Source organism: Klebsiella sp. GB_Kp056 (genome assembly GCF_040064755.1).
Lineage (GTDB): Bacteria > Pseudomonadota > Gammaproteobacteria > Enterobacterales > Enterobacteriaceae > Klebsiella > Klebsiella quasipneumoniae.
In genome coordinates this window covers 1-56,581 of the sequence record NZ_JBEAJA010000062.1, presented here as the reverse complement: position 1 = coordinate 56,581, position 56,581 = coordinate 1, and the positions used below count along the sequence as shown (strand labels likewise).

Genomic DNA, 56,581 nt, shown 5'->3' with positions numbered 1-56,581 from the left:
ACCCTATCTGGCACTGTATAAACGCCACAAATGGATGCTGCTGCTCGGCATCGTACTGGCTATTGTGACCCTGCTGGCCAGTATCGGCCTGCTGACGCTCTCCGGCTGGTTTCTCTCCGCCTCTGCGGTGGTGGGCGTCGCCGGGATCTACAGTTTTAACTATATGCTGCCCGCTGCGGGCGTCCGCGGCGCAGCGATTATCCGTACCGCCGGACGCTATTTCGAGCGTCTGGTCAGCCACGATGCCACCTTCCGCGTGCTGCAGCACCTGCGCGTCTTCACCTTCAGCAAACTGCTCCCCCTCTCTCCGGCGGGGCTGGCGCGCTTTCGCCAGGGTGAACTGCTCAACCGCGTAGTCGCCGACGTCGACACCCTGGATCATCTCTACCTGCGGGTCATTTCGCCGCTGGTCGGCGCGCTGGTGGTGATTGTGGTGGTGACCTGCGGATTAAGCCTGCTCGACGTTACCCTCGCGCTGACGCTCGGCGGCATCATGCTGGTGACCCTGCTGGTTATGCCGCCGCTGTTCTATCGCGCCGGTAAACCGGCCGGAGAGAGTATGACCCAGCTGCGCGGCCAGTATCGGCAACAGCTTACCGCCTGGCTGCAGGGCCAGGCGGAGCTGATGGTGTTTAACGCCAGCGACCGCTATCGCGCGCAAATGGAAAAAACCGAGCTCAGCTGGCAGGACGCGCAGCGTCGCCAGGCCGAGCTGACCGCGCTTTCACAGGCGCTAATGCTGTTAATCGGCGGAGTCGCCGTGGTGGCCATGCTCTGGCTGGCCTCAGACGGCGTCGGCGGCAACAGTCAGCCCGGGGCGCTGATCGCCCTGTTCGTCTTCTGCGCCCTGGCGGCTTTCGAAGCCCTGGCGCCCGTCACCGGCGCTTTCCAGCATTTAGGTCAGGTGATCGCCTCCGCGCTGCGGATCTCGCAGATCACTGACCAGCAGCCGGAAGTCTCCTTCGTTGAGGGCGAGGCCAGCAGGCCTGCGCAGGTGGCCTTAACCTTCAGGCAGGTCACCTTCCGCTACCCGCAGCAGCCCTCCCCCGCCCTGGAGAACATCTCCCTGCAGATTGCCGCCGGGGAACATATCGCTATTCTTGGCCGAACCGGCTGCGGAAAGTCGACGCTGTTGCAGTTGCTCACCCGCGCATGGGATCCGGCGCAGGGAGAGATATTGCTCAACGACCAGCCGCTGTCCGGGCTGAGCGAAGCCACCCTGCGGCAGTCAATGAGCGTGGTGCCGCAGCGCGTGCATCTGTTCAGCGCCACCCTGCGCGACAACCTCCAGCTGGCGGCGCCTGAGGCTGATGACACTCTGCTCTGCGCCACCCTTGAGAAGGTAGGCCTGGAAAAACTGCTGGAAGATGGCGGACTCAACGGCTGGCTGGGCGAAGGCGGACGCCAGCTTTCCGGCGGCGAACTGCGCCGGCTGGCCATCGCCCGCGCGCTGCTCCACGATGCGCCGCTGATGCTGCTGGATGAACCGACAGAAGGTCTGGATGCCGCCACCGAAAGCCAGATCCTGCATCTGCTGGCAGAAGTCATGCGCGAGAAAACCGTGCTGATGGTCACCCACCGCCTGCGAGGCCTGGCGCGTTTTAATCAGATAATAGTCATGGACAACGGCCAGATAATTGAGCAAGGTAGTCACGCGGAGCTGCTCGCTAAACAGGGCCGGTACTTCCAGTTTAAACAGCGTCTGTAGGCTATTATCTAATTTTTGCTGATGCGTATTGAGGTTAAAATGCGTCTGGTTCAGCTCTCCCGGCATTCTATCGCCTTCCCTTCTCCGGAAGGCGCCCTGCGTGAACCTAACGGCCTGCTGGCGCTCGGCGGCGATCTAAGCCCCGCGCGTCTGCTGATGGCCTATCAGCGTGGTATTTTTCCCTGGTTTTCCCCCGGCGACCCGATCCTCTGGTGGTCGCCCGATCCCCGGGCAGTGCTTTGGCCGGAACAGTTCCATCTCAGCCGCAGCATGAAGCGCTTTCATCAGCGCTCCCCCTACCGCGTCACGCTCAATCATGCCTTTGGCGAGGTGATTGAGGGCTGCGCCAGCGATCGTGACGAAGGCACATGGATAACCAGCAGCATCGTTCGCGCCTATCACCAGCTGCATGAGCTGGGCCATGCCCACTCCATTGAAGTCTGGCAGGAGAATACCCTGGTGGGGGGAATGTACGGCGTGGCGCAGGGGGCATTGTTTTGCGGCGAGTCGATGTTCAGCCGGGCGGAAAATGCCTCTAAAACCGCGCTGCTGGTATTTTGCCAGGACTTTGCGCAGAGCGGCGGTAAATTAATTGACTGTCAGGTGCTGAACAACCACACCGCGTCATTAGGCGCAGTGGATATTCCCCGCCGCGATTATCTGGACTATCTGTCGGTATTACGCGGCTACCGTCTACCCGAGCGATTTTGGGTACCACGGGTGCTATTTCCGGGCGGATAATAAAATGTTTTCAGCACATTTTGCGTCAGGATGGTATAATTGCGCGGTAGAGTAGCTTCTGCCTGTTGCCCCGCCGCCGTTTGGGAATAATAAGAGTCAGATAACGCCCATCGTTCTGTCACTCCCCTTTACGTTTGCGCCTGTCACGCGGCATGGCCGTGTGTGTCCCGGGCAATGCGCCAAAACTACTTCGGCGATTCATACCCGTCATATTTCCATTGCCGGCGTGCTGACTGCGCGCCTTGCGGTAAGGTGAATGATTCAGGGTAGACACGTAAAACTTTACTTACATGATGAACTTCGGCATTATCTTGCCGGTTCAAAACTACGGTAGTGATACCCCAGAGGACTAGATGGCCAAAGAAGACAATATTGAAATGCAGGGCACCGTACTTGAAACGTTGCCTAACACTATGTTCCGCGTAGAACTGGAAAACGGTCACGTGGTAACCGCGCATATCTCCGGTAAAATGCGTAAAAACTACATCCGCATTCTGACGGGCGACAAAGTGACTGTTGAGCTGACCCCGTACGACCTGAGCAAAGGCCGCATTGTCTTCCGTAGTCGCTGATTGTTTTCGCCACTAAGGCGTCAGATGCTGAAGGCCGGGATAATTCCCGGTCTTTTCATTTCTACCGCCAGCCAGCAAAAAAAAACCGGCCAATGGCCGGTTTTTACATGCAAGATATCGCCTTAGTGGGCGGCTTCCGGTTTGTGCTTCGGCGCGCTCTGGAAGTCGTAAGTCAGCGTATTTTTCGCGCTGTCCAGAGAGACCGTCACCTGCCCCCCGTCGACCAGCGAGCCAAACAGCAGCTCGTTCGCCAGCGGTTTTTTCAGGTTGTCCTGAATGACGCGTCCCATCGGACGTGCCCCCATCGCCCGGTCGTAGCCTTTTTCCGCCAGCCAGTTGCGCGCTTCCTGGCTGACTTCCAGGGAGACGCCTTTCTGATCCAGCTGAACCTGCAGCTCGACGATAAACTTGTCGACAACCTGATGGATCACCGTGGTGGAGAGGTGATCGAACCAGATAATGTTGTCGAGACGGTTACGGAACTCCGGCGTAAAGATCTTCTTGATCTCATCCATTGCATCCGGACTGTTGTCCTGCTGGATAAGGCCAATCGATTTACGCTCGGTTTCCCGCACCCCGGCGTTGGTGGTCATCACCAGCACCACGTTGCGGAAGTCCGCTTTACGTCCGTTGTTATCGGTCAGCGTTCCGTTATCCATCACCTGCAGCAGCAGGTTGAACACGTCCGGATGCGCTTTTTCGATCTCATCGAGCAGCAGCACCGCATGCGGATGTTTAATCACCGCATCGGTCAGCAGCCCGCCCTGGTCGAAGCCGACGTATCCCGGAGGCGCCCCGATTAAACGGCTGACGGTATGACGTTCCATATATTCGGACATATCAAAACGCAGCAGCTCGATACCCAGCGCCTTCGCCAGCTGCACGGTCACTTCGGTTTTCCCCACCCCGGTCGGCCCGGCGAACAGGAATGAACCCACCGGCTTGTGCTCATGGCCCAGCCCGGCGCGCGCCATTTTGATGGCTTCCGTCAGCGCCTCGATGGCCTTATCCTGACCAAAGACCAGCATTTTCAGTCGATCGCCAAGGTTTTTCAGCGTATCGCGATCGCTGCGGGAGACGCTCTTCTCAGGGATCCGCGCAATGCGCGCCACCACTGACTCGATATCCGCCACATTAACCGTTTTCTTACGCTTGCTGACCGGCATTAAGCGCGCCCGCGCCCCTGCCTCGTCAATCACGTCAATCGCCTTATCCGGCAGATGACGATCGTTAATGTATTTCACCGCCAGCTCAACCGCGGCACGCACCGCCTTGGCGGTATAACGCACATCGTGGTGCGCTTCGTACTTCGGCTTCAGGCCGTTGATAATCTGGACGGTCTCTTCCACCGACGGTTCGGTAATATCAATTTTCTGGAAACGGCGGGCCAGCGCACGATCTTTCTCAAAGATGTTGCTGAACTCCTGGTAAGTGGTGGAGCCAATCACCCGGATCTTGCCGCTGGAAAGCAGCGGTTTGATCAGGTTAGCCGCATCGACCTGACCGCCAGACGCCGCCCCCGCACCGATGATGGTGTGGATCTCATCAATGAACAGGATGCTGTTGGTATCCTGCTCCAGCTGTTTGAGCAACGCTTTAAAGCGTTTTTCAAAATCGCCACGGTATTTCGTGCCGGCCAGCAGAGAACCAATATCGAGCGAGTAGATGGTGCAGTCAGCCATGACTTCCGGCACATCGCCCTGCACAATACGCCAGGCAAGGCCTTCGGCGATGGCGGTTTTACCGACGCCGGATTCCCCCACCAGCAGCGGGTTATTTTTACGCCGACGGCACAGAACCTGAATGGCGCGCTCCAGCTCTTTTTCACGGCCGATCAGGGGATCAATGCCGCCGACGCGAGCAAGCTGATTGAGGTTGGTGGTGAAGTTTTCCATACGTTCCTCCCCGCCGGCTTGCTCTTCATTGCCAGGCTGGCTTCCGCTGTTATCGGAAGACTGGCTCGGCTCGTCTTTGCGTGTACCATGAGAAATGAAGTTCACCACATCGAGTCGGCTCACTTCATGTTTACGCAGCAGGTAGGCGGCCTGCGACTCCTGCTCGCTGAAAATCGCCACCAGCACGTTGGCGCCGGTCACTTCGCTGCGGCCAGAAGATTGCACGTGGAAGACGGCGCGCTGCAGCACACGCTGGAAGCTCAGCGTCGGCTGGGTGTCGCGCTCTTCTTCCGTGGCTGGCAGGACGGGTGTGGTTTGTTCGATGAAGGCTTCAAGTTCCTGACGCAATGCCACCAGGTCCACTGAACACGCTTCCAGGGCCTCACGGGCCGAGGGGTTGCTTAGCAGAGCCAGCAGCAAGTGCTCGACGGTCATAAACTCATGACGGTGCTCGCGCGCTCTGGCGAAAGCCATATTTAAACTGAGTTCCAGTTCTTGATTGAGCATAGGCACCTCCCCCAATTTTCATGCCTGTATTCAGGCTTTTTCCAGCGTACACAGCAATGGATGCTCGTTCTCCCTCGCGTACTGATTCACCATAGCGACTTTGGTCTCCGCCACTTCCGCGGTAAACACGCCACAAATCGCCTTACCTTCATAGTGAACCGTGAGCATCAGTTGCGTTGCACGTTCAACATCATAAGAAAAGAATTTTTGTAACACGTCAATAACAAACTCCATTGGAGTGTAGTCATCATTGACCAATATCACTTTATACATAGATGGCGGTTTAATCGCATCACGAACTTCGTCGTCAACCAGGTGCTCGAAGTCCAGCCAATCTCTCTTACTCATCGTCAGTGTTCATCATCGGTTGCTGTTGCCAACAGGCGGAGGCCTGTCGATGACCAGAGGTTATGCTCATCACAAATCTACAACAGATCATAGATAACTATCATCTATCGCTTCTATCCGCGACGGCTGTCACATTCCCCGGCAATAGCGTTAACTGCTTCAAATTTTGACGCATTTTTCGCCGCTCCCCCTCCTCAATCGCTTGACGCGTTTTCGTATTTCTCTAAATTGTAGTGGCGAGAGTTGGCGAGCAATTGAACAACTCGTCACTCCACCACCGGTTCATTCCATCTTACTAATAAAGATTTACGAAGGATGTCGAAGTATGGAAATGGGTACTGTTAAGTGGTTCAACAATGCCAAAGGGTTCGGTTTTATCTGCCCTGAGGGCGGCGGCGAAGACATTTTCGCCCATTACTCCACCATCCAGATGGATGGTTACAGAACGCTAAAAGCCGGACAAGCCGTTCGGTTTGATGTTCACCAGGGGCCAAAAGGCAACCACGCCAGCGTGATCGTCCCTGTGGAAGCGGAAACGGCTGCATAACTCTTTTGCTTCATTGTGTACATCCTGCTAATAAAATGCCAGTCCTTCTGACTGGCATTTTTATTTCTCATCCCGACTACTCCCGCGCCAGGGCATCCACCGGATCGAGCCGCGCCGCATTGCGCGCCGGCAGCCACCCAAACAGCACCCCGGTTAACGTCGAACAGAGAAACGCTGTCACCAGCGCCAGCGGCGAAAAACCGATCTCCCAGCCGGGGAGAAACAGCTGCAGAATAAACGCAATCATCAGCGACAATGTCACCCCCAGCGCGCCGCCGACCAGGCAAACCAGCACCGCTTCGATGAGAAACTGCTGCAGCACATCGCTGGCCCGGGCGCCAACCGCCATGCGGATGCCTATCTCACGCGTCCGTTCGGTCACCGACACCAGCATAATATTCATCACGCCAATCCCGCCGACCACCAGGGCGATCACCGCCACCAATGTGAGGAACAGCTGTAAGGTATGTGTGGTCCTTTCGGCGGTTTTCAAGATGCTGTCCATATTCCAGGTGAATACATCTTTTTTACCATGCCGCAGCTCCAGCAAACGCAGCAGCTGTTTTTCAGCGGTGTCGCTGTCATAGCCTTCATGAACGCGAACGGTGATCGAGTTCAGCCACGACTGGCCCATCACCCTTCCCGCCATGGTGGTGTAGGGCAACCAGACGCGGAGAATTTTACTGCTGCCGAACATCGACTGCTTTTCATCCGCAACGCCAATCACCGTGGCCGGCATATTGCCCACCAGAATCACCTCGCCCACCACTTTCGCTTTATTGGGAAACAGCTGGCGACGGGTATTGCTGTCGAGCACCACCACCTGCGCCCGGCTGTTGAGCTGCAGCTCATTAAAGGTATTGCCCTCGCTAAAGGTCATGCCGTAAACATTAAAGTATTGCGGCCCCACCCCTTCCGCGCTGGCGGCTACGTCAATATTGTTGGCGCGCAGACGCAGGCTTTTTGACACCGCCGGCGTAGCGGAACGCACCCACGGCTGTTTCTGGATCGCCAGCAAGTCGTCATACTTCAGCGCCTGCTGATAGCGCGGGTCGTCATCGCCAAAATCCTTGCCAGGGTAGACGTCAATGGTATTGGTGCCTATCGCGCGAATATCTGCCAGCACCATTTGTTTGGCGGCATCGCCCACCACGACGATCGACACCACCGAGGCAATCCCAATAATAATGCCGAGCATGGTCAGCAGGGTGCGCATTTTATTCGCCGCCATCGCCCGCCAGGCCATGACCAGCGCCTCGCGAAAGCCGCTGGTGAACTGACGCCACGCCGAGGGCTCCTCCTGCTGACGGGCGCGCAGCCCACCGCCCTGGCGGCTGGCGGAGGGGTTGCGGACGATTTCGCCATCGCGGATCTCGACGATCCGCTCCGCCTGAGCGGCGACCTGCGGATCGTGAGTGACAATGATGACCGTGTGCCCCTGCGCTTTCAGCTGGTGCAGGATCGCCATCACCTCTTCGCCGGAATGGCTATCCAGCGCGCCGGTCGGCTCATCGGCGAGGATCACTTCCCCACCGTTCATCAGGGCGCGGGCGATACTGACCCGCTGCTGTTGTCCGCCGGACAGCTGCGACGGCTGATAGTCGGCGCGATCGCCAAGCCCCAGGCGCGCCAGCAGCTCATGAGCGCGCGCCAGGCGCGCCCGCCGTTCACTGCCGGCATACACCGCCGGCACTTCGACGTTCTGCGCGGCGGTCAAATGCGACAGCAGGTGATAGCGTTGAAAGATAAAACCAAAGTGTTCCCGCCGCAGACGGGCCAGCGCATCGCCATCCAGCTGTGCAATATCGGTTCCCGCCACCCGATAGGTGCCGCTGGTGGGTTTATCAAGGCAGCCAAGGATGTTCATCAGTGTTGATTTACCCGAGCCGGAGGCGCCCACGATCGCCACCATCTCCCCGGCATGGATACTGAGGGTGATCCCCTTGAGGACCTCAACGCTGCCGTCGCCGGAAGGATAGCTGCGACGAATATCACGCAGCTCGAGCAAGGCCGTCATTTTGCCGCCCCGCTCGCGCTCTCGCCGACGATCACCTCATCCCCCTCTTCAAGTCCCTGCACCACCGCGACGTCGGTATCATTGCGCGCGCCAATGACAATCTCACGCTCTTTGACCTCGCCGGTACGCAACAGCCGGACGTGGTAGCGGTTATCACCGACCGCATCGCCCAGGGCGCTCAGCGGGATGGTGATCACGTTCTTCACCTCGGCCAGTTGAATATGCACCTGCGCGGTCATGTCGAGGCGCAGGATCCCCTGCGGGTTCGGGACCTCGAAGCGGGCATAATAGAAGATGGCGTCGTTGACTTTTTCCGGCGTCGGCAGAATGTCCTTCAGCTTGCCTTCATAGCGGGTTAACGGGTCGCCCAGCACGGTAAACCACGCCTTTTGCCCCGGTCTGAGATGGATGACATCCGCTTCGGAGACCTGCGCTTTAACCAGCATGGTGCTGAGGTCCGCCAGGGTCAGAATGTTCGGCGCCTGCTGGGCAGCGATCACCGTCTGTCCCTGAAGGGTGGTAATTTGCGTCACTTCGCCAGCCATCGGCGCCAGGATCCGCGTGTAGTCGAGGTTGGTCTTCGCGGTGTCGAGCGTCGCCTGGTTGCGCTTAATTTGCGCTTCAATGGTGCCGATTTGCGCCTGTTTCACCGCCAGGTCGGTGGCCGCGGTATCGAGGTCCTGTCGCGAGACCAGTTGGCGCTGCGCCAGCTGCTGCTGACGGGCCAGGGTCACCTGCGCCAGCTTACTCTCCGCGCGCGCCTGATTGAGCTGGGCGCGCAGCTCCATCAACGTCGCTTCCACCTCTTTGATCTGGTTTTGCGCCTGCTCAGGATCGATAACCCCCAGCAGTTGGTCCTTTTTGACCTTATCGCCGATATTCACGTGCAGCGTCTTCAGCTGTCCGCTGACCTGGGCGCCGACGTCAACTTTTCGCAGGGCATCCAGCTTGCCGGTAGCCAGCACGCTCTGCTGGAGGTCGCCTTTGCGCACCACCAGTGTTTGGTAGTGCGGCAGCGGCGCGTTGAGGATCCGCCATCCCCAGACAGCCAGACCCAGCACCACGATCGCCAACAGCCACCAGACGGTCCTGCGTTTTCCCTTCAATTTCATATTCCGATTCCTGCTGTTTCCCTGCCGATCCAGGCGGTGATTCTATCGAAACCCGTTGGCAACAGAACATCCATTTTTCGCGCCAATGACGTTTTGTTTAGCTGCCGGAGAGCTTTGCGCCGCCGAGCCCCCCGACGGCGAAGAGATTAATCGGCGCGACCGCGGGCCAGCCACAGTACCCGCGAGAACATTTTTTTCAGCAGCGGCGGCACTGCGTCCACCCCACGGCGGCCGGCTTCCATTGCCACCTCAATCGCCAGGTCCGGCTTGGATGAACGATGAATGGCCTTGGTGATCACCCGCCGCATATTCATGGGCACATTATCCGGGATCTGCGCCACCCGGTGGTAAACGTCATCAAATCCCTGACGATACATAAAGTGTTCCATATCCAGCGCCGGCAGAGTGGTCAGATGGTCGCGCTCCAGCTCGCGATCGTTATTCAGCAGGCCGCGTACGGTCGCGGCATATTTTTTCCCTGCCTCATCGCCGTCCACCAGCACGTGCCACTGGATCCCCATCCGGCGGGCGAATTTGATCAACGGCTTCAGGCCCGACTGGGCGAATTCAATGACTTTCACCCCTTCAGCATCAAAATGATGGCCGCACTGGCGGGCCAGTTCGTTGATAACCCAGGTTTCCGTCTCCCCCTCCACCAGCAGCCAACAGCGGGCGAAGAGCGATGAGGCGCGATTGAAGCGGATATGAAAGGCAATGCGCCGACTCTCTTCGGCATTCATTCCGCCGGGCCCCAGCCGCCATGCCGACACCCGCGCCGATTCACGCACCAGCCGACACACCTGCTCCACCGGCGTCAGGGACAGCAGCTCTCCGGAGTTGGTGGTGGTCACCCGCTGCAACGGCAGCAAATTCAGCAGATGCCAGGCGACGGAGAGCATGATCGGATGCAGGCGGGTCTCGGGATCTTCAATCAACAGCAGCGGCCGCGCGTCGCGATCGAGGCGCACCGTCCCTTTCGCCTGCAGCAGGGTGGCGAACAGCCCCAGCAGGATCACCCGATGGCTGCGCCCGCCGGGCTTGTCGATCATCCGGTTGATAATATCCAGATAACGCCAGCTACGCTGTTCATCATGGGAACGCCGCCGCATCAGGCGATGTCGCGTCTGGGCGCTGCTTTGCTCGGCAAAATAATGCTCCAGCAGCTGCACCATGGCCGACAACCCCTCGCGGATCTGACCGTCGGATAAATTTTGCGGGTGGCTGACCAGTTCGCGGGACAGAAAATCCAGCTGGCGGGCGGTGATCTCTATCTGCGGCGAGTGCGGTACCGTTCCGTTATGAATGCGCCGCATAAAGCGCGCGTCGCGCAGACGCAGCACCGGCATCAAACGCACCAGGTGTCTGGCCAGCTCATCGATATCCTCCAGCGCCAGCGCTTCGCCTTCGCCATCGATAAAACTGCGCAGGGTCATCACGCTGTCATCATCGGCGAGTTCGCCTTCCAGGCGGTAGAACACCCGGTGATACCCGTCATCACAGGGCACCCAACAGCGCTGAAGCGGACGGAAACGCCGCACCCGATGGCGTCCCGGCTCCGTTTCGCGGAAGGTCAGAATAATATGCAAATGGTGCTCGCGCCCCTGGATGTCGCCCGCGGGGAACCAAAAGTCATCGCGAACAAAGTGATAAAGATCGAACTCTGGCGACAAAAGCAGGGTCAGCGCATCAAGCAGACTGGACTTCCCCCACGCGTTTTCCCCGATCAGGACGTTATTTTGCTCGAGCATCAACGACAGACGATTGATACCGCGAAAACCGACGATTTCTACGCGCTCAAGAAGCATATCCCCTCCGCTACACCACCACTCTCCTTCAGTAATCAACAGTATAGCGAGGGCGGCGGCAAGATGACACTCCGCTTAGTCACCTCGCGCATCCTATTCAGGAGGTTAAATATATTCATAAAATTACACACTTACCGCCTATTAACCGCTGTTGATTATTCATCAAACAAAATAGTTTTATTTCAGACGTTATGTTCTACACTATTGATAATCTTGGATGGATATAGGAATAGTTAAACTGGCAAACGCAATCCCTTCACCTTGCCCTAAATCAAATAATATCAATATATTTAACTGGCTCTGGGATGGCGATTATCTCTAGAATAACGCCGCTTTATTTTTATCGTCGTCCCTTATCACGATAAATAAAGAACGGCACGGTCCGCTCGTGCGCGTATACATTTAAATTGAGGTGGTTATGTTCAGAAAATTAGCAGCCGAATGCTTCGGCACCTTCTGGCTTGTATTTGGCGGCTGCGGTAGCGCCGTCCTTGCCGCAGCATTTCCCGAGCTGGGTATCGGTTTTGCCGGCGTGGCGCTGGCATTTGGTTTAACCGTATTAACCATGGCGTATGCGGTTGGCCATATTTCCGGCGGTCATTTCAACCCGGCGGTGACCTTAGGCCTGTGGGCCGGCGGTCGTTTCCCGGCGAAAGAGGTCATTGGCTATATTATCGCCCAGGTGGTCGGCGGAATTATTGCCGCCGCGGTGCTGTACGTAGTGGCCAGCGGTAAAGCCGGCTTTGATGCCGCCGCCAGCGGTTTTGCCTCCAACGGCTATGGCGAACACTCCCCGGGCGGCTTCTCTATGCTGTCGGCTATCGTTATTGAAATCGTACTGACCTGCGGCTTCCTGCTGGTTATCCATGGCGCTACCGACAAACACGCGCCTGCGGGCTTCGCGCCGATCGCTATCGGCCTGGCGCTGACCCTCATCCATTTGATCAGCATTCCGGTCACCAACACCTCGGTCAACCCGGCGCGCAGCACCGCGGTGGCGATTTTCCAGGGCGGTTGGGCGCTGCAGCAGCTGTGGCTGTTCTGGGTCATGCCGATCGTCGGCGGGATCCTCGGCGGCGTGCTGTACCGTACTCTGCTGGAAAAACGCGATTAATCTTTTCTAAGGCCCGGGTCCCCGGGCTTTTTCTTTCTGGCGACAGCTTTACTCGGCCCGGCTATTTGGATAGTGTCATGAGCGCTATTCTCATCATGCAAGGGTTGCATCGTTCATGTTCTCGGGACTGTTCATCATTCTGTTGCCGCTGGTCGTCGGCTATTTACTGCCTCTTCGTCACTCCTCCGCGTTAAAACTGATTAACCGGATGCTGAGCTGGATTGTCTATGTGATCCTCTTTTTTATGGGTATCAGCCTGGCGTTTCTCGACAATCTGGCCAGCAATCTGCTGGCGATATTGCATTACGCCTCGGTGAGCGTGGTCATCATTTTACTGTGTAATATTACCGCTCTGCTGTGGCTGGAAAGAAAAATGCCCTGGCGCAGTCTGCATCGTCAGGAGAAATTACCCTCGCGCCTGGCCATGGCCCTGGAATCACTCCAGCTGTGCGGTGTGGTGGTGCTCGGTTTCTTGCTTGGCCTGACCGGCCTGTCTTTTTTACAACACGCCACCGAAGCCAGCGAATATACGCTGATCTTTCTCCTGTTCCTCGTCGGTATTCAATTACGCAATAATGGAATGAGTCTGCGACAAATAGTCCTCAACCGGCGGGGAATGATCGTCGCCGTGGTGGTCACGGCCAGTTCATTACTCGGCGGCATCCTCAACGCCTTTATTCTGGATTTGCCGCTAAAGACCGGTCTGGCGATGGCCAGCGGCTTCGGCTGGTATTCACTCTCCGGTATTTTACTGACCGAATCCTTTGGCCCGGTGATCGGCAGCGCGGCGTTCTTTAACGACCTGTGCCGCGAGCTGCTGGCCATCATGTTAATTCCGGGCCTGATTCGCCGTAGCCGCTCCACGGCGCTGGGGCTGTGCGGCGCCACCTCCATGGACTTCACCTTACCGGTGCTGCAGCGTTCCGGCGGCGTGGAGATCGTCCCTGCCGCCATCGTGCACGGTTTTCTGCTGAGCCTGCTGGTCCCGATCCTGATCGCCTTTTTTGCCGCCTGAGCAGGCGCTGGCGGCAGACTTCCTGCCGCCAATTTTGCGCTAAATCAATCTCCCTTTAAGTTGTATCAGAAATACCTTTTCTCCTCACGCGCTCGGGCATAACCTTAAACATGTATATCAAATATAACTTTAAAGGTGTGACCATGTTTTGTGTGCAATGTGAACAAACCATTCGTACCCCGGCCGGCAACGGCTGCTCTTACGCGCAGGGGATGTGCGGTAAAACAGCGGAAACCTCCGATCTACAGGATCTGCTGATTGCGTCACTGCAAGGCCTCTCCGCCTGGGCGCTCAAGGCCCGCGAATATGGCATTATCGACCACGACGTCGATAGCTTTGCGCCGCGCGCTTTTTTCTCAACGCTGACTAACGTTAACTTCGACTCCCCGCGTATCGTTGGCTATGCGCGACAGGCTATCGCCATGCGTGAAGCGCTTAAAGCGCAGTGCCTGAACATTGATGCCCACGCGACGGTTAACAATCCGATGGCCGCTCTGCAACTGGCTAGCGACGATCTGGGCGACCTGCAGCGTCAGGCGGCGGAATTTACCCCGAACAAAGACAAAGCGGCCATCGGCGACAACATTCTCGGCCTGCGCCTGCTGTGCCTGTACGGCCTGAAAGGCGCTGCGGCTTATATGGAGCACGCGCACGTTCTCGGCCAGTACGACAACGACATCTACGCCCAGTACCATAAAATCATGGCATGGCTGGGTACCTGGCCTGCCGATATGAACGCGCTGCTGGAGTGCTCAATGGAGATCGGCCAGATGAACTTCAAAGTCATGAGCATTCTGGACGCCGGTGAGACCAGCAAATACGGTCATCCGACCCCAACCCAGGTCAACGTTAAAGCGACCGAGGGCAAGTGCATCCTGATCTCCGGCCATGACCTGAAAGATCTCTATAACCTGCTGGAGCAGACCGAAGGCACCGGCGTTAACGTCTATACCCACGGGGAAATGCTGCCGGCGCACGGCTATCCGGAGCTGCGTAAATTCAAACACCTGATTGGGAACTACGGCAGCGGCTGGCAGAACCAGCAGGTGGAGTTCGCCCGCTTCCCGGGCCCCATCGTCATGACCTCTAACTGCATCATCGACCCCACCGTCGGCGCCTACGACGATCGTATCTGGACCCGCAGCATCGTCGGCTGGCCGGGCGTGAACCACCTGGAAGGTGAAGACTTCGCGCCGGTTATCGCCCAGGCGCAGCAGATGGCTGGCTTCCCGTACAGCGAGATCCCGCATCTGATCACCGTCGGCTTTGGCCGTCAGACCCTGCTCGGCGCGGCGGACACACTGATCGATCTGGTCAGCCGGGAAAAACTACGTCACATTTTCCTCGTCGGCGGCTGCGATGGCGCCCGCGGGGAACGTCACTATTTCACCGATTTCGCCACCAGCGTGCCGGACGACTGCCTGATCCTGACCCTGGCCTGCGGTAAATACCGCTTCAATAAACTCGATTTCGGCGATATTGAAGGCCTGCCGCGTCTGGTCGATGCCGGTCAGTGCAACGATGCCTACTCGGCGATTATCCTGGCGGTGACCCTGGCGGAAAAACTGGGCTGCGGCGTCAATGATCTGCCGCTATCGCTGGTGCTTTCCTGGTTCGAGCAGAAAGCGATTGTCATCCTGCTGACGCTGCTGTCTCTCGGCGTGAAAAACATTGTCACCGGCCCGACGGCGCCTGGCTTCTTCACTCCGGATCTGCTGGCTATCCTCAATGAGAAGTTTGGTCTGCGTTCCGTGACCACCGTGGAACAAGATATGCAGCAGCTGCTGAGCGCGTAAGGAGTCCCTGATGACCATGCCAACCTCACAATGCCCGTGGCGAATGCAGGTGCATCACATCCATCAGGAAACGCCGGATGTGTGGACCGTTTCATTGCTCTGTCATGACTATTATCCGTACCGTGCCGGGCAGTACGCCCTGGTCAGCGTGCGTCATTCGGCAGAGACCCTGCGCGCTTACACTATTTCGTCCACGCCGGGCGTCAGCGAATATATTACGTTGACCGTTCGCCGTATTGACGATGGCGCGGGCTCACAGTGGCTCACCCGCGACGTAAAGCGCGGCGACTATATCTGGCTGTCCGACGCGATGGGGGATTTCACCTGCGAGGATAAAGCGGATGATAAGTTCCTGCTGCTGGCCGCTGGCTGCGGCGTCACGCCGATCATGTCGATGCGCCGCTGGCTGGCGAAGTACCGTCCGCAGGCCGACGTGCAGGTGATCTATAGCGTTCGTTCGCCGGAGGATGTGATCTTTGCCGAAGAGTGGCGCAACTATCCGGTTACCCTGGTGGCGGAGCACCACGCGACGCACGGTTTTGTCGCCGGCCGTCTGACCCCGGAACTACTGCAGAGCGTACCGGATATCGCCAGCCGCACCGTGATGACCTGCGGGCCAGCGCCGTATATGGAGAAAGTTGAACAGGACGTTGCCGCCCTGGGTGTTACCCGCTTCTTTAAGGAGAAGTTCTTCACCCCGGTGGCGGAGGCCGCCACCAGCGGGCTGAAATTCACCAAACTGCAGCCGGCGCGAGAATTTTACGCGCCGGTGGGCACCACCCTGCTCGATGCGCTGGAGAGCAATCAGGTGCCGGTGACCGTCGCCTGCCGCGCCGGCGTCTGCGGCTGCTGCAAAACCAGAGTCGTTTCCGGGGAGTATAGCGTCACCAGCACCATGACGCTGACCGACGGCGAAATCGCCGACGGCTATGTGCTGGCCTGCTCCTGTCACCCGCTGGGCGATCTGGTTCTGGCCTGACCTTAAAAGGCCGGATGATGCTATGCTTATCCGGCCTCTGTTTCTGCTTTACGTCGTACGCAGTTGTTCCGCCTTTCGGCGCATGGCTATCGCCAGGCCGACTGACCGGCCAGCGAGTAACGCCCGGCGCCCAAAAGCGCAATCGCCAGCGCGCCAACAAAGAAATAGACCAGATTCTCAATCGCCCACGCGCCCACCGCATCAAGCGCAAACGTCTTGCCGAGACCGACCATCAGCCACGCCACTACCATGGTGAAAGCCAACACCAGCGCCGCTGGGCGCGTCAGGATGCCGACAATCAACAAACAGGGGGCAACCACTTCCCCCACCAGCACACCGTAGGCGATAAACCCCGGCAACCCCTTCGCCACCAGCATCCCGCTAATGCCGTCCACGCCATCCAGCAGCTTGTGCAAACCGTGAAAGAGCATTAACCCGCCGACGGCGAGTCGTAACAAGAGTTTACCGGCATCTTCATGCGACAGCGTTCTGTTTACTGTGTTTAACAATCCCTTAACCATTTGATGTGCTTCCTGTTTTACACCCTGTGAGATGCCAGAGCATGCCCAAAACTTCAGCAATAAAACCAGCGAAAATTTGAGGGAAATCGGCAACGTACGCTGCAGTTTCATCTAAGCTTGAAGGCGTTATCAAAAAAAGGAGATGGAGATCATGAAACAAACCGTGGCCGCATACATTGCCAAAACGCTGGAACAGGCCGGCGTGAAACGTATCTGGGGCGTCACCGGCGATTCCCTCAATGGATTGAGCGATAGCCTGAACCGCATGGGCACCATCGACTGGATGGCCACCCGGCACGAAGAGGTCGCTGCTTTCGCCGCCGGCGCGGAGGCGCAACTGACCGGCGAACTGGCGGTCTGCGCCGGTTCCTGCGGTCCGGGTAACCTGCACCTGATCAACGGTCTGTTTGACTGTCACCGCAACCATGTCCCGGTGCTGGCCATTGCCGCCCACATCCCTTCCAGCGAGATTGGCAGCGGCTATTTCCAGGAGACCCATCCCCAGGAGCTGTTCCGCGAATGCAGCCACTACTGCGAGCTGGTCTCCACCCCGGAGCAGATCCCGCAGGTGCTGGCGGTGGCGATGCGTAAGGCGGTGATTAACCGCGGCGTATCGGTGGTGGTTCTGCCCGGCGACGTGGCGCTGAAAGCCGCCCCGGAGAGCGCCAGCAGCCACTGGTATCATGCGCCGTTGCCGACGGTCTCCCCGGCCGACGAGGAGCTGCGCAAGCTGGCGCAGCTTATCCGCTACTCCAGCAATATCGCGCTCATGTGCGGTAGCGGCTGCGCCGGCGCCCACCAGGAGCTGGTGGAGTTCGCAGCGAAAATTAAAGCCCCCATCGTCCATGCGCTGCGCGGTAAAGAGCATGTGGAGTATGACAACCCGTATGATGTGGGCATGACCGGGCTGATTGGCTTCTCTTCTGGCTTCCACACCATGATGAATGCCGACACTCTGATCCTGCTCGGCACCCAGTTCCCCTATCGCGCCTTCTATCCGACCGACGCCAAAATTATTCAGATCGACATTAACCCCGGCAGCATCGGCGCGCACAGTAAGGTTGATATGGCGCTGGTGGGCGACATCAAATCAACGCTAAAGGCGCTGCTGCCGCTGCTGGAAGAGAAAACCGATCGCCGCTTCCTCGATAAGGCGCTGGAGCACTATCGCGACGCGAGAAAAGGACTCGACGATCTGGCGAAGCCCAGCGAGAAGGCGATCCACCCGCAATATCTGGCGCAGCAGATCAGCCATTTTGCCGATGAAGACGCCATTTTCACCTGCGATGTCGGCACCCCGACCGTCTGGGCGGCACGCTATCTCAAGATGAACGGCAAACGCCGCCTGCTGGGTTCATTCAACCACGGCTCCATGGCCAACGCCATGCCGCAGGCCATTGGCGCCAAAGCCACCGCGCCGGAGCGTCAGGTGGTGGCCATGTGCGGCGACGGCGGGTTTAGCATGCTGATGGGGGATTTTCTGTCGCTGGCGCAGATGAAGCTGCCGGTGAAAATTATCATCTTTAACAACAGTGTGCTGGGTTTCGTGGCGATGGAGATGAAGGCCGGGGGCTATCTCACCGACGGCACAGAGCTGCACGACACCAACTTCGCCCGCATCGCCGAAGCCTGCGGTATTAAAGGTATTCGCGTTGAGAAAGCCGCCGAGGTGGATGAAGCGCTGCAGACCGCCTTCCGCACCGACGGTCCGGTGCTGGTCGACGTCGTGGTCGCCAAAGAGGAGCTGGCGATCCCGCCGCAGATCAAGCTGGAGCAGGCGAAAGGCTTTAGCCTGTATATGCTGCGGGCGATCATCAGCGGGCGCGGCGATGAAGTCATCGAACTGGCGAAAACCAACTGGCTCAGGTAAAACAGAAGCAATACTCTGAACCAGAACAAGGAAAAGCCGTGATCGATCTGCGCAGTGATACCGTTACCCGTCCCGGGCGCGCCATGTTGGAAGCCATGATGGCCGCCCCGGTCGGGGACGATGTGTATGGCGACGACCCTACCGTCAATGAACTTCAGCGCTACGCCGCCGACCTGGCCGGCAAAGAGGCGGCGCTGTTTCTGCCCACCGGCACCCAGGCCAACCTCGTCGGCCTGCTCAGCCACTGCCAGCGCGGCGAAGAGTATATCGTCGGCCAGGGGGCGCATAACTATCTGTACGAAGCCGGCGGGGCGGCGGTTCTCGGCAGTATTCAGCCGCAGCCGATTGACGCCGCGGCGGACGGCTCGCTGCCGCTGGATAAAGTCGCAGCGAAAATCAAACCTGACGATATCCATTTTGCCCCGACCCGCCTGCTGAGCCTGGAAAACACCCATAACGGTAAGGTGCTGCCGCGCGACTATCTCCAGGAAGCCTGGGCGTTTACCCGCCAGCGCGATCTGGCGCTGCACGTCGACGGCGCGCGCATCTTTAACGCCGTGGTCGCCTACGGCTGTGAGCTGCGCGATATCGCCCAGTACTGCGACTCCTTCACCATCTGCCTGTCAAAGGGGCTTGGCGCCCCGGTTGGCTCGCTGCTGGTCGGCAGTGAGGCGTATATTCGCCGCGCCGTTCGCTGGCGGAAAATGGTCGGCGGCGGGATGCGCCAGGCGGGCATTCTGGCCGCCGCCGGGCTGTACGCGCTGAAAAATAACGTGCAGCGCCTGCAGGAGGATCATGATAACGCCGCGTGGATGGCGGATCAGCTGCGCGCCATCGGCGCCGACGTCACCCGTCACGATACCAACATGCTGTTCGTTCGCGTCGGTGATGAACAGGCCCGGGCGCTCGGCGAGTTTATGCAGGCGCGCGGCGTGCTGATCAACGCCTCGCCAATCGTCCGTCTGGTCACTCACCTGGATGTCAATCGTCAGCAGTTGAGCGAAGTGGTCGCCCACTGGCAGGCTTTTTTACAACGCTAAGGAGTCAGGCGTGCCGCAATCGGTTCTGGTGCTCGGCGCCAGCGGCTATATTGGTCAACATTTAGTCCGCGAATTAAGCGCGCGGGGTTATCCGGTGCTGGCGGCGGCGCGCCATACCGACCGACTGCAAAAACTCGCTTTGCCCGGCGTCACCTGCCGGTCAGTCGATCTCAATCAGCCGCAGGCTCTGCCTGCGCTGCTCACAGGTATCGATACCCTTTACTATCTGGTACACGGCATGGGCGAAGGCGGCGATTTTATCGCCCATGAGCGTCGGGTGGCGACGCATGTTCGCGATGCCCTGCGCCAGACGCCGGTGCGTCAGATTATCTTTCTCAGCTCGCTGCAGGCTCCAGCGCAGGAGCAGTCCGACCATCTGCGCGCTCGTCAGGTCACCGGCGATCTCCTGCGCGAGTCGGGCGTGCCGGTAACCGAGCTGCGGGCCGGAATTATCGTCGGCGCCGGCTCCGCCGCCTTCGAGGTGATGCGCGACATGGTCTATAACCTGCCGGTGCTGACCCCCCCGCGCTGGGTGCGTTCGCGTACCACCCCTGTCGCGCTGGAAAATCTGCTCGTTGACCTCGTTGAGCTACTGAATCATCCTTCCGACGCGCACCGCGTCTTCGAAGCCGCCGGTCCGGAGGTGTTAAGCTATCAGCAGCAGTTCATTCGCTTTATGGCCGTCAGCGGCAAACACCGCCCGCTCATTCCGATTCCCCTGCCGACGCGCTGGATCTCGGTGTGGTTCCTCAATGTCATCACCTCGGTGCCGCCGACCATCGCCAAAGCGCTAATTCAGGGGTTGAAGCACGATCTGATCGCCGATGACCGGACGCTGCGGGCGCTGATCCCGCAAACGCTGATCCCCTTCGATCAGGCGGTTCGCCGCACCCTGAAAGAAGAAGAGCAGCTGGTAAACTCCAGCGACTGGGGCTACGACGCCCAGGCTTTCGCCCGCTGGCGACCGGAGTATGGCTATTATCCGAAACAGGCAGGCTGCACCATCACCACTCAGGCGAGCCGCAAAGCCCTGTGGCAGGTCGTTAACCAAATCGGCGGTAAAGAGGGATATTTTTTCGGCAATCTGCTGTGGAAAACCCGCGGCGCGATGGATCTGCTGGTCGGCCACCGGCTGGCCAAAGGGCGACCGCAGCGCGACTATCTGCAGACCGGCGATACGGTCGACAGCTGGAAGGTGATTATCGTGGAGGAAGAAAAACAGCTCACTCTGCTGTTCGGCATGAAAGCGCCGGGACTGGGCCGGTTAAGCTTTACCATTAACGATAAAGGCGATCGTCGTGAACTGGACGTCCGCGCCTGGTGGCACCCGCACGGTATGCCGGGCCTGGTCTACTGGCTGCTGATGATCCCGGCGCACCTGTTTATTTTCCGCGGTATGGCGCAACGCATCGCCCGGTTGGCCGAACAAATCTCAGGCAGAGTCGAAGGATAAGCATTATTCTTTCATGATTCTCATTGCATAGTCGGGAGAATCACGGAAAAATGCGCACGAAATTCTTTTCTGGGACAGTAGAGTAATATGAAGGTACTGGTTACCGGTGCGACCAGCGGATTAGGCCGCAACGCAGTGGAATATCTGCGCAACAAGGGCATCAGCGTGCGAGCGACCGGGCGCAACGAAGCGATGGGTAAGCTTCTGAGCAAAATGGGGGCGGAATTCATCCCGGCAGATTTAACCGAGCTGGTCTCTTCGCAGGCTAAAGTGATGCTCGCCGGTATCGATACCCTGTGGCACTGCTCAAGTTTCACCTCGCCCTGGGGCACGCAGCAGGCTTTCGATCTCGCTAACGTCCGCGCCACCCGCCGCCTCGGCGAATGGTCGGTAGCATGGGGCGTACGCAATTTCGTCCATATCTCTTCGCCCTCGCTCTATTTTGATTATCACCACCATCGCGATATTCAGGAAGATTTCCGCCCGCACCGCTTCGCCAATGAGTTTGCCCGCAGCAAGGCGGCCAGCGAAGAGGTGATCAACCTGCTGGCGCAGGCCAACCCGCACACCCGTTTTACCATTTTGCGCCCGCAGAGCCTGTTCGGGCCGCACGATAAAGTCTTTATTCCCCGGCTGGCGCAAATGATGCAGCACTACGGCAGCGTCCTGTTGCCGCGGGGCGGCAGCGCGCTGGTCGATATGACCTATTATGAAAATGCCGTCCACGCGATGTGGCTGGCGAGCCAGCCTGCCTGCGATCATCTTCCCTCCGCCCGCGCGTGGAATATCAGCAATGGCGAACCGCGCACTCTGCGCAGCATCGTGCAGAAACTGATCGATGAGCTGGGCATCAAATGCCGGATCCGTTCAGTTCCCTACCCGATGCTGGATATTATCGCCCGCAGCATGGAGCGTTTTGGCGATAAAACGGCCAAAGAGCCGGCCTTTACCCACTATGGCGTCTCTAAACTTAATTTTGATTTTACGCTCGATATCACGCGCGCGCAGGATGAGCTGGGCTATCAGCCGGTGGTGACGCTGGACGACGGGATTGTGCGTACCGCCGCCTGGTTGCGCGACCACGGTAAACTTCACCGCTAACCCTGGCCATATTTCTCTAACAGCGCCTCGGCTATCGCTTCGGTTTGCGCATCCGCTACGCCATCCCAGCGCTGGGGGCGGAAGTGCATCTGGAAGGCGATAATTACCCGTTTCTTCTGCGCGGGAGTCATCTCCGGCGTGACCTGATAGCCGTAGCGCGCCAGCAAATCCAGCACCACCTCAGGGTCCACTGGCTCAATGGGCGGCCGCCCGTTCAGATAAAAAGCCACCCGCTGCTCGTCCGGCCAGGCGCCAATCCCCTGCTGCGCCAGCTGTTGCCAGGGGAACAACGGCCCCGGATCGTCTTTGCGCTGCGGGGCGATATCGGCATGGGCCACCACGTTCTGCGGCGCGATGTGGTAGCGGGTGATAATATCGCGCGCCAGCGGGATCAGGGCTGCGATCTGTTCCGGGTGAAAGGGGGTAAAGCTTTTACCTCCCGCGGTCTTCTGCCAGCCGCGGTTTTCCAGTTCAATACCGATGGAAGTATCGTTGATGCGCGTGCTGCCGCGCCAGTAGCTGACACCGGCGTGCCAGGCCAGATCCTCTTCCGGCACCAGCTGCCAGATCCGCGGTTTATCATGGTGGCGCGGCGGCTGTTCAGGAATTAAATAGTGGGAGCTGACCTCTTTATCGGTCAGGGTCGCCAGAGAAGTATCAAAGTTGTCTGCCGTATAGTGGATCACCAGCACTTTTATTCGCGGATAGGCCGCCTGCGCCGGATGGCGGGTGTCCAGCTGGTATCCATCGCGATCGATAATCCCTTTTTCGCCGGCACAGCCGCTTAGCAGTAACGCCAGCAGCGCGATCAGCGCAATCCGTGTCATTGTTTCATCCTTGCCCGGCAGCGTCTCCGGGTTAATAAGACCATCGATTTCGTCCTTTATTTTTCGCCTGGTACAGCGCGCTGTCCGCCCGGGCGATCAGCGTCTCCATCGGAACCGTGCCGTCGGAGGCGACGACCCCCATACTGACGGTCACCACCGAGGCCACCGCCGAAGCCTCATGGGGGATCGCCGCCTCGCTAATTTTCTGCTGAATGCGCTCGGCAATGGAGGTGGCTCGCGCTAAGGAAACCCCGGGCAGCGCGATGACAAACTCTTCGCCGCCGTAGCGGGCGACCAGATCGCCCTCTGCCCGTACCGCCATTTTAAGCACCTGGGCGACAGTCGATAAGCAATCGTCGCCAGCCTGATGGCCATAGTGGTCGTTGTAACGCTTAAAGTAATCGACGTCGATCATCATCAGCGCCAACGGCGTTTTTTGCTGCCAAATCTCCGCCAGATAGGCATTCAGCGCCCGGCGATTCGCGGTCCCGGTTAATGCATCCTGGTTGGCAATGCTTTCCAGCCGCTGAATAAGCCGCATATTTTCCTGATGCGTATTCCAGGCCTCATCATACCAGCGCTTAAGAATACGCCTGCCATAGAGTAAAATCGCCGTAAAAATGCCCCACAGGATCAAAAAGCGGACCTCAGTGTGAGGGTGGATCTGTAGTCCCGCCAGCAGGGCGGTTCCCCATAGCGGAAGCAAAAAAGCGATAATGCCGGGCCAATGGTGATACAGCGCGGCGAGGCCGGTGGTCATTAATATCACCAGCAGCGGCCAGGCGAAGGGCAGTGTCCAGAAAAAGATGAAACAGTAATTACTCAGGGACCAGCACAGGCTGAGTGCCAGCTGCAGGCCGGTGATAATGCTCAACGTATAGCGCCCCTGCGCCAGGCGCGGCGTGACGGCAATAATGGCTAAAATTACCGAAATAATAATAACCGCGATCAGCGCGACTTCGACATAAGGAATAACCGCCTGGTGCGTTAACAGCTTCTTATCAAAATGAGTAAAGATAAAATTGCGGAAGAAAACCATTAACGCAAAAGCGATATTGACAAAGGCCAGCCAGGGCATACTCATGGATAGCGCATGGCGCTGGACATTATCTCTGGTGGCCCACAGCTCGGTTCGCAGCTGGCGGACGCCCTCTTGCTTATTTGTTAACATCTTATCTCCCTGGTGACCTGCATGACCATGGGCGCAGACCCTGCTTTGCTTTATGATAAACCATGTTTCCGGGAATGTCTGTCAACGCTGCCCCCCTTTCTGCCCCGGCGCCTTAAGCTGATTTTCTGCTAACGTCAGATGAAAAGGGTCTGGTCCTCTCCCTATGTGTATCCGGCAAAAAAAAGCAAGCATTATCAATGCGAAATACGTCATCTTTTCTTTAAAAAAGAGTTAACTAACCGTCATAAAATTGCAGTATTGCACTTGAAAAAAAAACGGTGTTAGTACAATCTGAAACCGCTCATTGGTGAGATAAAACAAGAGCATGATGATAGCAAGATAAACAATGGAGTCTAAAAATATGAAATATGCAGCTTTAGTGGCAGGTGCAGCATTGTTTTTAACGGCGAACGCCTTCTCTGCAGAAATTTTAACGAAAGAAGCCTTCGATAAGGTCCATACGCAATATACTAAAATCGGTACCATTTCTTCTACCGGTCAGACTGCACCCAGCGATGCCCGTGAAGAACTGATTAAAAAGGCCGATGAGAAAGGCGCAGACGTTATCGTGCTCTCTTCCGGTAATACCGATAAAAAACTGCACATCTCCGCTAACATCTATAAGAAGAAGTAATTAATCTTATATTTCAAGAAACATTATCATATTGCCCGGGTAATGTTTCTTGTTTGCCCAAAAAGTCTGTTTATTTTTAAACGGCCCCCAGATTTTCCTGCCTTAATATCATACAGCGATCTCCCCTGTCGATGTCCTGCCCTAAGGCCGTAGTCACATCAAGGTCTTAGCTCTTTGCGTCAAGTACAATCCGCACGCTATACGCTATGCTTTAACGGAAACTGAAAACGTAGTTCGCTTATAAGGAAATCATCATGCGCTACAAACTTCTTGCAGCACTTCTCCCTTGCGCGCTGGCGCTCAGCGCCTGTACGACCGTCACCCCGGCCTATAAAGATAATGGCACCCGCAGCGGCCCCTGTGTCGAAGGCGGCCCTGACGACGTAGCGCAAAAATTCTACGACACCCAGCTCCAGAACCGTACGCAGGATCCGGCGGCGCTGCGCCCCTATCTCAGCGACGGCCTGGCGAAGTTACTCAATGACGCCCGTCAGGATCCGGCCAACAGCAAACTGCTGCAGGCTAACCTGTTCTCCAGCAGCAGCACCCCGGCGGACAGCGCCGTCGTCGCCAGCGCCTCAACCATCCCTAATCGCGATGCGCGCAACATTCCGCTGCGCGTGGAGCTGAAGCAGGGAACCCAGAGCTGGAAAGACGAAGTGCTGATGATCCAGGAAGGACAGTGCTGGGCCGTCGATGACGTTCGCTATCTCGGCAACAACAGCCACGCGCCGGCCGGGACGTTGCGACAGAGTCTGGAGAAACGTTAGTTCCGGAGTTGAAGCGACGTCGCTGAAACGATAACCCCGGTAAAATGTCGGTATTCGCCCCGAGAATGCCGACATTTACTCCCCCCTCACCCACCAGGCAATATTTTGTGCTAACTTTAAAGCTAAACGTGGTTTAGATTTAACTTTTAACGCATAAATATTGCATAACTATTCTGCCAAAGGTAGTATTTGCGGCCTCAATAGCTATTCGTATCAGACTGCCCAGATGAGTATTAAACTAAACGGCATTAATTGCTTCTACGGCGCGCACCAGGCGCTGTTCGACATCACGCTGGATTGCCCGCAGGGGGAAACGCTGGTGCTGCTCGGCCCCAGCGGTGCCGGGAAGAGCTCGCTGCTGCGCGTACTCAACCTGCTGGAGATGCCGCGTTCCGGTTCATTAACCATCGCCGGTAACCATTTCGACTTCACCAGAGCGCCGTCCGATAAAGCGATTCGCGAACTGCGGCAGAACGTCGGCATGGTCTTTCAGCAGTACAACCTGTGGCCGCACCTGACGGTACAGCAGAACCTGATCGAGGCCCCCTGTCGCGTACTGGGGTTAAGCAAGGATCAGGCGCTGGCTCGCGCAGAGAAGCTGCTGGAGCGCCTGCGTCTGAAGCCCTACAGCGATCGTTACCCGCTGCATTTATCCGGCGGTCAGCAGCAGCGTGTGGCGATCGCCCGCGCGCTGATGATGGAGCCGCAGGTTCTGCTGTTCGATGAGCCTACCGCGGCGCTCGACCCGGAAATCACCGCCCAGATCGTTAGCATTATCCGCGAGCTGGCTGAAACCGGCATCACCCAGGTTATCGTCACCCATGAAGTTGAAGTGGCGCGCAAGACGGCCAGCCGGGTGGTGTATATGGAAAATGGCCATATCGTCGAGCAAGGGGATGCCTCCTGCTTCACGCATCCGCAAACTGACGCGTTTAAAAACTATCTTTCACATTGATGTTTTTCGGGGAAATGACGATGAAAAAAGTACTGATTGCCGCCCTGCTCGCAGGCATGAGCCTCTCCGCTTCCGCCGCGCAAACCATTCGTTTCGCCACCGAAGCCTCCTACCCTCCGTTTGAGCTGGTGGATGCCAACAACCAGATCGTCGGTTTCGATGTGGATCTGGCTAACGCGCTGTGTAAAGAGATCGACGCCACCTGTACCTTTACCAACCAGGCCTTTGACAGCCTGATCCCGGGCCTGAAATTCCGCCGTTTCGACGCGGTCATGGCCGGGATGGACATCACGCCTGAGCGTGAAAAGCAGGTCCTGTTCTCCACCCCGTATTATGACAACTCGGCGCTGTTCGTCGGTCAGCAGGGCAAGTTCACCAGCATTGACCAGCTGAAGGGCAAAAAAGTGGGCGTACAGAACGGCACCACCCACCAGAAATTTATCACGGATAAACATCCGGAAATCACCACCGTGCCTTACGACAGCTACCAGAATGCGAAGCTGGATCTGCAGAACGGTCGTATTGACGCGGTCTTCGGTGATACCGCCGTGGTCACCGAATGGCTGAAGAGCAATCCGAAGCTGGCGGCCGTGGGCGATAAAGTGACCGACAAAGCCTATTTCGGCACCGGGCTGGGCATTGCCGTGCGTCAGGGCAACACCGACCTGCAGCAGAAATTTAACGCTGCGCTGGAAAAAGTGAAGAAAGACGGCACTTACCAGACCATCTATAACAAATGGTTCCAGAAGTAAGACTGAATGAACGAAATTTTTCCATTAGCAAGCGCCGCCGGGATGACCGTCGGCCTTGCCGTTTGCGCGCTCGCCATCGGCCTCGTCCTGGCGATGCTCTTCGCGGTACTGGAGTCAGTGAAATGGCGCCCGGTAGCCTGGCTTGCAACCGGCATTGTGACCATTCTGCGCGGCCTACCGGAAATTCTGGTGGTGCTGTTTATCTATTTCGGCTCGTCCCAGCTGCTGCTGACGCTCTCTGACGGTTTCACCATCCCGCTCGGGTTCACGCAGATCCCGGTGCAGATGCAGATTGAGAACTTTGACGTCAGTCCGTTCCTCTGCGGGGCGATCGCCCTGTCGCTGCTGTATGCCGCCTACGCCTCGCAAACGCTGCGCGGCGCGCTGAAAGCCGTTCCGCAGGGTCAGTGGGAGTCCGGCCAGGCGCTGGGGCTGTCGAAAGCGGCCATTTTCTTCCGCCTGGTGATGCCGCAGATGTGGCGCCATGCCCTGCCCGGTCTCGGCAACCAGTGGCTGGTGCTGCTGAAGGACACCGCGCTGGTGAGCCTGATCAGCGTCAACGATCTGATGCTGCAGACCAAAAGCATCGCCACCCGCACTCAGGAGCCCTTTAACTGGTATATCATTGCCGCAGCAATCTATCTCGTCATCACCCTGTTGAGTCAATACATCCTTAAGCGGATTGACCAGCGTGCGACGCGCTTCGAACGGAGACCAGGCTGATGCTCGACTACTTACCCGAACTGCTGAAAGGCCTGCATACCAGCCTGACGCTGACCGTGGCGTCGATTATCGTGGCGCTGATCCTGTCGCTGATCTTTACCATTATCCTGACGCTGAAGACGCCGGGGCTGGTGTGGATAGTGCGCGGCTACATCACTCTGTTTACCGGTACGCCGCTGCTGGTGCAGATCTTCCTGATCTACTATGGCCCCGGGCAGTTTCCTTCGCTGCAGGAATATCCATGGCTGTGGCATCTTATCTCCGAGCCGTGGCTGTGCGCCCTGATCGCCCTGTCGCTTAACAGCGCCGCCTATACCACCCAGCTGTTTTACGGCGCCATCCGGGCGATCCCCGACGGGCAATGGCAGTCGTGCAGCGCGCTGGGGATGAGTAAAAAGGATACCCTGGCGATCCTGCTGCCGTACGCCTTTAAACGCGCGCTGTCGTCCTACTCCAACGAAGTGGTGCTGGTGTTCAAAAGTACCTCTCTGGCCTACACCATCACCCTGATGGAAGTGATGGGTCACGGCCAGCTGCTGTACGGACGGACCTACGACGTGATGGTGTTCGGCGCCGCCGGGATTATTTATCTCATCGTCAACGGGTTGCTGACCCTGTTGATGCGCCTGGTGGAGCGCAAAGCGCTAGCTTTCGAACGGCGTAACTAGCGCCTGGCGTATTTGCATAATAAGCGAACAACAAGACGGACAAGTCTAATACCTGTCCGTCTTTTTTTATATCAAATAAAATAGTTAATCATTTTTATTGAATACAAATTCATTTAATGGCATTGTCACCCTATGCCGCAGACACGGCGAATAATCATAAGATTGACAGACGGGAGTTCCACGATGAAAAAGTTAGTTCTGGCTGCACTGCTCACCACGTTCACCTTCGGCGCCGCCGCCGCGGAGAAAATCAGCTTCGGCGTGTCCGCGACCTATCCGCCGTTTGAATCGATGGACGCGAATAACCAGATTGTCGGCTTTGATATCGATCTGGCCCATGCGCTGTGCAAACAAATGCAGGCAGAATGCACCTTTACCAACCACGCGTTTGACAGCCTGATCCCGGCGCTGAAGTTTAAGAAGTATGACGCGGTGATTTCCGGAATGGATATTACGCCGGAACGCAGCAAGCAGGTGGCCTTCACCGACCCGTACTACGCCAACTCCGCGCTGGTGATCGCCAAAAAAGACGCGTTCCACTCGTTCGATGATTTGAAAGGCAAACGGATCGGCATGGAAAACGGCACCACCCACCAGAAATATCTGCAGGATAAACATCCTGAGGTGAAGACCGTCGCCTATGACAGCTACCAGAACGCGATTATCGACCTGAAAAATGGCCGTATCGACGGCGTGTTCGGCGACACGGCGGTAGTCAACGAATGGCTGAAAACCAACCCGCAGCTGGGGGCAGCCACGCCGAAAGTAACCGATCCGCAATACTTTGGCACCGGCCTTGGGATTGCCGTGCGCCCGGATAACAAGGCGCTGCTGGAGAAACTGAACGCCGCGCTGAAGGCGATTAAAGCCGACGGTACCTACCAGAAAATCAGCAACCAGTGGTTCCCGGAGTAACTTTTTTGCCGGGGGGGCGCTGCGCTTACCCGGCCTGCTCCGTCCCCGTAGCCGCCACCCGGCAATTTCTCAAAGTGGCACGAAGAACCTGAACCGCGCCCCGCTTACCGATTCCACCAGCCGGATCCCGCCCCCGTGCAGCTCCAGCATCCGTTTCACAATCAGCAGCCCTAACCCACCGCGATCCTCCCGCGACGCCTGGGTAGACAACGCCGACGGCCGCTGGAACAGATCATCGCGCAGCGCGGCATCGACGCCCGTTCCGTTGTCTGCCACTTCAACCTGGAGCTGTTGATTCTCCTGCCAGACCGCCAGACGGATCTCCCCGCCGACGGGAGTATGCCGCATCGCGTTATCGAGCAGGTTGGTCACCACCCTCTCAATCATCGACACATCGGCGTTGATCAGCGGCAACGGCCCCGGCACATCAATTTGCAGGTTCACCTCGCGCGTGCGGGCGGTGAGTTCAAACTTCTGCGCCACGTCGGAAATCAGCTCCCCCATCGCGAAACGCTCGCGCTGCGGCTTAATGCCCCCGTGCTCCAGTCGCGCCAGCTCAAACAGCTGCTGTGAAAGATGGCGCACCTTGTTGCCCTGGCGCAGGGCGATGGTGAGATACTGCCTGCGCTCCTCGGCGGTCAGCCTTTCGTCCTTCAGGGTCAGCGTTTCCAGATACCCCAGCAGCGAAGTTAGCGGTGTGCGCAAATCGTGGGAAATATTGGCCACAAATTCGCGGCGCTGGCGGTCGCTGTCGGCCAGCCGATCCCACTGACCGGCTATCTGCCGGGCAAGGTCAATAAAGCGGTTCTCAAGAACCGCTACCTCGTTACCGGGCTGTGGCTCCGGTGTGCGGGCCGCCAGGGTTTTGATGGCGCTGATGCTGTCCCGATCGTTCGCCGCCACCTGGGCGGTGAGCTGGCGGACAGGCCGGGTAACCCAGAACCATGCCAGGCCTCCCGCCAGCAGACCAAACAGGGCCACCAGCAGCAGGGTCCACAGAACAATGCTCCACAGCGTTTTTTGCCAGGCGTCAGCCGCCAGCTGATTAAAGGTCTCCCCCTGCAAAATGATATACAGGTAGCCGCGCAGCTGGCCGTCGACGCGCAGCGGGGCGGCGCTGAAGACTTTTCGCCCGTCGAGGCTGCGGGGATCGTCGCCATACACCGGCGACGTACTGCCGGTGAGAAAAACCTGTACCGGCGCCATGTCGATCCGCTGGCGCTGGATATGGCCCGGCGGCGCCGCATCGGCCAGCAGGTCGCCATCAGGCGACAGCAGATAGAGCTCCACGCTGGGATTAAAGGTCATCAGGCGGTCAAACAGCGACTTCAGGGTTTGCCGGTTGACCTCGCCGTGGGCGTCCAGCAGCGGTTCGCGGGCCACAATTTGCTGAGCCAGCCCGGCGGAGAGGCGCTGCACCATGGCGTTGCCATACTGCGCGCTGCTGTGTAACTGAACGGCGCACACCGCCGCCGCGCACAGCATCAGCAGGGAGACCACCACCAGCGCCAGCCGCTGGCTGAGGCTCAGGCGGCGGATCACGGGGCGGCCTCCTGGGTCACCGGGGCGAACTTATAGCCTTTTCCCCAGACGGTCAGAATGATGTCCGGCTCGGCCGGGTCACGTTCGATTTTACTGCGCAGGCGGTTGATATGGGTATTGACCGTGTGCTCATAGCCCTCATGCTGATATCCCCAGACCTGCTCCAGCAGCGCCAGCCGGGAAAACACCTCCCCGGGATGGCGGGCAAAGTAATACAGCAGCTCGAATTCGCGCGGCGTGAGGTCCACCATCTCGCCGCGCAGCCTCACTTCGCGGGACAGCGGATCGATGCTCAGACCATGGCAGGACAGGCGCCCGGCGTCCATCAGCAGGTTCTGCCCCATCGCCTCCTGGCGACGAAACAGCGCTTTAACGCGGGCGATAAGCTCCAGTAACGAAAAGGGTTTCGCCAGATAGTCGTCGGCGCCCATCTCCAGGCCCAGCACACGGTGCATTTCGCTGGTGCGAGCGCTGATGATGATCACCGGCAGATAGCGGGTCATCTGGCGGATGCGCCGGCAGATCTCCAGGCCGTCGACACCGGGCAGCATCAAATCGAGGATCACCGCATCCCAGACCCGCGTTTCCAGTCGGGCGAGGGCCTGGCCGCCATCAGCCTCATGCACAATCTGATAGCCCTCATCCTGCAGATTGAGCCGCAGCAGCGTGGCTATATCCTCATCATCTTCCACCAGCAGAATGGTTTTGGCCATTAGATTCCCCCCACCAATAACAAAACATGCTGCGTCAAGCTTACCCGATTTCGGCGGCGCAAAGCCTTCACATTTTGTTTAAACTTCGCGGACCAGCAGGGTCAGCACTTCGTAGTGGGCGGTATGAGGGAACATATCAAACAGCTGGACCCGCTCGACGCGATAGCCGCTAAGACGGGCAATGTCGGTCGCCATGGTGCGGGCGTTACAGCTGGAATAGATAATGTAGGGCGGCGCCATGCGGCTTAAATAGTCGCACAGTTCAGGGCCAATGCCGCGTCGCGGCGGGTTGACCAGCACCAGCTGCGGGATATCCGCTTCATGCGTGGCGAACCGCGTGGAGTCCAGCGCCTGAAAATGCAGATTGCCGAGCCCCAGCTGCGCGGCAGACTGCCTGGCGCAGGCGATCGCTTCCGGGGCTATCTCTATCCCGGTCAGGCGCATCGCCGGCGTCGCGCAGTGCAGGCCAAAACCGCCGACGCCGCAAAACAGATCCCACATATGCTGGACCGGCAGCGCGCGCACCCAGTCGCGGGCGGTGGCGTACAGCCGGCTGGCTACCGTCGGGTTAGTCTGAAAGAAGCTTTGCGGACGGATCCACAGCGGCACCTCATTAAAGACCTCGCCCAGCGCCTGCTGTTCGGTGAAGAAGATCTCCTGCTCGCCTTCCATGATTGCCATATGCACCGGCTGGATATTCGCCGTGATCACCTTGAGCTGCGGGAGCTGTGCCTGCAGCCAGGGCAGCGCGGCGCGCAGCTGGGCCACCTTGGCCTCTGAGCGCAGCACGAAGCGCAGCATCATCTCCCCCTGCTGGCTGGCGGTCAGCAGCAGATATTTCAGCTCCCCGCGCTTGCGCGCGACGTTGTAGGGGGTTAACCCGGCGCGGGCGATAAAGGGCTTCAGGCCGGCAAACACCGGCGCAAACTCGGCGGGATAGAGCGGGCAGTCGGTGAGGTCCACCGGGGTGCCATCGCGGTGCAGCATCCCCAGCAGCGGACGCTCCACGCTGCCGCTGACCACCATTTTGGCCTTGTTACGGAAAGCCGCCTCCGGCCCGCTGACCGGCTCGCCCCAGTCGGCGACGGGGATTGCCGCCAGCAGCGTGCGCAGGTCGGCCATTTTATCGGCGAGCTGTTGCGGAACCGACCGTTCCAGCCATTGACAGGAACGGCAGCGGCCGGCGTCGTAGAGTGCGCAATGCATAATTGACCTTCAAAATTCCAGGGGCGGGGATTGTATCACCGTTATTGCAGGCGGAAAAACCGACGGCAGGTCGCTGGCACAAACAGCAGCGTCAGGACCAGCAGATCCGGCAGTTTTTGCATCACCAGCGAGTGGAAGATCTCCCGTTTGGATTCGCCGGGAATACTGAACAGCTCCGGATACCCGTAGCCCAGCGACGCCGCCCACAGGTAGCCGGCGGCTATCATCTGCGTCAGCAGATAAACCCAGCGCGCCCAGTTGCGCCCTTTCACCAGCGAGAAGGCGCACCAGATTTCGATAAACACCAGCGCCAGGCTGCCGAGGAAGACCAGCGTCAGGTTCCAGGTCTGGACGCTACGGTGTATGAATTCGTTCAGCCCCTGCAGGCCCAACAGATTGAGGATCATCAGCAGATCCAGACCGCGAATCAAAATAATCGCAAAGGCCGCCACCTGCACCAGCGCAGGGACGTTAAGGCGGGCATGCGATGAGCGAGTTTTCGTAAACAATCCCAACGTAATGTCTTCCATGAAAACGGCGCCACAGAGTGGCGCCGACCGGAGGCTGCTGTACCGATTTTAGGTGGTTCAGCCTTGTCTTGCACGCTGGATATCGCGCACTCGCTGCTTTTCTGCGCGGGCCATCAAATACCAGGCGATAAAACCAACAACGCCGACCACGCCGAGGATGAGCGTCGCCAGGGCGTTAATCTCCGGGTTGACCCCCATGCGCACGCTGGAGAAAACCAGCATCGGCAAGGTCGTGGCCCCGGGACCGGAGACAAAGCTGGCGATCACCAGGTCATCCAGCGACAGCGTGAAGGCCAGCAGCCAGCCGGAGATCACCGCTGGCATAATCATCGGCAGCGTGATGACGAAGAAGACCTTCAGCGGCGCGGCACCCAGATCCATCGCCGCCTCTTCGATCGAGTGGTCCAGCTCACGCAGGCGCGAGGAGATCACCACCGCCACGTAGGCGGTACAGAAGGTGACGTGCGCCAGCCAGATGGTCAGCATCCCGCGATCCGACGGCCAGCCGATGGCATGTCCCAGCGCCACGAACAGCAGCAGCAGCGAGAGCCCGGTGATCACGTCCGGCATGACCAGCGGCGCGGTGATCATAAACGCGAAGCCGTTGGAGCCGCGAAAACGTCCAAAGCGCACCATCACCACCGCGGCAATGGTGCCAAGGATCGCCGCCGCCGTCGCCGCGCAGGCGGCGATAGTCAGGCTGAGCCCCACCGCGCTCATCATCGCGTCATCGTGGAACAGCTCGCTATACCAGCGCGTTGACCACCCGGCCCAGACCGTCACCAGCTTTGAGCTATTGAAGGAGTAGATCACCAGCATCAGCATCGGGGCATAGAGGAAGGTGAACCCGAGCACGAGGATCAGAATGCGCCACGGCGAGCGTACTACCGGCAAGTCGTTCATCCCTGCTCTCCCATCTGTTTTTGCTGGTGCTTATGGAACCACATGATCGGCACGATCAGCAGCAGCAGCATGACAATCGCCACCGCCGAAGCCACCGGCCAGTCACGATTGTTAAAGAACTCCTGCCACAGCACGCGGCCAATCATGATGCTGTCCGGCCCGCCCAGCAGCTCCGGGATCACGAACTCCCCCACCGCCGGGATAAACACCAGCATGGAGCCAGCGATAATCCCCCCTTTGGTGAGCGGAACGATCACCTGAAAGAAGGTCTTCAGCGGCCGGGCGCCGAGATCCAGCGAGGCCTCCACCAGCGAATAGTCGATGCGGGTCAGCGCGGTGTAGATAGGCAGCACCATAAACGGCAGATAGGCATAGACGATACCGATATATACCGCCAGGTTGGTGTGCAGGATCTCCAGCGGCTGATCGATAACCCCTAGCCACAGCAGGAAGTTATTCAACACCCCGTTGCTTTTCAGCAGTCCCATCCAGGCATAGACGCGGATCAAAAACGACGTCCACGACGGGAGGATCACCAGCAACAGCAGAATATTGCGCGTCGACGGCTTGCTGTGCGCCACCGCCCAGGCCAGCGGATAGCCCAGCAGCAGGCAGCAGAGCGTCGAGATGCCCGCCACCTGCAGCGACTGCAGATAAGCCTCAAAATAGAGCGGATCGTCGGTCAGCTGCAGGAAGTTGGCAAAGTTAAGGGTCAGCGTCAGCTGACCATCCGCCCACTCCATCAGATCGGTGTAGGGAGGGATCGCCCGCGCCATCTCGGCAAGACTTATCTTGAACACGATCAGGAACGGCAGCATAAACAACAGGATCAGCCACAGATAGGGCAGCGCGATCACCAGCTTGCGGCCATGCGCCATCTGCAGGCGCGCCGCCCACAGCGCGAAGCCGCCCGGTTTTTTCGCCCCTGACGGGGATTCAACGGTACTCATCGCCCTCTCCTTACACCGTCAGTACAACGCAGCTGTCCGCATCCCAGCATAAACGCACCTCGTCACCCCAGGTGGGCGTCCCTTTCCGATGGCGGTGCTCATTCTGCAGCTGGGCGCTGATCATCTGCCCGCTTTGCAGGCGCACATGGTAGATGGAGAGATCCCCCAGATAGGCGATATGAATCACCTCGCCGACGGCAAAATTGTAGCCATCCGCCGGCGGCTCATCGCACAGCATGATCTTCTCCGGACGCAGCGCCACCCACACCGGCACGTTGTCCACCACCGAGGCGTCGGGGTCGACCTTCAGCGGATGCACCAGTCCCGGCGAGCGCAGCACCAGGCCATCTTCCAAACGCTCTTTCACCAGCCCTTCAAAGACGTTCACCGAGCCGATGAACTCGGCGCTGTAGCGGGTGGTCGGGTGCTCGTAAATCTCTTCCGGTTCGCCAATCTGCACAAACTTGCCGCGGTTCATGATGGCGATACGGCCCGCCATGGTCATGGCCTCTTCCTGATCGTGAGTCACCATCACGCAGGTCACGCCAACGCGCTCAAGAATATCCACCACCTCCAACTGCATGCGATCGCGCAGCTTTTTATCCAGCGCCCCCATCGGCTCGTCGAGCAGCAGCAGCTTTGGTCGTTTCGCCAGGCTGCGCGCCAACGCGACGCGCTGGCGCTGACCGCCAGAGAGCTGGTGCGGCTTACGTTTAGCGAACTCCTGCATGTGCACCAGAGCCAGCATCTCCTGCACCCGGGCGGTGATTTCCGCCTTAGGCAGACGATCCTGCTTCAGACCGAAAGCGATATTCTGCTCAACGGTCATATGGGGAAACAGGGCGTAGGACTGGAACATCATATTGATAGGCCGCTGATAGGGCGGTACGCGCGCCAGATCCACGCCGTCGAGCATAATCTGTCCGGCGGTCGGTTGCTCAAAGCCCGCCAGCATGCGCAGCAGGGTCGATTTCCCGCAGCCTGATGCGCCCAGCAGAGCAAAAATTTCGCCTTTATAAATAGTGAGACTGACATCGTCGACAGCGTGCTGGCCATCAAACGACTTGGTTAAGTTACGGATTTCCAGCAGCGGGGTCAGCGCTTTGGGGGCTTTCGCCTGTGGGCGGGGCATTACGTCGTTCAATCGGGTGCTCTCCGGCAAAAAAACGATCACCATATGGTCCGGTGCCATACTTCATGCTTAACAGTGCAGGTGCACCATCCTGGTGCTTCTGCTCGCCGGGCGCGCTGCCATTTCCCGGCGAGTGCCGTTCTGATACGGCCCGCTTACCGGGCCGTCAGAGTTTATTTACCGCTCTTCACTTTGGTCCACGCGCGGGTGCGCACGCGGTCGATCTTCGGATCCTGCACCTTCAGCGTGAACAGTTTGGCGAACACATCCGCTGGCGGATAAATCGCCGGGTTGTTACGGATAGTCTCGCTGACCAGCGGCGTAGAGGCCTTGTTGCCGTTGGCGTAGAACACCTGGTCGCTGATTTTGGCGATCACATCCGGGCGCATCAGATAGTTAAGGAACTGATAGGCCTCATCTTTATTCTTAGCGTCGGCCGGCATCGCAAAGACGTCAAAGAACGCCAGGGCGCCTTCCTTCGGAATAAAGTAGGAGACGTTGACGCCGTTCTTCGCCTCTTTCGCGCGGTTCGCCGCCTGCCAGACGTCCCCTGCCCAGCCGATCGCCACGCAGATGTCGCCATTGGCGAGGTCGTTAATATATTGCGAAGAGTGGAAGTAGCGAATGTTCGGCCGCAGCTTCAGCAGCAGATCGGTGGCCGGACCGGTGTAATCATTCGCTTTGCTGCTGTTCGGATCCTTGCCAAGGTAGTTCAGCACGGTGGCGAAAATCTCTTCCGGCGCGTCGAGGAAGGAGACGCCGCAGCTTTTCAGTTTTTCAAGGTTCTCCGGCTTCAGCACCAGATCCCAGCTGTCCACCGGCGCATCTTTGCCGAGGACGGCTTTCACTTTATCAACGTTGTAGCCAATGCCCGTCGTCGCCCACAGGTAAGGCATGGCGTATTTATTCTCCGGGTCATGCTTGGCGACCAGCTTCAGCACTTCGGGGTCGAGATTCTTCCAGTTAGGCAGCTTGCTCTTATCCAGCGGCTGGAACACGCCCGCCGCCAGCTGGCGCTCAAGGAAGCTGGCCGATGGCACCACCAGATCGAAACCAGTGCTGCCGGCCATTAATTTACCTTCCAGCACTTCATTGGAATCAAAAACGTCATACACGACTTTAATCCCGGTCTCTTTTTCGAAATTGGCCACGGTGTCCGGCGCAATATAATCAGACCAGTTATAGACATGCAGGGTTTTTTGTTCGGCGGCGAGCGAACCGGCAGAGACGGCCATCAGCGCACCCGTAACCAGACCTGTTAACCATTTTTTACCAAAGGCGGTCATATCTCTTTTCCTTCTCAACGCCCGTTAACTTACGGGCTCAAATATACGCATTTCTACGCATGCAAAAATCATGCATATTTTTTCATTGCCTGAGAAAAGGAGAGCGGATCTCTCCCGGAGTGGTTGCTCGCAACTGGAAGCATCGCCAGAATAACTGTAGCCAGAATAAGAGGCTATAGCCCAGGTAAAAAAACGCCTTTTATCAAATTTTTATGCAATAACGGTCTACGTGATAAGCCAAAACGGCCTGAATGGCGGTGAATAATGCTTTAAAGAAAGGTTAAATGCAGAATAAAAGCGGGTAATACGCAGCCGCTGCGGTAGTGGCTGCGCTAATTTTAGGCAGGTTTAGTGAAGAAAATGGTATTGCACGTTTTCTGCGGCCGGCTCTTCTTCTTCGCCTTTGTACAGCAGCTGATTGGCGCCGGCTTCGAGGATTACCATCGAGATCTGCTCCTCGCTTTGGCGGAAGAACCAGGCGAACTGCTCCATCGTCACCCCGGGGCCGATAGACAGCGACTGGCAGACCACCAGCTTGGGCAAATTATCGTCCTGAATGTCGATAAACGCCTTCACGGTTAACGAACTGGCGTTGATGGCCGAGAGATCCGCCGACAGCGCCAGCAAAGCAGACGGCTTCACCTCCGCCAGGGCGGAAAAGAGCACCACGTTATCCACCAGGTCAATTTTGGCATCAAAAATACCGTCGAAATTCTGCATATGCGGCAGGTGCAATGCCTGACAGGAATCGCACTCAAAAAAGCTGATGCCGATCTCATCCAGCCAGCGACGTAGCGTATCCAGACCTGGAACGACCAGTGAATCCATAGTGCCTGTGACCTCTTACAGTGGAAAAACGACGCCATAGCTTACGCAAAAAAAGCGCCGCATACCATGACAGTCTTGCATCCGGCGGTTAGCCGCCTATTTTCAAACAGAATTCCGGTGTCGCCTGGCGCTCGATCCAGGCGATCATCCTGCTGGCGATGTCCACGCCGGAGGTGGTTTCCACGCCTTCCAGTCCGGGCGAGGCATTCACCTCCATCACCAGCGGCCCGCGGGTGGCGCGTAAAATATCGACACCGGCGACGTCCAGGCCCAGGGTTTGCGTCGCCTTGATGGCAATGGCGCGCTCCTCATCGCTAATCTGCGCCACCGTAGCCATGCCGCCACGGTGCAGGTTAGAGCGAAAATCGCCCTCTTTCGCCCGCCGTTCGATCGCCGCCACCACCTCATTGCCGACCACCAGGCAGCGAATATCGCAGCCTTTCGCCTCGGCAATGTATTCCTGCACCAGGATGTGGGCGTTCAGCCCGCGAAAGGCGTCGATCACGCTCTCCGCCGCCTGGCGGGTCTCCGCCAGCACCACGCCGATCCCCTGGGTGCCCTCCACCAGCTTCACCACCAGCGGCGCGCCGCCGACCATGGCGATCAGATCGCTGGTGTCATCGGGGGAGTGAGCGATGCCGGTCAGCGGCAGATCGATGCCCTGGCGCGCCAGCAGCTGCAGCGAGCGCAGCTTATCGCGAGCGCGGGTGATGGCGACCGATTCGTTCAGCGGATAGCTTCCCAGGAGCTCAAACTGACGCAGGGCCGCGGTGCCATAGTAGGTAATCGCCGAGCCAATGCGCGGGATCACCGCATCAAAGTGCGGCAGCTGGCGCCCTTTATAGTGGATCGAAGAGGCCACCGGGCTGACGTTCATATAACAGGAAAGCGGATCGAGGATCTCGACCTGATGCCCGCGCTGTTGCGCCGCTTCGCGCAGGCGTCGACATGAATAAAGCGTTCCATCCCGGGATAATATGGCAATTTTCATCCTGCACCTCTGCAAAAAGACCCGCACTGGCGGGCCTCAGCTATCGAACACACTTCCACCTTTCCTGCCGCCAGCGTCGGATACCGCCTGGCCGGAGCAGCAGTGTACACGTAATCAGCGCGTTGCCCACCCCTGCTTATGCAGATAGTCGAGAATAAACGGACGACTCTCTTTCACGATAGTGCGACGGATATGATCGCTCCAGGTATCGCGGCGGGCGTTGCTGCCGCGCGACAGATAATAGTGCGCCAGCTGTTCGTCATACTCCGCCAGCAGCGCGTTATCCAGCGGCTGATAGCGGTTCTCATGCACCAGCATGGCGGCCGGCATCCGCGGCTTGATGTCCGGGTTATCCGCCGGCCAGCCAAGGCAAAGACCGAACAGCGGCAGGACGTGCTGCGGCAGCTCCAGCAGCTCGGTCACCGCCTCGATGCTGTTGCGCAACCCGCCGATATAGACGCCACCCAGCCCGAGGGACTCGGCGGCGGTCAGCGCGTTTTGCGCCAGCAGCGCCGTATCGACAACGCCGATCAGCAGCTGTTCCGCCAGCCCCAGCTCCGCCTGCGGGCAGATCTGCAGGTGGCGGTTAAAGTCGGCGCAGAAGACCCAAAACTCCGCCGCCTGGGCGACGTGCTGCTGGCCGCCGGTCAGCGGGACCAGACGTTCACGCAGGGCCGGGTCGGTAATACGGATGATGGAGGTGCACTGTAAAAAACTCGAGGTAGATGCCGCTTGCGCGCTGGCGATAATCGCCGCGCGCTGTTCGTCGCTCACGGGCGCATCGGTGAAGTGGCGGATAGAACGGTGGCTGCGCAGCAGCTCAATGGTCGGCGTCATTTCGTTTTTCTCTGTCAGACAAGGATTCAGGCTCAGGAGAGTGGGTTAACTGCGGGGCCACGATCTGCGCCATCCGCCACATCACGACGATGGCGGCGGGGATCATCAGCACGATCCCGGCAAAGAGCATCACCAGCGCCGCGGTCGGGCTGGCAATGGGCGCAGGCAGCTGGACATACTGGTTAAGCGAGAGCCAGGCGAGGGTTAACAGCCCCATCCCGAGGATCTCAACCAGCAGTATGCTTTTTGGCAACGGGGCAAATTTTCGCATCACGCCTCTCTGGTTGATAAACGCGGCGCGCCAGCCAATGCTACCGCGCCGCCGGGTCAGTATACGGGTTTTGATAGTACGACATTTATCAAACATAGCCGTAAACCATCGAAGCAAAAGGCAGAACCTTCTTTCCCTCACCGGCCAATGCAGGCATCATAAGCGCCATTCGCCATCCGGCTGAGGTTTAAGGAGAGAAGCAATGTTTACCGTTATTTTTGGTCGTCCAGGCTGCCCTTACTGCGTTCGCGCCAAAGAGCTGGCAGAAAAACTGACCAACGAGCGTGATGACTTTAACTACCGTTACGTGGATATTCACGCCGAAGGCATCAGCAAAGCTGATCTGGAAAAAACCGTCGGCAAACCGGTTGAAACCGTACCGCAGATTTTCGTCGACCAGAAACACATCGGCGGTTGCACCGATTTCGAAGCCTGGGCGAAAGAGAACCTTGGCCTGTTTGCCTGAGTAAATTTATTTACTCGATGAATGACTGCGCCAGGTATCAAGCCAGGCGCAGATAAACAAAAAGCACAACGCCCCGAGCGCACACCAGAACACCGCGCTCAGTACCCACGCCATCTCCTGCCAGAACGTCCGGTGCGTGACGAAAAACAGCCGCATCGTCACCATACAGACCGGCGCCGCCAGTATCGCGCCGAGCAAAGGACGCAGCACCCGCCGTCCGGGAGAGAGACAGCTCGCCGCCGCCCCTGGCAGCAAAAAGAAGAGCAGGCCCAGCTCCGGGTTGCCGCTGGCGCGAAAGGCCCCTTTCATATGTAACAACAACGATAAGCACACCACAATGAACAGAACGAAGCCACAGATAATGCCGGCCCAACTACGCTCAGATTTCACCGTATCCTCCTGATGTTGCCTCTAACTCACGTCCACGTCGCCCAGTCAGATAAAGCATTTCGGCAATCCATGCCAATAACTCCCCTACCAGCCTAAAAACGATTGTCACTAGCCGCCGCATCCAGGAAGGATTAAACTAGCGGGTATATTTTTGCTGGTTATAACAGGGTGCCAGAATAGGTTCGCGACAACGCGAACGCCTGAGCAACCTTAGACCAAATAACCATTTCCTTCAACAACTTACTAGTAAACGAGAAGTTGGCTTTCGTGAATATAAACGTCGCAGATTTGTTAAACGGGAATTACATCCTGTTATTATTCGTTGTACTTGCATTAGGACTATGCCTGGGAAAACTGCGTCTCGGCTCAGTACAACTTGGTAATTCCATTGGCGTTTTAGTCGTTTCTCTATTATTAGGTCAGCAGCATTTCGCGATTAACACCGATGCCCTTAATCTCGGCTTTATGTTGTTTATTTTTTGCGTCGGCGTGGAAGCCGGTCCTAACTTTTTTTCGATTTTTTTCCGCGACGGGAAAAACTATCTGATGCTGGCCCTGGTAATGGTCGGCAGCGCGATGCTGATCGCCATGGTGCTGGGTAAAGTGTTCGGCTGGGATATCGGGCTCACCGCCGGTATGCTGGCGGGGGCGATGACCTCCACCCCGGTGCTGGTGGGCGCGGGGGACACCCTGCGCCATTTCGGCCTGCCCAGCGATCAGCTGGCGCAGTCGCTTGACCACCTGAGCCTCGGCTATGCCCTGACCTACCTGGTTGGTCTGGTGAGCCTGATCGTCGGCGCCCGCTATATGCCCAAGCTGCAGCATCAGGATCTGCAGACCAGCGCCCAGCAAATCGCCCGCGAGCGCGGCCTCGATACCGATTCCAAACGTAAAGTCTACCTGCCGGTGATCCGCGCCTATCGCGTCGGCCCGGAGCTGGTGGCATGGGCGGATGGCAAAAATCTGCGCGAGCTGGGCATTTATCGCCAGACCGGCTGCTATATCGAACGCATCCGCCGCAACGGCATTCTGGCCAACCCGGACGGCGACGCGGTGCTGCAGATGGGCGACGATATTGCGCTGGTGGGCTACCCGGACGCGCACGCCCGCCTCGACCCGAGCTTCCGCAACGGTAAAGAGGTGTTCGACCGCGACCTGCTCGACATGCGCATCGTCACCGAAGAGATTGTGGTCAAAAACCACAACGCCGTCGGCCGCCGCCTGGCGCAGCTCAAGCTTACCGATCACGGCTGCTTCCTGAACCGGGTCATTCGCAGCCAGATCGAGATGCCTATCGACGACAACGTGGTGCTGAACAAAGGCGACGTGCTGCAGGTCAGCGGCGACGCCCGCCGCGTGAAGACCGTAGCCGACCGCATCGGCTTTATCTCCATTCACAGCCAGGTGACCGACCTCCTCGCCTTCTGCGCCTTCTTTATCGTCGGCCTGATGATCGGCATGATCACCTTCCAGTTCAGCTCCTTCAGCTTCGGCATCGGCAACGCCGCCGGCCTGCTGTTCGCCGGCATCATGCTTGGCTTCCTGCGCGCCAACCACCCAACCTTCGGCTATATCCCGCAGGGGGCGCTGAACATGGTGAAAGAGTTTGGCCTGATGGTGTTTATGGCCGGGGTCGGACTCAGCGCCGGGGCCGGGATCAATAACGGGCTGGGCGCCGTCGGCGGCCAGATGCTGGCGGCCGGGCTTATCGTCAGCCTGGTGCCGGTGGTGATCTGCTTCCTGTTCGGCGCCTACGTGCTGCGCATGAACCGGGCGATGCTGTTCGGCGCCATGATGGGGGCCCGCACCTGCGCCCCGGCGATGGAGATCATCAGCGATACCGCGCGCAGCAACATCCCGGCGCTCGGCTACGCGGGCACCTACGCCATCGCCAACGTGCTGCTCACCCTCGCCGGGACGCTCATCGTGATCATCTGGCCAGGGCTACAATAAATTTTTTGCGAAAAAAGGCGCCACAGGCAGAACTTTTTCTCAGGGCATCAGTCATAAGTAATGCCACTGCTTTTCTTTGATGTCCCCATTTTGTGGAGCCCATCAACCCCGCCACTTCGGTTCAAGGTTGATGGGTTTTTTGTTGCCTGCGTTTAGCCATTCCGGCTGAAACGCCGCCTCAGCGCCCCTCTTCCTGCACCCTCTCCCCTGCCAGCTGCCCGACCATCATGCGGATCGCCGCCTTCGACAGCGGCGCGCGGTCGGTGACAAAGTGCAGGGTCATCCCTTCAATAAAGGCGTCAAGGCCGCGGGCGGTGTCCGGGGCAAACCACTGCTCCAGCGTCTGCTGGCTGCGCCGCATCCAGTTCTGCATCACCGCCTTCAGCGCTGGCTGGCTGCTGCAGAATGCGTACAGCTGGTACATCAGCTCCATATTGCGCGCCGTGGTCACCTGGGCGCTGAAGATCAGCTCCGCGATGGCATCGCAGGCTTGTTGCCGGTTCGTTACCCCTGCGAAGCTTTGCTGATACTGCGCCGACATCTCGGCGGTAAACAGATTGAACGCCTCCGCGATCAGCGCCTCGATGCCGCTGAAATAGTAGGTCAGCGAACCCAGCGGCACATTCGCGCAGGTGGCGATTTTACGGTGCGTCACCGCATGGACGCCGTGCGCCGCGATGGTGTCCAGCGTCGCCTGCAGGATGCGCTCGCGGCGCTGCGGATCGTTCGGTCTACGGGCCATGATTTTCCTCTTCCGGTTTATGTACAAATGTACACATGCTTGCTACTGTTGTCTTCACTCTTCTCCTTTAAGGCGTTTACGGATGACGACGCAATCTTCGCGCAGAGCGCTCCAGCTTCGACTGTGGGCGCTGTTTATGTTCTTTTTCATCCCCGGCTTATTAATGGCCTCCTGGGCCACCCGCACGCCGGCGATCCGCGATCTGCTGGCGCTTTCTACCGCAGAGATGGGCGTCGTGCTGTTTGGCCTGTCGGTGGGATCGATGAGCGGTATTCTCTGCTCGGCGTGGCTGGTGAAGCGCTTTGGCACCCGCAAGGTCATCCGCACCACCATGTCCTTCGCCGTACTCGGCATGCTGGTGCTCAGCCTGGCGCTGTGGGTCACCTCCGCCCCGCTGTTCGCCTTCGGTCTGGCCATCTTTGGCGCCAGCTTTGGCTCGGCAGAGGTCGCCATTAACGTCGAGGGCGCGGCGGTTGAGCGGGAGATGAATAAAACGGTGCTGCCGATGATGCACGGCTTCTACAGCTTTGGCACCCTGTTCGGCGCCGGGGTGGGCATGGCGGTGACCGGGTTCGGCCTGCCCGCCGCTCCGCATATTCTGGCGGCCGCGCTGGTGGCCATTCTGCCCATCGCCATTGCCATCCGCGCCATTCCGGAGGGTACCGGTAAAAATGCCGCCGAAGCCGCCCACGGCGAGGCGAAAGGTCTGCCGGTATGGCGCGACGCGCAGCTGCTGCTTATCGGTGTCATCGTCCTGGCGATGGCCTTTGCCGAAGGCTCGGCCAATGACTGGCTGCCGCTGCTGATGGTGGACGGCCACGGCTTTAGCCCCACCTCCGGCTCGCTGATCTATGCCGGCTTCACCCTCGGCATGACGCTGGGCCGCTTTACCGGCGGCTGGTTTATCGATCGCTACAGCCGGGTGACGGTGGTTCGCGGCAGCGCGGTGATGGGCGCTCTGGGTATCGGCCTGATTATCTTCGTCGATAACCCCTGGGTGGCGGGCATCTCGGTGCTGCTGTGGGGCATCGGCGCCTCGCTCGGCTTCCCGCTGACTATTTCCGCCGCCAGCGATACCGGTCCGGATGCCCCTAAGCGCGTCAGCGTGGTGGCGATTACCGGGTATCTTGCTTTCCTCGTCGGGCCGCCGCTGTTGGGCTTCCTCGGCGAGCACTTCGGCCTGCGCAGCGCGATGCTGGTGGTGCTGGGCCTGGTGATGGTGGCGGCGCTGGTCGCCCGCGCGGTGGCTAAGCCACAGTCTGAACCCGTTATGGAGAACAGCTAATGAGCATCAAACTGATTGCGGTGGATATGGACGGCACCTTTTTAAGCGATGCCAAAACCTACAACCGGCCGCGCTTCCTCGCCCAGTATCAACGAATGCGCGAGCAGAACATTCGCTTCGTGGTCGCCAGCGGCAACCAGTACTACCAGCTGATCTCCTTCTTTCCGGAGATCGCCCACCAGATCGCCTTCGTGGCGGAAAACGGCGGCTGGGTAGTGAGCGGCAATGAAGATGTCTTCAACTGCCAGCTGCCGGTTCACCATTTCAACGCCGTGGTCGATCATCTGCAGACGCTGCCGAATATCGAAATCATCGCCTGCGGGAAGCGCAGCGCCTACACCCTCAACCGCTACAACGACGCGCTGAAGACGGTGGCGGCGAAGTATTATCACCGCCTTGAACTGGTGGATGATTTTAACCATCTCGATGACACCATCCTCAAATTTGGTCTCAACGTGCCGGACCGCCTGATCCCGGAAATTCAGCCGAGGCTGCACGCGGCGCTGGGGGACATGGTGACCGCAGTGGCCACCGGCTACGGCAGCATCGACTTAATTATCCCGGGGGTGCACAAAGCCAACGGCCTGCGTATTTTGCAGCAGCGCTGGGGCATCGAGGATCATGAGGTGGTGGCGTTCGGCGACAGCGGCAACGATATCGAAATGCTGCAGCACGCCGGGTTTGGCTTCGCCATGGCCAACGCCCGGGAAGACGTCAAAGCCGTCGCCCGCTATTATGCGCCGCACAACAACGAAGAAGGGGTTCTGCAGATTATCGATAAGGTGTTGGATCGCGAAGCGCCGTTCGCCTGATAAGACCCGGATGCAAGCGCATCCGGGTTGAAAACCGGTTACCCCTGCTGCGAATTGCCGACGCTTTTATCTTTCAGGAAGTAGATCATCAGCCCCAGCCACAGCACCCCGCCCAGCAGGTTAAACAGGCTGAACAGCCCATTGCCGCCCAGCTCGTAAGCATGTTTGCTGAGCTCGATGCCGACGGTGAAGATCAGCATCTGCAGCATTCCCATCGCCGCCGAAACCGTGCCTTTGCTCATCTCGCTGGCGAACAGGGTTAAGCGCACCAGGCCGGCGTTCGCCAGGCCAATCCCGAAGGCGTAGAAGCTCAGGCCGGCGGTCATCCACAGATAGGCGTGGGAAGAGACTACCGTCGCCGCCGCGGAGAGGAGCAGGCCAAACACGATCGGCCAGCCGCCCATGATAATCAGCGAGCGCACGGTACGGCGCGAAGTCAGGCGCGCCAGCACCAGGTTGCCGGCAATCAGCGCGCCGAAAATCGGCACCTGCAGCATGCCATACTCATAGCTGGTGGCTTGTTCGCCGCTGATAATAATGACCGGCGACTGGGCAATCCACGCCAGCAGCGGTAGGCTGACAAAGCCGGTGGCCAGCGCGCCGGCGACGAAGCGCAGGTTTTTCAGCACCAGGCGATAATCGCGGCCCAGCTCTTTGACCGACAGCTTTTCACCCAGCCGCGTCGCGGTCTCCGGCATCGCTCGCTGCAGGCCGACAAACGAGATGGCAGCCAGCACGGCGAACAGCACGAACATCATCTCCCACGGCAGGATATGCACCCAGGCGGCGCCCACCAGCGGCCCCAGCAGCGGAGCAATCAGCGCCACGTTGGCCATCAGGGCAGTGATTTTAATACACACCGCCTCCTCAAAGGACTCCTGGATCGCCGCGTAGCCGACCGCGCCGATAAAGCACAGGCTGATCCCCTGCAGGAAGCGCAGCAGGGTGAACTGCTCAATGGTCTGCGCCAGCAGCGTCGCCAGGCAGGTGACGATAAACCACACCACCCCGGTCAACATCACCGGACGGCGGCCAATACGGTCCGACAGCGGCCCCAGCAGCCACTGTAAAAACATGCCGCCGGCCAGATAGGCGGTCATCGAGGTGGGAACCCACTCGTTGCCCACCTGGAATTCCTGAACCACGGCCAGCATACCCGGCTGGATCATATCGTTGCCGATATAGGTGGAAAACTCGTACAGCACCAGACATAGCGGGAACAGCAGCGCCTGCCTTCCGAGGCGGCGGCCTGAAAGCGAATAATTTTGCATGAAATCTCTTATCTATCAAAAATCGCGCAAAGTGTAATGAAACTCCCGGCGCGGAGATAGTGAATTGTGGGTGACACCGCACAATATTGCGAGTTGCGCGCCACCGTCAGGCTTCTCCTTTGCAATTCACTCGGCGTATATATTCCGTTTATGTTTCAGCAATGTGACAAAGGCTATACTGACGCTTTTCAGGGGGTTAGCGCCGCGCCTCAGGAGGCGACATTTCATAACAACCTGATCTTTAAGACAATGCTGCTTTATCTCCGCACCGCTTTTATTTAGGGTAGGCGGCTTATTTGCTATCGGACCAACGAGCCTGGAAGTCTATGCTGGAAAATATTAACTACGCGCTGTTCGCCCTGCTCAACGCAACCCCGGCCTCGCCGCAGTGGGCCATTGAGGTGGCGATTTTCATCGCTAAAGATCTGATTCTGATCGTGCCCTTGCTGGTGGTGACCTTGTGGCTGTGGGGGCCTGCCCAGCGGCAGATGGTGTTTAAGCTGATGCTGGCGCTGACGATCAGCCTGACCGTCTCATGGGCGATCGGCCACCTCTATCCGCACGATCGGCCGTTTGTCGCCGGCGTGGGCTATAACTTCCTGCACCATGCGGCGGACGACTCCTTCCCCAGCGACCATGGCACCGTCAGCTTTACCTTTGCCCTGGCCTTCCTGTTCTGGCATCGCCTGTGGTCCGGCGCCCTGCTGATGGCCCTTGCCGCCGCCATCGCCTGGTCCCGCGTCTATCTCGGCGTCCACTGGCCGCTGGACATGGTTGGCGGCCTGCTGGCCGGGATGTGCGGCTGCCTTGGCGCGGCGCTAATCTGGCATACTGTCGGCCCGGCGCTGTACCGTCAGCTGCAGCGCCTCTATCGCCTCTGCTTCTCCCTGCCGATCCGCAAAGGCTGGGTGCGCGGCTAAACGCCGACCGTCGCGGCGGCCACCGCGTGACTAACCCGCAAGCGACAGGTAAAATCCCGCTAACGCCCTGCCTCCGCAGGGCGATTTTAGCGCAGAGGGAATATGGAAACTCGCCGTGACGAACGCATCAGTCAGCTCATTCAGGCACTCAAGCGCAGCGATAAGCTGCATCTGAAAGAAGCGGCCTCCCTGCTTGGGGTGTCGGAAATGACCATTCGTCGCGACCTCAACGGCCACAGCGGTCCGGTCGTGCTGCTCGGCGGATACATTGTGCTGGAGCCGCGCAGCGCCACCCATTACCTGCTCAGCGATCAAAAGACCCGGCTGGTCGAGGAGAAACGCCGCGCCGCCCGCCATGCGGCCGCGCTGCTGGAGCCCCATCAGATGGCCTTCTTCGACTGCGGGACCACCACCCCGTGGATCATCGACGCCATTGACGATGCCCTGCCCTTCACCGGCGTCTGCTACTCCCTGAACACCTTTCTGGCCCTGCAGGAAAAGCCCCAGTGCCGCGCGGTCCTGTGTGGTGGAGAATTTCATGCCAGCAACGCGATTTTTATGCCGCTGAGCCTTGAGGATACCCTCAGCCATCTGAGCCCTGACATCGCCTTTTACTCGGCGGCGGGCATTGACTGCGAACAGGGGGCGACCTGCTATAACCTGGAGGAACTGCCGGTCAAACACTGGGCGATGCGACACGCGCGCTACCACGTGCTGGTGGTCGACCACAGCAAGTTTGGCAAAGTGCGTCCGGCGCGCATGGGGGCGTTAGCGAAGTTTGACGTGATCGCCAGCGATATCTGCCCGGATGATGAGCTGGTGGCGCTGGCGAAGGCACAGCAGATCTCCCTGCTGTATTGAAGCGTCACTATTGAAGCGTAACTGACCGCGCCCCGCCGGGCGCGGTCATGGCATCAGGAGAACCAGCTGCCGAACCAGCCGTGCAGTTTCATCAGTACGAAGTCGATCATCCGGCTGAAGAAGCCGCCCTCTTTCACCGGCTCCATGACGATCAGCGGGCGCTGCTCGATGGTTTTATCATTCAGCTTAAAGTCGATAGTCCCGACCACCTGCCCCTTCTCCAGCGGCGCGGTAAGCTGCGGCTGGTTTAAGGTGTAGCTGGCTTTCAGGTTTTTCAGCTGGCCCTTCGGCAGGGTGATAGAGCCCGCTTCGCCGGCCCCCAGTTTCGCTTCGCTGCTATCGCCAAACCACACGCGCTGGGTGACGAAGGTGGCATCCGGTTTAATCGGCGTCACGGTTTCATAGAAGCGGAAGCCCCAGGTCAGCAGTTTTTCCGACTCGTTAAAGCGAATGCGGTCGGTTTTGGTCCCCAGCACCACGGCAATCAGACGCATATCGCCCTGAGTGGCCGAAGATACCAGGTTATAGCCGGCCCCGGCGGTGGTCCCGGTTTTCACGCCATCGGCGTTGAGGTTGGTGCTCCACAGCAGGCGGTTACGGTTTGGCTGGCGAATTTTATTAAAGGTAAACTCTTTCTCTTTATGTACCGCGTACTCTTCCGGTACGTCGTGGATCATCGCTTTGGTCAGTAACGCCATATCGCGGGCGGTACTGAACTGCCCCGGCGCATCGAGGCCGTGGACGGTCATAAAGGTGGTGTTGGTCAGCCCCATTTTTTTGGCGTAGCCGTTCATCAGGCTGACGAAAGCGTCCTGGCTGCCCGCCACGTAGTCCGCAATGGCAATGCTGGCGTCGTTACCGGACTGAATGATGACCCCTTTGTTCAGATCTTCTACTGAAACCTGCATGCCGGGCTTGAGGAACATCACCGATGAACCGCGCAGCGCTGGGTTGCCGGTCGCCCAGGCATCGCGCCCGACGGTCACCATATCGGTCAGTTTAATTTTTCCCGCTTTTATCGCCTGCCCCACCACGTAGCTGGTCATGATCTTCGTCAGACTGGCCGGGTCGAGTTTTTCATCGGCATTGCCTTCGCTCAGCACCTTCCCGCTGGCGTAGTCCATCAGGATCCAGGCGCGAGCGTCAATCGAAGGGGCGTCGGGGAGTTGTTCTGCAGCCTGCACCGCAGGTGCGACAAGAAATAACAGCGCGCAACCTGCCGCGAGGCCGCGAAGGGAAAAAGCGTCATGCATCATAAGAGCCACCCAAGTATCCTTTCCAAACAAAATATGCCGCGCCACTCTGACCGCGCCGCAGCAACCGGTGAGTAAAGCGTACAAATGACCTTAAAGAAACAGCGAGTTGGTAAAGTTTTTAAAGTTTACGCAATAACATGCCGCTGTGCTTTAATCAGAACAATTTTTTTGATCGTGATTGCCTAAATATTAACTTTATCCCAACATGATCGCCGATCGCGCTGCAACGGCAGTGAAACAAACTCAGGAGCGAAAATGATTACACTGTGGGGACGTAATAACTCGACCAACGTGAAGAAAGTGCGCTGGGTGCTGGAGGAGCTGGAACTGCCGTATGAGCAGATCCTCGCCGGGCTGGAGTTTGGTCTCAATCGTGACCCGGAATATCTGGCGATGAACCCCAACGGGCTGGTGCCGCTGTTAAAGGACGATGCCACCGGGGTGGTGTTGTGGGAATCAAATACGATTATTCGCTACCTTGCCGCCCAGTATGGCGCTGACCGTCTGTGGCTGGCCGCGCCGGCGCAGCGCGCGCAAGGCGATAAGTGGATGGACTGGTCCAACGGCACGCTCTCTCCCGCCCATCGCCCGGTATTAATGGGTCTGGTGAGGACGCCGCCGGAGCAACGCGACCCGGCGGCCATCGCCGCGGGGATCAGCGCCTGCGAAGCGCTGTTCGCCATGCTGGATGACGAGCTGGCGAAAACGCCGTGGCTCTCCGGCGGGCAGTTCGGCCTTGGCGATATTGCCGTCGCCCCCTTCGTCTACAACCTGCTGTCGATCCTCGACAGCTGGCAACCGCGTCCCCATCTGCAGCGCTGGTATCAGCAGATTAGCCAGCGTCCGGCCTGGCGCGAAGTGGTGCAGATCCCGGTCACCTGAAATTAACTCTCCGGACTCAGCCGCAATAGCTCGCCGTTAGACTCGTCGGTTAACACATACAGATAGCCGTCGGGTCCCACGCGGACGTCGCGGATCCGTTTCCCGCGCGCCTCCAGCAGGCGCTCCTCCTCGCGGACCTGATTGCCGTCCACCGCCAGAACAATCAGCGACGTCTCCTTCAGCGCGCCGATAAACAGCTTATGTTGCCACTGGGGAAAGGTCTGCGCCGCGTAAAAGGCCATCCCGCTCACTCCCGGCGAGACCGGCCAGACATACAGGGGCAAGACGGTCCCCGGCACCGTCTTGCCCCTGGCCTCCGGAATGGGCAGGCCGCTGTAGTTAATGCCGTGCGTCGCCAGCGGCCAGCCATAGTTTTTTCCCGCCTGTGGGATATTAATTTCATCCCCGCCGCGCGGGCCATGCTCGTTCAGCCACAGCGCCCCGCTCCACGGATTCATCGCCATACCCTGCGGATTGCGGATGCCGTAGGCCCAGATCTCCGGCCTCACGTCGGTCCGGCCAACAAAGGGGTTATCCGGCGGAACGCCCCCGGTCTCCGTCAGACGGACCACTTTTCCCTGTAGCTTGCCGAGATCCTGAGCGGTGGGACGCTGATTGTTCTCCCCGAGGCCAATAAACAGATGCCCTTTGCCGTCGAACACCAGCCGGCCGCCAAAATGATTGCCGACGGAAAGTTTCGGCTGCTGGCGAAACACCACGGTGAAGTTCGTCAGCTGCGTGGCATCCTGGCTCAACTGCCCGTAGCCCACCGCGGTGCCCGCTTTGCCGCTGGCGTCGCTCTCCGCATAGCTTAGCCACACCCGCCGAGACTGCGCGAAATCCGGGGCCAGCGCCACGTCCAGTAAGCCTCCCTGGCCGTTGGCCCACACCTGCGGCAAGCCGGCTATCGGCGCCGACAGGCCTTTACCTGGCTGCCAGCGCTTGAGCTCGCCGCCGCGCAGAGTAATCAACATGCCCTGGTCGCCGGGGAGAAACGCCAGGCTCCACGGATGGGCCAGCCGGTTCTGCAATACTTCCACCCGCACCGCGGCCTGGCTCAGGGCCGGCAGCGACAGGGCGCTCAATAGCAACAGCAGCGGGATCGGACGCATGGCATTCTCCTTTCGTCAGCTCTGCGCTAAAGGGTAGCCAGCGGGGAAATTTGCGCGGGGATTTTTACATAACCTTTAACAGGGGAAGCGTCCACTTCCCCTGGGTTTCAGCCGATCAGGCATGAGGGATTGGCGACAATTTATTCAATTTATGAATATTTGAAGTCAATCCTGTCAGACAGCGTTCTAGCTTCTCTACGTTAACAGCGATGTACAGCGGACAATCATGATGTCCGCTCATCAGGCATACTGCAGCGGCGGCGACGGACTCGCCGGCCAAACGAAGGGCATCCCTCTCCTCCGGTGAAATGACATTTTGCAGGCGCGGCGCCTGGGCACGCATTTCACGGCAAAGCTCAAACAAGTTTTCACGCAGATGGTCATTTTCGCTGACTGACATGTAGCCTTTGGCCTTTCGCAGCTGCAGATAGGCGTCAATATCGATATTGGCGTTAATGAGCTTCTGCAAAAGGTGGCGGTATAGTCTGTCAACGCTCATCACGGTTCCTCCTCTGTCGTCCTTTACCTCATCCATAATACGGTTATTTTTTGTACAAAATGATGCGCCAGGTCAATTATTCCCAAGCCTTTAACACCCTTTACAATGTAACAACCTTGCCGCTTTGTCAGGTATATAACAAAGATAATGTTATACGATCACATTTGATTTCATGAAGAAATCAATTCGCATTCGCCGCCATAAAAAGGCCAAAATAGTGCTGCAATGATCACATTATATTGCTGGCGCTATTGCACGATCGCCAGTCAGGATGCCATAACAAATCATTAATGTAATACGTATAACATTTCATAAAAACAGCGACCGCGGTTCGCTGATAATCTCTCTGCCCATTTGCAAGGAACTGAACCATGACGCCCGGTAAAAGAAACTACCTTCTGTTGAGTCTTTTCGATTTCCTCTACCTGTTCGCCTGGTCGTCGACCATGGCTTTCTTTGTCATCTGGACCACCCAGCATCTTGGCATCAGCGCCACGAAAACCGGCCTGCTCTATTCGGTCAACGCTTTTATCGCCCTGCTGATGCAGCCTTTCTTCGGCTTTATCTCCGACAAGTTCGGCCTGAAAAAACGCCTTATCTGGCTGCTGGTGGCGCTGCTCCTGCCGGTAGGCCCCTTCTTTATCTACGTTTACGCGCCGCTGCTGATGCACAGCTTCTGGATTGGCGCGCTGCTGGGGGGCATCTATCTGGGGATCATCTTTAACTCCGGCTGCGGGGTGATCGACTCTTATATCGATAAGATTTCCCGCCGCTACCAGTTCGAATACGGTCGGGTGCGGATGTGGGGCTCGTTAGGCTGGGCGGCCGCGGCCTGGATCGTCGGTAAATATATCGACAGCAATCCCAATCTGGCCTTCTGGCTCGCCAGCCTCGCCATCGTCATCGCCGCCGTCTGCTTTATGCTGACCAAAATCGAATTAACTGACGCCGATGTGGCGCGAAGCGAATCGCTGAAGGTCTCCCATGCCCTTGAGCTGGCGAAGAACAGCCAGTTCTGGATGCTGCTGATCTTTACCCTGTTCGTCACGCAGATTTATGACACCTACGATCAGCAATTTGCCCAGTACTTCTCGCTGCAGTTCCCGACGCCGGAGGAAGGCAACCGCTGGTATGGGATCCTCGCCTCCATTCAGGTGTGCGGCGAAACGCTGTTCTTATGCCTGATGCCGTGGTTTGTTAACCGGACCGGCGCCAAATGGGCGCTGATCATTGCCGGGCTGATCATGTCGGTACGTATTGCTGGCTCGGCGGTGCCTCTCGGCCCGGTGTGGATTGGCGCAGTAAAAATGATGCATGCCCTGGAGAAACCGTTAATTCTGGTGTCGGTTTTTAAATTCATCGCCGCCAACTTCGACCACAAGCTCTCTTCAACAGTCTATTTACTGGTGCTGTTTGTCGCCTCGATCGCCACCGCCATCTACTCGCCGCTGGCAGGCTATCTGTACGATACCATTGGCTTCGCCGACACCTATCTGATCCTCGGCGGCATCGCCGGGCTCTTTACTCTGATCTCTGTCTTCACGCTGCAGGATAAGCGCGAGCCGAAAAAGCCCGACGTCGCCCCCTCCGGAGCCGTCACCCCGGCGCAATAAGTCTCTGCCCGGCAGCAACGCCGGGCATGAGTCGCCGCCCGCGCGCACGGCGTGCCGGAAGCGTTTCCCGCCCCTCTGCCCCGGGGCGTGCGGGATCCGCTGTAGCGGCAGGGTCGTGAAAGGCAGGGTTGGGTGCGCTTTTTCACCATTAACCGTGACGGAGCTATACTCTTTTTCGCAAAGATCTGTAGAATTCCTGCCCTGACCATTCCAATAATTGAACACTTTTTAAGCTATGAGCAATGTCACGCACCAGCCGAAAATCGGCTTCGTCTCCCTGGGCTGCCCGAAAAACCTCGTGGACTCAGAGCGTATCCTGACCGAACTGCGCACCGAAGGTTATGACGTCGTACCTACCTACGACAACGCCGATATGGTGATCGTTAACACCTGCGGCTTTATCGACAGCGCCGTGCAGGAATCGCTGGAAGCGATCGGCGAAGCGTTGAAAGAGAACGGTAAGGTGATCGTCACCGGCTGTCTCGGCGCAAAAGAGGATCAGATCCGCGAAGTGCACCCGAAGGTGCTGGAGATCACCGGTCCGCACAGCTATGAGCAGGTGCTGGAGCACGTCCACCACTATACGCCAAAGCCGAAGCACAACCCGTTCCTGAGCCTGGTGCCGGAACAGGGCGTTAAGCTGACGCCGCGCCACTACGCCTACTTAAAAATTTCCGAAGGCTGCAACCATCGCTGCACCTTCTGCATTATTCCGTCCATGCGCGGCGATCTGGTGAGCCGTCCGATTGGCGAAGTGCTGGCGGAAGCCAAACGCCTCGCTGACGCTGGCGTGAAAGAGCTGCTGGTGATTTCGCAGGACACCTCCGCCTACGGCGTCGACGTCAAGCACCGCACCGGTTTCCACAACGGTATGCCGGTGAAGACCAGCATGGTCAGCCTGTGCGAAGAGCTGGCGAAGCTCGGCATCTGGGTGCGCCTGCACTATGTCTACCCGTACCCGCACGTCGACGATGTGATCCCGCTGATGGCGGAAGGCAAAATTCTGCCGTACCTCGATATTCCGCTGCAGCACGCCAGCCCGCGTATCCTGAAGCTGATGAAGCGTCCAGGATCCGCGGACCGTCAGCTGGCGCGCATCAAGCAGTGGCGTGAAATCTGCCCGGATCTGACCCTGCGCTCCACCTTTATCGTGGGCTTCCCGGGCGAAACGGAAGAAGATTTCCAGATGCTGCTCGACTTCCTGAAAGAGGCGCGTCTCGACCGCGTCGGCTGCTTCAAGTACAGTCCGGTTGAAGGCGCCACCGCCAATGAGCTGGCGGACCAGGTGCCGGAAGAGGTGAAAGAGGAGCGCTGGAACCGCTTTATGCAGCTGCAGCAGCAGATCTCTGCCGAGCGTCTGCAGGAAAAAGTGGGCCGCGAAATCCTGGTGCTGGTGGATGAAGTGGATGAAGAAGGCGCCATTGGCCGCAGCATGGCCGACGCCCCGGAAATCGACGGCGCGGTCTACCTGAACGGCGAAACCCGCGTTAAGCCGGGCGACGTGGTGCGGGTGAAAGTCGAGCACGCCGACGAATACGATCTGTGGGGAACCCGGATCTAGTCCAGCTTCCCGGATAGCGGCTTATCGCATTCCCCTGCATGGGGGGTCCTCCCGTAGGCTCCCCCCCAGGCCCGGCAAGCGCAGCATTGATTACCTTCCAGGCAATCCTGTTGCACCGTTATTTTGCCGTGTGGCGGCTACGCCTTATCCGGCCTGGAGGGTCCTCTCACAGGCATATACCTCGCAGGCCCGGCAAGCGCAGCGCCACCGGGC

General features: G+C 58.5%; 54 protein-coding genes (1 of these 54 cut by a window edge). 28 read left to right on the top strand and 26 right to left on the bottom strand.

Features of this window, described 5'->3' with window-relative positions:
- The 3 genes from cydC to infA form a co-directional block, all read left to right on the top strand.
- Nucleotides 1–1,708, top strand: the 3' portion of a protein-coding gene (gene cydC, locus ABLV52_RS21975; protein ID WP_348890929.1) for a cysteine/glutathione ABC transporter ATP-binding protein/permease CydC. It extends 14 nt beyond the left edge of the window; the window shows 1,708 of its 1,722 coding nt (coding positions 15–1,722); its start codon lies beyond the left edge, outside the window; the stop codon is at nt 1,706–1,708.
- Between the two features lie 39 nt (nt 1,709–1,747).
- Nucleotides 1,748–2,449 (top strand): leucyl/phenylalanyl-tRNA--protein transferase, encoded by a 702-nt coding sequence (aat, locus tag ABLV52_RS21970; RefSeq protein WP_023289006.1) that lies wholly within the window; start codon nt 1,748–1,750, stop codon nt 2,447–2,449.
- A gap of 353 nt (nt 2,450–2,802) precedes the next feature.
- On the top strand, nt 2,803–3,021 hold the full coding sequence (gene infA, locus ABLV52_RS21965) for a translation initiation factor IF-1 (RefSeq protein WP_001040187.1): 219 nt from the start codon (nt 2,803–2,805) through the stop codon (nt 3,019–3,021).
- A gap of 122 nt (nt 3,022–3,143) precedes the next feature.
- Here infA and clpA read toward each other — a convergent pair whose 3' ends face one another.
- Nucleotides 3,144–5,423, bottom strand: coding sequence for an ATP-dependent Clp protease ATP-binding subunit ClpA (gene clpA, locus ABLV52_RS21960; RefSeq protein WP_335898042.1), 2,280 nt, complete (start codon nt 5,421–5,423; stop codon nt 3,144–3,146).
- A 30-nt stretch (nt 5,424–5,453) separates the two neighbouring features.
- A complete protein-coding gene (gene clpS / locus ABLV52_RS21955; protein ID WP_002896520.1) occupies nt 5,454–5,771 on the bottom strand; it encodes an ATP-dependent Clp protease adapter ClpS in 318 nt (105 codons plus the stop codon).
- Between the two features lie 325 nt (nt 5,772–6,096).
- On the opposite strand from clpS, the gene cspD reads away from it, so the two are divergent.
- On the top strand, nt 6,097–6,318 hold the full coding sequence (gene cspD / locus ABLV52_RS21950; protein WP_002896516.1) for a cold shock-like protein CspD: 222 nt from the start codon (nt 6,097–6,099) through the stop codon (nt 6,316–6,318).
- 76 nt (nt 6,319–6,394) lie between these two features.
- On the opposite strand, the gene macB is transcribed toward cspD, so the two are convergent.
- The 3 genes from macB to ABLV52_RS21935 all read right to left on the bottom strand — a co-directional run bounded on the left by macB (nt 6,395) and on the right by ABLV52_RS21935 (nt 11,252).
- Nucleotides 6,395–8,335, bottom strand: coding sequence for a macrolide ABC transporter ATP-binding protein/permease MacB (gene macB / locus ABLV52_RS21945; protein WP_044521907.1), 1,941 nt, complete (start codon nt 8,333–8,335; stop codon nt 6,395–6,397).
- Nucleotides 8,332–9,447: a macrolide transporter subunit MacA gene (gene macA, locus ABLV52_RS21940; protein WP_023289004.1), complete on the bottom strand. Its 1,116-nt coding sequence runs from the start codon at nt 9,445–9,447 to the stop codon at nt 8,332–8,334. Before macA ends, macB begins: the two co-directional genes overlap by 4 nt.
- A 146-nt stretch (nt 9,448–9,593) precedes the next feature.
- Nucleotides 9,594–11,252 (bottom strand): ATP-dependent endonuclease, encoded by a 1,659-nt coding sequence (locus ABLV52_RS21935; RefSeq protein ID WP_264980566.1) that lies wholly within the window; start codon nt 11,250–11,252, stop codon nt 9,594–9,596.
- Between the two features lie 418 nt (nt 11,253–11,670).
- On the opposite strand from ABLV52_RS21935, the gene aqpZ reads away from it, so the two are divergent.
- The 4 genes from aqpZ to hcr all read left to right on the top strand — a co-directional run bounded on the left by aqpZ (nt 11,671) and on the right by hcr (nt 16,156).
- Nucleotides 11,671–12,366, top strand: a complete 696-nt coding sequence (gene aqpZ, locus ABLV52_RS21930) for an aquaporin Z (RefSeq protein WP_004201355.1) — start codon at nt 11,671–11,673, stop codon at nt 12,364–12,366.
- Nucleotides 12,367–12,481: 115 nt separating this feature from the next.
- The gene (locus ABLV52_RS21925; RefSeq protein ID WP_048334579.1) at nt 12,482–13,381 is read left to right on the top strand and encodes a lysine exporter LysO family protein; all 900 of its coding nucleotides are present in this window, start codon (nt 12,482–12,484) and stop codon (nt 13,379–13,381) included.
- Between the two features lie 143 nt (nt 13,382–13,524).
- On the top strand, nt 13,525–15,177 hold the full coding sequence (gene hcp, locus ABLV52_RS21920; protein ID WP_348890928.1) for a hydroxylamine reductase: 1,653 nt from the start codon (nt 13,525–13,527) through the stop codon (nt 15,175–15,177).
- A 10-nt stretch (nt 15,178–15,187) separates the two neighbouring features.
- Entirely contained in the window at nt 15,188–16,156 is a 969-nt protein-coding gene (hcr, locus tag ABLV52_RS21915; protein WP_032455254.1) for an NADH oxidoreductase, read from the top strand.
- A gap of 86 nt (nt 16,157–16,242) precedes the next feature.
- Here hcr and ABLV52_RS21910 read toward each other — a convergent pair whose 3' ends face one another.
- On the bottom strand, nt 16,243–16,677 hold the full coding sequence (locus ABLV52_RS21910; RefSeq protein WP_023288998.1) for a DoxX family protein: 435 nt from the start codon (nt 16,675–16,677) through the stop codon (nt 16,243–16,245).
- 151 nt (nt 16,678–16,828) lie between these two features.
- Here ABLV52_RS21910 and poxB point away from each other — a divergent pair, with 151 nt between their 5' ends.
- The 4 genes from poxB (at nt 16,829) to ABLV52_RS21890 (ending at nt 22,141) form a co-directional block, all read left to right on the top strand.
- Nucleotides 16,829–18,547: a ubiquinone-dependent pyruvate dehydrogenase gene (gene poxB, locus ABLV52_RS21905; protein WP_023288997.1), complete on the top strand. Its 1,719-nt coding sequence runs from the start codon at nt 16,829–16,831 to the stop codon at nt 18,545–18,547.
- A gap of 38 nt (nt 18,548–18,585) precedes the next feature.
- A complete protein-coding gene (ltaE, locus tag ABLV52_RS21900; protein WP_023288996.1) occupies nt 18,586–19,587 on the top strand; it encodes a low-specificity L-threonine aldolase in 1,002 nt (333 codons plus the stop codon).
- Between the two features lie 10 nt (nt 19,588–19,597).
- A complete protein-coding gene (locus ABLV52_RS21895) occupies nt 19,598–21,040 on the top strand; it encodes a DUF2867 domain-containing protein (RefSeq protein ID WP_348890927.1) in 1,443 nt (480 codons plus the stop codon).
- Between the two features lie 87 nt (nt 21,041–21,127).
- Complete coding sequence (locus ABLV52_RS21890; RefSeq protein WP_002896399.1) at nt 21,128–22,141, top strand: NAD(P)-dependent oxidoreductase; 1,014 nt, start codon at nt 21,128–21,130, stop codon at nt 22,139–22,141.
- Here ABLV52_RS21890 and ABLV52_RS21885 read toward each other — a convergent pair.
- Complete coding sequence (locus ABLV52_RS21885) at nt 22,138–22,968, bottom strand: N-acetylmuramoyl-L-alanine amidase (RefSeq protein WP_348890926.1); 831 nt, start codon at nt 22,966–22,968, stop codon at nt 22,138–22,140. The two genes, ABLV52_RS21890 and ABLV52_RS21885, sit on opposite strands and share 4 nt — an antisense overlap.
- Before the next feature lie 31 nt (nt 22,969–22,999).
- The gene (locus ABLV52_RS21880; protein ID WP_023288993.1) at nt 23,000–24,139 is read right to left on the bottom strand and encodes a GGDEF domain-containing protein; all 1,140 of its coding nucleotides are present in this window, start codon (nt 24,137–24,139) and stop codon (nt 23,000–23,002) included.
- A 361-nt stretch (nt 24,140–24,500) separates the two neighbouring features.
- On the opposite strand from ABLV52_RS21880, the gene yahO reads away from it, so the two are divergent.
- The 7 genes from yahO (at nt 24,501) to artJ (ending at nt 29,556) form a co-directional block, all read left to right on the top strand.
- Nucleotides 24,501–24,773, top strand: a complete 273-nt coding sequence (gene yahO / locus ABLV52_RS21875) for a DUF1471 family periplasmic protein YahO (RefSeq protein WP_023288992.1) — start codon at nt 24,501–24,503, stop codon at nt 24,771–24,773.
- Between the two features lie 254 nt (nt 24,774–25,027).
- Nucleotides 25,028–25,543 (top strand): lipoprotein, encoded by a 516-nt coding sequence (locus ABLV52_RS21870; RefSeq protein WP_023288991.1) that lies wholly within the window; start codon nt 25,028–25,030, stop codon nt 25,541–25,543.
- A gap of 226 nt (nt 25,544–25,769) precedes the next feature.
- A complete protein-coding gene (artP, locus tag ABLV52_RS21865) occupies nt 25,770–26,498 on the top strand; it encodes an arginine ABC transporter ATP-binding protein ArtP (RefSeq protein WP_032428704.1) in 729 nt (242 codons plus the stop codon).
- Between the two features lie 20 nt (nt 26,499–26,518).
- Complete coding sequence (gene artI / locus ABLV52_RS21860; protein ID WP_002896390.1) at nt 26,519–27,250, top strand: arginine ABC transporter substrate-binding protein ArtI; 732 nt, start codon at nt 26,519–26,521, stop codon at nt 27,248–27,250.
- A 6-nt stretch (nt 27,251–27,256) separates the two neighbouring features.
- Nucleotides 27,257–27,973, top strand: a complete 717-nt coding sequence (gene artQ / locus ABLV52_RS21855) for an arginine ABC transporter permease ArtQ (RefSeq protein WP_023288989.1) — start codon at nt 27,257–27,259, stop codon at nt 27,971–27,973.
- A complete protein-coding gene (gene artM, locus ABLV52_RS21850; protein ID WP_004201338.1) occupies nt 27,973–28,641 on the top strand; it encodes an arginine ABC transporter permease ArtM in 669 nt (222 codons plus the stop codon). Before artQ ends, artM begins: the two co-directional genes overlap by 1 nt.
- A gap of 183 nt (nt 28,642–28,824) precedes the next feature.
- Nucleotides 28,825–29,556 carry an arginine ABC transporter substrate-binding protein ArtJ gene (gene artJ, locus ABLV52_RS21845; RefSeq protein ID WP_004201336.1) on the top strand — a complete coding sequence of 244 codons (732 nt, stop codon included), beginning with the start codon at nt 28,825–28,827 and terminating at the stop codon, nt 29,554–29,556.
- Between the two features lie 69 nt (nt 29,557–29,625).
- Here the strand turns inward: artJ and ABLV52_RS21840 are convergent, their stop codons facing one another.
- From ABLV52_RS21840 to ABLV52_RS21785, 12 genes are all read right to left on the bottom strand, one after another.
- On the bottom strand, nt 29,626–31,098 hold the full coding sequence (locus ABLV52_RS21840) for an ATP-binding protein (protein ID WP_101977932.1): 1,473 nt from the start codon (nt 31,096–31,098) through the stop codon (nt 29,626–29,628).
- Entirely contained in the window at nt 31,095–31,811 is a 717-nt protein-coding gene (locus ABLV52_RS21835) for a response regulator transcription factor (RefSeq protein ID WP_023288987.1), read from the bottom strand. The genes ABLV52_RS21840 and ABLV52_RS21835 overlap by 4 nt, the downstream gene beginning before the upstream one ends.
- A gap of 78 nt (nt 31,812–31,889) precedes the next feature.
- Nucleotides 31,890–33,017: a 23S rRNA (uracil(747)-C(5))-methyltransferase RlmC gene (gene rlmC, locus ABLV52_RS21830; protein ID WP_032455246.1), complete on the bottom strand. Its 1,128-nt coding sequence runs from the start codon at nt 33,015–33,017 to the stop codon at nt 31,890–31,892.
- A gap of 41 nt (nt 33,018–33,058) precedes the next feature.
- Entirely contained in the window at nt 33,059–33,547 is a 489-nt protein-coding gene (locus ABLV52_RS21825; RefSeq protein WP_023288985.1) for a YbjO family protein, read from the bottom strand.
- Nucleotides 33,548–33,604: 57 nt separating this feature from the next.
- The gene (gene potI, locus ABLV52_RS21820) at nt 33,605–34,450 is read right to left on the bottom strand and encodes a putrescine ABC transporter permease PotI (RefSeq protein WP_023288984.1); all 846 of its coding nucleotides are present in this window, start codon (nt 34,448–34,450) and stop codon (nt 33,605–33,607) included.
- Nucleotides 34,447–35,400 (bottom strand): putrescine ABC transporter permease PotH, encoded by a 954-nt coding sequence (potH, locus tag ABLV52_RS21815; RefSeq protein WP_004201331.1) that lies wholly within the window; start codon nt 35,398–35,400, stop codon nt 34,447–34,449. The genes potI and potH overlap by 4 nt, the downstream gene beginning before the upstream one ends.
- A gap of 10 nt (nt 35,401–35,410) precedes the next feature.
- Nucleotides 35,411–36,544 (bottom strand): putrescine ABC transporter ATP-binding subunit PotG, encoded by a 1,134-nt coding sequence (gene potG / locus ABLV52_RS21810; protein ID WP_044521950.1) that lies wholly within the window; start codon nt 36,542–36,544, stop codon nt 35,411–35,413.
- A gap of 161 nt (nt 36,545–36,705) precedes the next feature.
- Nucleotides 36,706–37,818: a spermidine/putrescine ABC transporter substrate-binding protein PotF gene (gene potF, locus ABLV52_RS21805; RefSeq protein ID WP_023288982.1), complete on the bottom strand. Its 1,113-nt coding sequence runs from the start codon at nt 37,816–37,818 to the stop codon at nt 36,706–36,708.
- A gap of 348 nt (nt 37,819–38,166) precedes the next feature.
- Nucleotides 38,167–38,646, bottom strand: a complete 480-nt coding sequence (locus ABLV52_RS21800) for a YbjN domain-containing protein (RefSeq protein ID WP_002896365.1) — start codon at nt 38,644–38,646, stop codon at nt 38,167–38,169.
- An 88-nt stretch (nt 38,647–38,734) separates the two neighbouring features.
- On the bottom strand, nt 38,735–39,637 hold the full coding sequence (rimK, locus tag ABLV52_RS21795; RefSeq protein ID WP_023288981.1) for a 30S ribosomal protein S6--L-glutamate ligase: 903 nt from the start codon (nt 39,635–39,637) through the stop codon (nt 38,735–38,737).
- Nucleotides 39,638–39,751: 114 nt separating this feature from the next.
- Nucleotides 39,752–40,474 carry a nitroreductase NfsA gene (gene nfsA / locus ABLV52_RS21790; RefSeq protein WP_032455244.1) on the bottom strand — a complete coding sequence of 241 codons (723 nt, stop codon included), beginning with the start codon at nt 40,472–40,474 and terminating at the stop codon, nt 39,752–39,754.
- Nucleotides 40,458–40,745, bottom strand: a complete 288-nt coding sequence (locus ABLV52_RS21785) for a YbjC family protein (RefSeq protein ID WP_004201326.1) — start codon at nt 40,743–40,745, stop codon at nt 40,458–40,460. Before ABLV52_RS21785 ends, nfsA begins: the two co-directional genes overlap by 17 nt.
- A 202-nt stretch (nt 40,746–40,947) precedes the next feature.
- Between ABLV52_RS21785 and ABLV52_RS21780 the strand changes: the two genes are divergently transcribed.
- Nucleotides 40,948–41,211, top strand: a complete 264-nt coding sequence (locus ABLV52_RS21780) for a GrxA family glutaredoxin (protein ID WP_002896352.1) — start codon at nt 40,948–40,950, stop codon at nt 41,209–41,211.
- Between the two features lie 6 nt (nt 41,212–41,217).
- On the opposite strand, the gene ybjM is transcribed toward ABLV52_RS21780, so the two are convergent.
- Nucleotides 41,218–41,601, bottom strand: coding sequence for an inner membrane protein YbjM (ybjM, locus tag ABLV52_RS21775; RefSeq protein ID WP_002896351.1), 384 nt, complete (start codon nt 41,599–41,601; stop codon nt 41,218–41,220).
- Nucleotides 41,602–41,868: 267 nt separating this feature from the next.
- On the opposite strand from ybjM, the gene ABLV52_RS21770 reads away from it, so the two are divergent.
- Entirely contained in the window at nt 41,869–43,554 is a 1,686-nt protein-coding gene (locus ABLV52_RS21770) for an aspartate:alanine antiporter (RefSeq protein WP_004179131.1), read from the top strand.
- 178 nt (nt 43,555–43,732) lie between these two features.
- On the opposite strand, the gene ABLV52_RS21765 is transcribed toward ABLV52_RS21770, so the two are convergent.
- The gene (locus ABLV52_RS21765) at nt 43,733–44,296 is read right to left on the bottom strand and encodes a TetR family transcriptional regulator (RefSeq protein WP_348890925.1); all 564 of its coding nucleotides are present in this window, start codon (nt 44,294–44,296) and stop codon (nt 43,733–43,735) included.
- Between the two features lie 82 nt (nt 44,297–44,378).
- Between ABLV52_RS21765 and ABLV52_RS21760 the strand changes: the two genes are divergently transcribed.
- Both ABLV52_RS21760 and ABLV52_RS21755 read left to right on the top strand, forming a co-directional pair.
- Nucleotides 44,379–45,581, top strand: coding sequence for an MFS transporter (locus ABLV52_RS21760; protein ID WP_044521889.1), 1,203 nt, complete (start codon nt 44,379–44,381; stop codon nt 45,579–45,581).
- Nucleotides 45,581–46,393, top strand: coding sequence for a Cof-type HAD-IIB family hydrolase (locus tag ABLV52_RS21755; RefSeq protein WP_261901607.1), 813 nt, complete (start codon nt 45,581–45,583; stop codon nt 46,391–46,393). Before ABLV52_RS21760 ends, ABLV52_RS21755 begins: the two co-directional genes overlap by 1 nt.
- Nucleotides 46,394–46,431: 38 nt before the next feature.
- Here the strand turns inward: ABLV52_RS21755 and kdeA are convergent, their stop codons facing one another.
- Nucleotides 46,432–47,664, bottom strand: a complete 1,233-nt coding sequence (gene kdeA / locus ABLV52_RS21750) for a multidrug efflux MFS transporter KdeA (RefSeq protein ID WP_004201293.1) — start codon at nt 47,662–47,664, stop codon at nt 46,432–46,434.
- Between the two features lie 326 nt (nt 47,665–47,990).
- On the opposite strand from kdeA, the gene ybjG reads away from it, so the two are divergent.
- Entirely contained in the window at nt 47,991–48,584 is a 594-nt protein-coding gene (ybjG, locus tag ABLV52_RS21745; protein ID WP_023288976.1) for an undecaprenyl-diphosphate phosphatase, read from the top strand.
- A gap of 102 nt (nt 48,585–48,686) precedes the next feature.
- A complete protein-coding gene (deoR, locus tag ABLV52_RS21740; RefSeq protein ID WP_023288975.1) occupies nt 48,687–49,445 on the top strand; it encodes a DNA-binding transcriptional repressor DeoR in 759 nt (252 codons plus the stop codon).
- 53 nt (nt 49,446–49,498) lie between these two features.
- Here deoR and dacC read toward each other — a convergent pair whose 3' ends face one another.
- Nucleotides 49,499–50,701, bottom strand: coding sequence for a serine-type D-Ala-D-Ala carboxypeptidase (gene dacC, locus ABLV52_RS21735; protein WP_004201290.1), 1,203 nt, complete (start codon nt 50,699–50,701; stop codon nt 49,499–49,501).
- A gap of 255 nt (nt 50,702–50,956) precedes the next feature.
- Between dacC and ABLV52_RS21730 the strand changes: the two genes are divergently transcribed.
- Nucleotides 50,957–51,583 (top strand): glutathione S-transferase family protein, encoded by a 627-nt coding sequence (locus ABLV52_RS21730; protein WP_348890924.1) that lies wholly within the window; start codon nt 50,957–50,959, stop codon nt 51,581–51,583.
- Between the two features lie 2 nt (nt 51,584–51,585).
- Here the strand turns inward: ABLV52_RS21730 and ABLV52_RS21725 are convergent, their stop codons facing one another.
- Nucleotides 51,586–52,695, bottom strand: coding sequence for a PQQ-dependent sugar dehydrogenase (locus ABLV52_RS21725; protein ID WP_348890923.1), 1,110 nt, complete (start codon nt 52,693–52,695; stop codon nt 51,586–51,588).
- Between the two features lie 115 nt (nt 52,696–52,810).
- Nucleotides 52,811–53,194 (bottom strand): biofilm formation regulator BssR, encoded by a 384-nt coding sequence (gene bssR, locus ABLV52_RS21720; protein ID WP_065881878.1) that lies wholly within the window; start codon nt 53,192–53,194, stop codon nt 52,811–52,813.
- Nucleotides 53,195–53,565: 371 nt separating this feature from the next.
- Here bssR and ABLV52_RS21715 point away from each other — a divergent pair, with 371 nt between their 5' ends.
- Nucleotides 53,566–54,807 carry an oligosaccharide MFS transporter gene (locus ABLV52_RS21715; protein WP_049014668.1) on the top strand — a complete coding sequence of 414 codons (1,242 nt, stop codon included), beginning with the start codon at nt 53,566–53,568 and terminating at the stop codon, nt 54,805–54,807.
- 235 nt (nt 54,808–55,042) lie between these two features.
- Nucleotides 55,043–56,368, top strand: coding sequence for a 30S ribosomal protein S12 methylthiotransferase RimO (gene rimO, locus ABLV52_RS21710; protein WP_023288970.1), 1,326 nt, complete (start codon nt 55,043–55,045; stop codon nt 56,366–56,368).
- Nucleotides 56,369–56,581: the final 213 nt, after the last annotated feature.

Bases quoted from the DNA above. Each gene is read 5' to 3' on its own strand.
- aat (WP_023289006.1), top strand. From the start codon at position 1,748: ATGCGTCTGGTTCAGCTCTCCCGGCATTCTATCGCCTTCCCTTCTCCG.
- infA (WP_001040187.1), top strand. From the start codon at position 2,803: ATGGCCAAAGAAGACAATATTGAAATGCAGGGCACCGTACTTGAAACG.
- clpA (WP_335898042.1), bottom strand. From the start codon at position 5,423: ATGCTCAATCAAGAACTGGAACTCAGTTTAAATATGGCTTTCGCCAGA.
- clpS (WP_002896520.1), bottom strand. From the start codon at position 5,771: ATGAGTAAGAGAGATTGGCTGGACTTCGAGCACCTGGTTGACGACGAA.
- cspD (WP_002896516.1), top strand. From the start codon at position 6,097: ATGGAAATGGGTACTGTTAAGTGGTTCAACAATGCCAAAGGGTTCGGT.
- macB (WP_044521907.1), bottom strand. From the start codon at position 8,335: ATGACGGCCTTGCTCGAGCTGCGTGATATTCGTCGCAGCTATCCTTCC.
- macA (WP_023289004.1), bottom strand. From the start codon at position 9,447: ATGAAATTGAAGGGAAAACGCAGGACCGTCTGGTGGCTGTTGGCGATC.
- ABLV52_RS21935 (WP_264980566.1), bottom strand. From the start codon at position 11,252: ATGCTTCTTGAGCGCGTAGAAATCGTCGGTTTTCGCGGTATCAATCGT.
- aqpZ (WP_004201355.1), top strand. From the start codon at position 11,671: ATGTTCAGAAAATTAGCAGCCGAATGCTTCGGCACCTTCTGGCTTGTA.
- ABLV52_RS21925 (WP_048334579.1), top strand. From the start codon at position 12,482: ATGTTCTCGGGACTGTTCATCATTCTGTTGCCGCTGGTCGTCGGCTAT.
- hcp (WP_348890928.1), top strand. From the start codon at position 13,525: ATGTTTTGTGTGCAATGTGAACAAACCATTCGTACCCCGGCCGGCAAC.
- hcr (WP_032455254.1), top strand. From the start codon at position 15,188: ATGACCATGCCAACCTCACAATGCCCGTGGCGAATGCAGGTGCATCAC.
- ABLV52_RS21910 (WP_023288998.1), bottom strand. From the start codon at position 16,677: ATGGTTAAGGGATTGTTAAACACAGTAAACAGAACGCTGTCGCATGAA.
- poxB (WP_023288997.1), top strand. From the start codon at position 16,829: ATGAAACAAACCGTGGCCGCATACATTGCCAAAACGCTGGAACAGGCC.
- ABLV52_RS21890 (WP_002896399.1), top strand. From the start codon at position 21,128: ATGAAGGTACTGGTTACCGGTGCGACCAGCGGATTAGGCCGCAACGCA.
- ABLV52_RS21885 (WP_348890926.1), bottom strand. From the start codon at position 22,968: ATGACACGGATTGCGCTGATCGCGCTGCTGGCGTTACTGCTAAGCGGC.
- ABLV52_RS21880 (WP_023288993.1), bottom strand. From the start codon at position 24,139: ATGTTAACAAATAAGCAAGAGGGCGTCCGCCAGCTGCGAACCGAGCTG.
- yahO (WP_023288992.1), top strand. From the start codon at position 24,501: ATGAAATATGCAGCTTTAGTGGCAGGTGCAGCATTGTTTTTAACGGCG.
- ABLV52_RS21870 (WP_023288991.1), top strand. From the start codon at position 25,028: ATGCGCTACAAACTTCTTGCAGCACTTCTCCCTTGCGCGCTGGCGCTC.
- artP (WP_032428704.1), top strand. From the start codon at position 25,770: ATGAGTATTAAACTAAACGGCATTAATTGCTTCTACGGCGCGCACCAG.
- artI (WP_002896390.1), top strand. From the start codon at position 26,519: ATGAAAAAAGTACTGATTGCCGCCCTGCTCGCAGGCATGAGCCTCTCC.
- artQ (WP_023288989.1), top strand. From the start codon at position 27,257: ATGAACGAAATTTTTCCATTAGCAAGCGCCGCCGGGATGACCGTCGGC.
- artM (WP_004201338.1), top strand. From the start codon at position 27,973: ATGCTCGACTACTTACCCGAACTGCTGAAAGGCCTGCATACCAGCCTG.
- artJ (WP_004201336.1), top strand. From the start codon at position 28,825: ATGAAAAAGTTAGTTCTGGCTGCACTGCTCACCACGTTCACCTTCGGC.
- ABLV52_RS21835 (WP_023288987.1), bottom strand. From the start codon at position 31,811: ATGGCCAAAACCATTCTGCTGGTGGAAGATGATGAGGATATAGCCACG.
- rlmC (WP_032455246.1), bottom strand. From the start codon at position 33,017: ATGCATTGCGCACTCTACGACGCCGGCCGCTGCCGTTCCTGTCAATGG.
- ABLV52_RS21825 (WP_023288985.1), bottom strand. From the start codon at position 33,547: ATGGAAGACATTACGTTGGGATTGTTTACGAAAACTCGCTCATCGCAT.
- potI (WP_023288984.1), bottom strand. From the start codon at position 34,450: ATGAACGACTTGCCGGTAGTACGCTCGCCGTGGCGCATTCTGATCCTC.
- potH (WP_004201331.1), bottom strand. From the start codon at position 35,400: ATGAGTACCGTTGAATCCCCGTCAGGGGCGAAAAAACCGGGCGGCTTC.
- potF (WP_023288982.1), bottom strand. From the start codon at position 37,818: ATGACCGCCTTTGGTAAAAAATGGTTAACAGGTCTGGTTACGGGTGCG.
- ABLV52_RS21800 (WP_002896365.1), bottom strand. From the start codon at position 38,646: ATGGATTCACTGGTCGTTCCAGGTCTGGATACGCTACGTCGCTGGCTG.
- rimK (WP_023288981.1), bottom strand. From the start codon at position 39,637: ATGAAAATTGCCATATTATCCCGGGATGGAACGCTTTATTCATGTCGA.
- nfsA (WP_032455244.1), bottom strand. From the start codon at position 40,474: ATGACGCCGACCATTGAGCTGCTGCGCAGCCACCGTTCTATCCGCCAC.
- ABLV52_RS21785 (WP_004201326.1), bottom strand. From the start codon at position 40,745: ATGCGAAAATTTGCCCCGTTGCCAAAAAGCATACTGCTGGTTGAGATC.
- ABLV52_RS21780 (WP_002896352.1), top strand. From the start codon at position 40,948: ATGTTTACCGTTATTTTTGGTCGTCCAGGCTGCCCTTACTGCGTTCGC.
- ABLV52_RS21765 (WP_348890925.1), bottom strand. From the start codon at position 44,296: ATGGCCCGTAGACCGAACGATCCGCAGCGCCGCGAGCGCATCCTGCAG.
- ABLV52_RS21760 (WP_044521889.1), top strand. From the start codon at position 44,379: ATGACGACGCAATCTTCGCGCAGAGCGCTCCAGCTTCGACTGTGGGCG.
- ABLV52_RS21755 (WP_261901607.1), top strand. From the start codon at position 45,581: ATGAGCATCAAACTGATTGCGGTGGATATGGACGGCACCTTTTTAAGC.
- kdeA (WP_004201293.1), bottom strand. From the start codon at position 47,664: ATGCAAAATTATTCGCTTTCAGGCCGCCGCCTCGGAAGGCAGGCGCTG.
- ybjG (WP_023288976.1), top strand. From the start codon at position 47,991: ATGCTGGAAAATATTAACTACGCGCTGTTCGCCCTGCTCAACGCAACC.
- deoR (WP_023288975.1), top strand. From the start codon at position 48,687: ATGGAAACTCGCCGTGACGAACGCATCAGTCAGCTCATTCAGGCACTC.
- dacC (WP_004201290.1), bottom strand. From the start codon at position 50,701: ATGATGCATGACGCTTTTTCCCTTCGCGGCCTCGCGGCAGGTTGCGCG.
- ABLV52_RS21730 (WP_348890924.1), top strand. From the start codon at position 50,957: ATGATTACACTGTGGGGACGTAATAACTCGACCAACGTGAAGAAAGTG.
- ABLV52_RS21725 (WP_348890923.1), bottom strand. From the start codon at position 52,695: ATGCGTCCGATCCCGCTGCTGTTGCTATTGAGCGCCCTGTCGCTGCCG.
- bssR (WP_065881878.1), bottom strand. From the start codon at position 53,194: ATGAGCGTTGACAGACTATACCGCCACCTTTTGCAGAAGCTCATTAAC.
- ABLV52_RS21715 (WP_049014668.1), top strand. From the start codon at position 53,566: ATGACGCCCGGTAAAAGAAACTACCTTCTGTTGAGTCTTTTCGATTTC.
- rimO (WP_023288970.1), top strand. From the start codon at position 55,043: ATGAGCAATGTCACGCACCAGCCGAAAATCGGCTTCGTCTCCCTGGGC.